The sequence below is a fragment of the Massilia sp. LC238 genome, assembly GCF_000735635.1.
Taxonomy (GTDB): Bacteria; Pseudomonadota; Gammaproteobacteria; order Burkholderiales; family Burkholderiaceae_D; genus Telluria; species Telluria varians.
On the sequence record NZ_JNNN01000005.1, the window covers coordinates 54,994 to 95,606 of the forward strand.

The 40,613-nt window shown below is 66.2% G+C and carries 38 protein-coding genes and 1 pseudogene (1 of these 39 running past the window's edge); 17 read left to right on the forward strand and 22 right to left on the reverse strand.

The window, feature by feature from the left end; translation table 11 throughout:
* Both FG94_RS01165 and FG94_RS01170 read right to left on the reverse strand, forming a co-directional pair.
* Positions 1 to 49 carry the 5' portion of a glycoside hydrolase family 104 protein gene (locus FG94_RS01165; protein ID WP_229445805.1) on the reverse strand. The gene continues 500 nt to the left of window position 1, outside the view, so the window shows 49 of its 549 coding nt (coding positions 1-49); it begins with the start codon at positions 47 to 49; its stop codon lies beyond the left edge, outside the window.
* Positions 50 to 273: 224 nt separating this feature from the next.
* Positions 274 to 1,482 (reverse strand): cation:proton antiporter, encoded by a 1,209-nt coding sequence (locus FG94_RS01170; protein WP_036205964.1) that lies wholly within the window; start codon positions 1,480 to 1,482, stop codon positions 274 to 276.
* Between the two features lie 282 nt (positions 1,483 to 1,764).
* Between FG94_RS01170 and FG94_RS01175 the strand changes: the two genes are divergently transcribed.
* From FG94_RS01175 to FG94_RS01215, 9 genes are all read left to right on the forward strand, one after another.
* Positions 1,765 to 3,021 carry an ABC transporter substrate-binding protein gene (locus FG94_RS01175; protein ID WP_036205965.1) on the forward strand — a complete coding sequence of 419 codons (1,257 nt, stop codon included), beginning with the start codon at positions 1,765 to 1,767 and terminating at the stop codon, positions 3,019 to 3,021.
* A gap of 5 nt (positions 3,022 to 3,026) precedes the next feature.
* Positions 3,027 to 3,902: a carbohydrate ABC transporter permease gene (locus tag FG94_RS01180; protein WP_036205966.1), complete on the forward strand. Its 876-nt coding sequence runs from the start codon at positions 3,027 to 3,029 to the stop codon at positions 3,900 to 3,902.
* 32 nt (positions 3,903 to 3,934) lie between these two features.
* Positions 3,935 to 4,801, forward strand: coding sequence for a carbohydrate ABC transporter permease (locus tag FG94_RS01185; protein ID WP_051995964.1), 867 nt, complete (start codon positions 3,935 to 3,937; stop codon positions 4,799 to 4,801).
* 6 nt (positions 4,802 to 4,807) lie between these two features.
* Positions 4,808 to 5,872, forward strand: coding sequence for an ABC transporter ATP-binding protein (locus tag FG94_RS01190; RefSeq protein WP_036205968.1), 1,065 nt, complete (start codon positions 4,808 to 4,810; stop codon positions 5,870 to 5,872).
* A 77-nt stretch (positions 5,873 to 5,949) separates the two neighbouring features.
* The gene (locus tag FG94_RS01195; protein ID WP_036205969.1) at positions 5,950 to 6,996 is read left to right on the forward strand and encodes a LacI family DNA-binding transcriptional regulator; all 1,047 of its coding nucleotides are present in this window, start codon (positions 5,950 to 5,952) and stop codon (positions 6,994 to 6,996) included.
* 90 nt (positions 6,997 to 7,086) lie between these two features.
* Complete coding sequence (locus FG94_RS01200) at positions 7,087 to 8,454, forward strand: GH1 family beta-glucosidase (protein ID WP_051995955.1); 1,368 nt, start codon at positions 7,087 to 7,089, stop codon at positions 8,452 to 8,454.
* 31 nt (positions 8,455 to 8,485) lie between these two features.
* Positions 8,486 to 10,975: a glycoside hydrolase family 3 protein gene (locus FG94_RS01205; protein WP_036205971.1), complete on the forward strand. Its 2,490-nt coding sequence runs from the start codon at positions 8,486 to 8,488 to the stop codon at positions 10,973 to 10,975.
* Positions 10,972 to 11,934 carry a glucokinase gene (locus FG94_RS01210; protein ID WP_036205972.1) on the forward strand — a complete coding sequence of 321 codons (963 nt, stop codon included), beginning with the start codon at positions 10,972 to 10,974 and terminating at the stop codon, positions 11,932 to 11,934. Before FG94_RS01205 ends, FG94_RS01210 begins: the two co-directional genes overlap by 4 nt.
* Positions 11,935 to 11,945: 11 nt before the next feature.
* Complete coding sequence (locus FG94_RS01215) at positions 11,946 to 13,256, forward strand: sugar MFS transporter (RefSeq protein ID WP_036205973.1); 1,311 nt, start codon at positions 11,946 to 11,948, stop codon at positions 13,254 to 13,256.
* A gap of 5 nt (positions 13,257 to 13,261) precedes the next feature.
* Here FG94_RS01215 and FG94_RS01220 read toward each other — a convergent pair whose 3' ends face one another.
* A complete protein-coding gene (locus FG94_RS01220) occupies positions 13,262 to 14,200 on the reverse strand; it encodes a LysR family transcriptional regulator (protein ID WP_036205974.1) in 939 nt (312 codons plus the stop codon).
* An 89-nt stretch (positions 14,201 to 14,289) separates the two neighbouring features.
* On the opposite strand from FG94_RS01220, the gene sugE reads away from it, so the two are divergent.
* From sugE to FG94_RS27575, 3 genes are read left to right on the forward strand one after another with little or no spacing between them, the layout of a single operon-like run.
* A complete protein-coding gene (gene sugE, locus FG94_RS01225) occupies positions 14,290 to 14,607 on the forward strand; it encodes a quaternary ammonium compound efflux SMR transporter SugE (protein ID WP_036205975.1) in 318 nt (105 codons plus the stop codon).
* A gap of 10 nt (positions 14,608 to 14,617) precedes the next feature.
* The gene (locus FG94_RS01230) at positions 14,618 to 14,977 is read left to right on the forward strand and encodes an NADH-quinone oxidoreductase subunit A (RefSeq protein ID WP_027864502.1); all 360 of its coding nucleotides are present in this window, start codon (positions 14,618 to 14,620) and stop codon (positions 14,975 to 14,977) included.
* Positions 14,978 to 14,990: 13 nt separating this feature from the next.
* Positions 14,991 to 15,164 carry a hypothetical protein gene (locus FG94_RS27575; protein WP_161783924.1) on the forward strand — a complete coding sequence of 58 codons (174 nt, stop codon included), beginning with the start codon at positions 14,991 to 14,993 and terminating at the stop codon, positions 15,162 to 15,164.
* 11 nt (positions 15,165 to 15,175) lie between these two features.
* Here FG94_RS27575 and FG94_RS01235 read toward each other — a convergent pair whose 3' ends face one another.
* The 5 genes from FG94_RS01235 to FG94_RS01255 form a co-directional block, all read right to left on the reverse strand.
* Positions 15,176 to 16,681, reverse strand: a complete 1,506-nt coding sequence (locus FG94_RS01235) for a tryptophan halogenase family protein (RefSeq protein WP_036205976.1) — start codon at positions 16,679 to 16,681, stop codon at positions 15,176 to 15,178.
* A gap of 10 nt (positions 16,682 to 16,691) precedes the next feature.
* Positions 16,692 to 17,705, reverse strand: coding sequence for a cupin-like domain-containing protein (locus FG94_RS01240; RefSeq protein ID WP_036206024.1), 1,014 nt, complete (start codon positions 17,703 to 17,705; stop codon positions 16,692 to 16,694).
* The gene (locus tag FG94_RS01245; RefSeq protein ID WP_036205977.1) at positions 17,689 to 18,399 is read right to left on the reverse strand and encodes a SapC family protein; all 711 of its coding nucleotides are present in this window, start codon (positions 18,397 to 18,399) and stop codon (positions 17,689 to 17,691) included. The genes FG94_RS01240 and FG94_RS01245 overlap by 17 nt, the downstream gene beginning before the upstream one ends.
* Positions 18,400 to 18,436: 37 nt before the next feature.
* Positions 18,437 to 20,023 carry a tryptophan halogenase family protein gene (locus tag FG94_RS01250; protein WP_036205978.1) on the reverse strand — a complete coding sequence of 529 codons (1,587 nt, stop codon included), beginning with the start codon at positions 20,021 to 20,023 and terminating at the stop codon, positions 18,437 to 18,439.
* A 104-nt stretch (positions 20,024 to 20,127) separates the two neighbouring features.
* Positions 20,128 to 23,118: a TonB-dependent receptor gene (locus FG94_RS01255; RefSeq protein ID WP_051995958.1), complete on the reverse strand. Its 2,991-nt coding sequence runs from the start codon at positions 23,116 to 23,118 to the stop codon at positions 20,128 to 20,130.
* 629 nt (positions 23,119 to 23,747) lie between these two features.
* On the opposite strand from FG94_RS01255, the gene FG94_RS01260 reads away from it, so the two are divergent.
* From FG94_RS01260 to FG94_RS01270, 3 genes are all read left to right on the forward strand, one after another.
* Positions 23,748 to 24,653, forward strand: a complete 906-nt coding sequence (locus tag FG94_RS01260) for a polysaccharide deacetylase family protein (RefSeq protein WP_081925713.1) — start codon at positions 23,748 to 23,750, stop codon at positions 24,651 to 24,653.
* Positions 24,654 to 24,669: 16 nt separating this feature from the next.
* On the forward strand, positions 24,670 to 25,485 hold the full coding sequence (locus FG94_RS01265; protein WP_036205980.1) for a family 16 glycosylhydrolase: 816 nt from the start codon (positions 24,670 to 24,672) through the stop codon (positions 25,483 to 25,485).
* A gap of 168 nt (positions 25,486 to 25,653) precedes the next feature.
* Positions 25,654 to 26,421, forward strand: coding sequence for a GIN domain-containing protein (locus FG94_RS01270; RefSeq protein WP_036205981.1), 768 nt, complete (start codon positions 25,654 to 25,656; stop codon positions 26,419 to 26,421).
* A 17-nt stretch (positions 26,422 to 26,438) separates the two neighbouring features.
* Here the strand turns inward: FG94_RS01270 and FG94_RS01275 are convergent, their stop codons facing one another.
* From FG94_RS01275 to FG94_RS01330, 12 genes are all read right to left on the reverse strand, one after another.
* Positions 26,439 to 26,765 (reverse strand): BON domain-containing protein, encoded by a 327-nt coding sequence (locus FG94_RS01275; protein WP_036206027.1) that lies wholly within the window; start codon positions 26,763 to 26,765, stop codon positions 26,439 to 26,441.
* 92 nt (positions 26,766 to 26,857) lie between these two features.
* Complete coding sequence (locus tag FG94_RS01280) at positions 26,858 to 27,967, reverse strand: LytR C-terminal domain-containing protein (protein WP_036205982.1); 1,110 nt, start codon at positions 27,965 to 27,967, stop codon at positions 26,858 to 26,860.
* 17 nt (positions 27,968 to 27,984) lie between these two features.
* Positions 27,985 to 28,926 carry a type II secretion system F family protein gene (locus tag FG94_RS01285; RefSeq protein ID WP_036205983.1) on the reverse strand — a complete coding sequence of 314 codons (942 nt, stop codon included), beginning with the start codon at positions 28,924 to 28,926 and terminating at the stop codon, positions 27,985 to 27,987.
* A gap of 29 nt (positions 28,927 to 28,955) precedes the next feature.
* The gene (locus tag FG94_RS01290; RefSeq protein WP_036205984.1) at positions 28,956 to 29,933 is read right to left on the reverse strand and encodes a type II secretion system F family protein; all 978 of its coding nucleotides are present in this window, start codon (positions 29,931 to 29,933) and stop codon (positions 28,956 to 28,958) included.
* Positions 29,934 to 29,942: 9 nt separating this feature from the next.
* Positions 29,943 to 31,289, reverse strand: coding sequence for a CpaF family protein (locus FG94_RS01295; RefSeq protein ID WP_036205985.1), 1,347 nt, complete (start codon positions 31,287 to 31,289; stop codon positions 29,943 to 29,945).
* A 32-nt stretch (positions 31,290 to 31,321) separates the two neighbouring features.
* Entirely contained in the window at positions 31,322 to 32,494 is a 1,173-nt protein-coding gene (locus tag FG94_RS01300) for an AAA family ATPase (protein WP_027864516.1), read from the reverse strand.
* A 47-nt stretch (positions 32,495 to 32,541) separates the two neighbouring features.
* Positions 32,542 to 32,820 (reverse strand): hypothetical protein, encoded by a 279-nt coding sequence (locus FG94_RS01305; protein ID WP_036205986.1) that lies wholly within the window; start codon positions 32,818 to 32,820, stop codon positions 32,542 to 32,544.
* Between the two features lie 9 nt (positions 32,821 to 32,829).
* Complete coding sequence (locus FG94_RS01310) at positions 32,830 to 34,419, reverse strand: type II and III secretion system protein family protein (RefSeq protein WP_036206029.1); 1,590 nt, start codon at positions 34,417 to 34,419, stop codon at positions 32,830 to 32,832.
* Between the two features lie 24 nt (positions 34,420 to 34,443).
* Complete coding sequence (cpaB, locus tag FG94_RS01315; RefSeq protein WP_036205987.1) at positions 34,444 to 35,301, reverse strand: Flp pilus assembly protein CpaB; 858 nt, start codon at positions 35,299 to 35,301, stop codon at positions 34,444 to 34,446.
* The gene (locus FG94_RS01320) at positions 35,298 to 36,686 is read right to left on the reverse strand and encodes an ATP-binding protein (RefSeq protein WP_051995960.1); all 1,389 of its coding nucleotides are present in this window, start codon (positions 36,684 to 36,686) and stop codon (positions 35,298 to 35,300) included. The genes cpaB and FG94_RS01320 overlap by 4 nt, the downstream gene beginning before the upstream one ends.
* A gap of 117 nt (positions 36,687 to 36,803) precedes the next feature.
* Positions 36,804 to 37,319, reverse strand: coding sequence for a prepilin peptidase (locus FG94_RS01325; RefSeq protein ID WP_036205988.1), 516 nt, complete (start codon positions 37,317 to 37,319; stop codon positions 36,804 to 36,806).
* Positions 37,320 to 37,378: 59 nt separating this feature from the next.
* The gene (locus FG94_RS01330; RefSeq protein WP_036205990.1) at positions 37,379 to 37,576 is read right to left on the reverse strand and encodes a Flp family type IVb pilin; all 198 of its coding nucleotides are present in this window, start codon (positions 37,574 to 37,576) and stop codon (positions 37,379 to 37,381) included.
* 377 nt (positions 37,577 to 37,953) lie between these two features.
* Between FG94_RS01330 and FG94_RS01335 the strand changes: the two genes are divergently transcribed.
* Positions 37,954 to 38,991, forward strand: a complete 1,038-nt coding sequence (locus FG94_RS01335) for a GGDEF domain-containing protein (protein WP_036205992.1) — start codon at positions 37,954 to 37,956, stop codon at positions 38,989 to 38,991.
* Here the strand turns inward: FG94_RS01335 and FG94_RS01340 are convergent.
* A complete protein-coding gene (locus FG94_RS01340; RefSeq protein ID WP_036205993.1) occupies positions 38,988 to 39,593 on the reverse strand; it encodes a 2-hydroxychromene-2-carboxylate isomerase in 606 nt (201 codons plus the stop codon). The two genes, FG94_RS01335 and FG94_RS01340, sit on opposite strands and share 4 nt — an antisense overlap.
* A gap of 73 nt (positions 39,594 to 39,666) precedes the next feature.
* Between FG94_RS01340 and FG94_RS01345 the strand changes: the two genes are divergently transcribed.
* Positions 39,667 to 40,407: an SDR family oxidoreductase gene (locus tag FG94_RS01345; RefSeq protein WP_036205995.1), complete on the forward strand. Its 741-nt coding sequence runs from the start codon at positions 39,667 to 39,669 to the stop codon at positions 40,405 to 40,407.
* Between the two features lie 15 nt (positions 40,408 to 40,422).
* Here FG94_RS01345 and FG94_RS01350 read toward each other — a convergent pair.
* Positions 40,423 to 40,613, reverse strand: a pseudogene (locus FG94_RS01350) (phosphodiesterase); the annotation flags it as partial.

The following is a 40,613-nucleotide window of genomic DNA, read 5'->3' on the forward strand; positions in this document are numbered from 1 at the left end:
AGGATCGGGATGTGGCGTCCAGCGTCGCCGTGCGTTTTGAGATAGACATGATTTCCTCCCAACGAGTGCTCGCAAGCGCCGGCGCCGTGGGTGGTCACCGGCTCTGCACTCATCATAGGAAAGAAGCGTGCCCGGCAGTTGAGCGCGCGCAGGCGGGCCTCGCGTCGCACCCACATTCCTTGCGCAAACACCTTGCAGCCGGGTACAAGAATCTGGCAGGAAATTCCAGCCACCTGGAAAGAACAAGGCCGCCGGATCGGCGGCCCTCTCGCATCAGGAACTGGCCTGTTCGACCAATCCCCTGTTCTGTACCCGGCTCAGCTTCGGATGCACGATCGGGATCGTCAGCATCGTGCTGGCCACCGCCATCAGGAGCAGCGCGGTAAAGGTCTCGCTGGTGATGATTTGCTTGTCGAGCAGGATGTTGGCGAAGATGATCTCGATCAGGCCCTTGGTCTGCAGCAGCCAGCCGATGATGGAAGCCTCGCCCTTTTTCCAGCCGAGCGCCCGGCCGGCGATGTGCGCGCCGGCGAGCTTGCCGCCCACCGAGGCCAACAGCAGCAGCCCGGCCACGAAGAACACCGGATAACTGCCCACGTCCCACTTCGTACGTAGGCCGGTGCTCAGGAAGAACACCGGCATCAAGACCAGCAGCACGTTCTTGAACAGCGCGTCCAGTTTCTCCTGCTCGAACCAGTCCGCATCCATCACCACGCCGGCCAGGAAAGCGCCCACCATGTAGTGCAGGCCGGCCCAGTCGGCGCCGAGGCTGCAGGCGATCAGCCAGATCAGGGCGACATACCAGCGGTCCCTCGCGGGCAGGCGCAGCATCAGCCGGCGGAACAGGATGGTCAGCACGCCGAAGGCCAGCAGGAAGCCGAGCTGGCGCCCCACGCGTTCCCAGTCCAGCATGATCAGCGCCAGCACGCCCCAGATGGCGACGTCGTCCAGGCTTGCATAGCGCAGGATGCGCTGGCCCATCGGCTGGCGCAGGATGTCGAGCTTTTCCATCAGGAGCACCAGCACCGGCAGCGCCGTCACCGCGCAAGCCATGCCGATGCCCAGCACGAACTGCCAGGAGGCGCCGCTGGGGCCGATCCAGCCCTCGTAGGCGAGCAGCAGCAGGGCTGCGCCGCAGCCGAACAACAGCGGCATGCTCAGCGACAGGCCGGCCGTGGTCACGCTCTCGCGGCGGTACTGCCACACCTTCTTCAGGTCGAGCTCGATCCCGGCCAGCATCACGAACAGCATCACGCCCCACCAGGCGATGCCGTTGAGCGTCTTCACCACGTCCGGGTTGAAGACGAAGCGGTGGTACTCGGGATAGACCGCACCCAGGATGCCGGGCCCCAGCAGGATGCCCATGATGATCTGGACGACGGCCAGCGGCGCGAAATAATCGGTCCTGCCAAGCCGCCACACCAGGTAGGGTGCAACGAAAATGAGCAGCATCGCGATCAGGAAAATCTCGGTGGTATTCATGGTCTCTCCAGGCCTGTCTCGTCTCTTGCATTGCGCAAGGCGGACATTGTAGTGCGCTGAACGCAGGCGATGACTGGAAACGATACCACACCATTCGGCTGCCGGGACATGGGCTGTCGCCTATTTTTTGCGCAGCTTTTATTACCTTGGCGACATCAGAAATGTGCCAGAATCCTGATTGCAATATTTGTTTGACCCCGATTTCACCCGGTGCTATAGTCGGGCAAAGCCGATGGTAACGTTTCCAACTTTACCAAAAATACAGGCACACACGGAGACACGATGTTCACACCACGCACCCTGGCGACGGCCTGCGCATGGCTCGCCGCTGCCATGACGCCTGCCGCGCCGGCGCATGCCGCGTCGGTGCCCGCCGGCCCCAGGGCGGAAGTCATCCACTGGTGGACCTCGGGCGGCGAATCGGCTGCGGTCAAGCAGGTCGCCCAGGCCTACCGCGATGCCGGCGGCGTGTGGATCGACACCGCGATCGCCGGCGGCGACCAGTCCCGTGCCGTGACCATCAACCGCATCGTCGGCGGCAACCCGCCCACCGCGGCCCAGTTCAACACCTCCAAGCAGTTCCTCGACGTGATCGAAGCGGGGATGCTGAACAACGTCGACGCCGTCGCGCGCGCCCAGAACTGGGACCAGATGCTGCCCACCCCGATCATCGACGTGATCAAGGTGCAGGGCCATTACTACGCGGTGCCGCTGAACATCCACATGCAGACCTGGTTCTGGTATTCGAAGGCCGCGTTCAAAAAGGCCGGCATCGCGAAGGAGCCGGGCAGCATGAGCGAATTCTTCGACGCGCTCGACAAGCTCAAGGCCGCCGGCATCATCCCGCTCGCCCACGGCGGCCAGTCCTGGCAGGAGACCGTGCTGTTCTCGGCGATCCTGGCCAACATGGGCGGCAAGGAGCTGTACCTCAAGGCCATCCGCGACCGCGACCAGGCCACCCTGCTCTCGCCGCAGTTCCGCCAGGTGCTGCTGGCCTTCAAACGCCTGAAATCCTATGTCGATGCAGGATCGCCGGGGCGCAACTGGAACGACGCCACCGCCCTGGTCATCAGTGGCAAGGCGGGCTTCCAGGTGATGGGCGACTGGGCCAAGGGCGAGTTCACCAACGCAGGCCAGGTCGCGGGCCAGCACTACGGCTGCATGGCCGGTTTCACCCCGGCCACGCCCTACCTGATCCAGGGCGACGTGTTCGTCTTCCCGCGCACCGACAAGGGCCAGGCCGTCAAGGCGCAGCAACTACTCGCCAACGTCGTGTCGCAACCCGGCCTGCAGGTGGGTTTCAGCAAGCTGAAAGGCTCGATACCGGTGCATACCGATGCCGATGCGACAGGACTCGACCTGTGCGCACAAAAGGGCATCGAGATCATGAAAGACCGCGCGCGCCAGGCCGGCGTCACCGAGGTGTACCTGACGCCGGACCAGAACGGCGCCATGCAGGACGTCCTGACCGCCTACTGGAACACCAATATGCCGGTCGAACGCGCCCAGAAGAGCATTGCCAACGCCCTCAAATACTGACCGCCATGCTCCTTCTCCGCGCCCACAGAATCAGTCCCCACATTGCCCTGCTGCCGATGGCGCTGACGGTGCTGGTCGCCTACGTCGGCGCGGCGCTGTGGACCCTGCGCACCTCGTTCACGGCCTCGCGCACCTTCCCGTCGGATAACTTCATCGGCGCCGCCCAGTATGTGCGCCTGTTCGACAACGAGCGCTGGCTGATCTCGCTGAACAACCTGGCCGTCTATGGCGCGCTGTTCATCGTCGCCTGCATGGTGCTCGGCTTCCTGCTGGCGGCCTTCATCGACCAGAACGTCAGCGGCGAAGGTTTCCTGCGCACGGTCTTCCTGTATCCGTATGCGATGTCCTTCGTCGCCACCGGCCTGGTGTGGCAGTGGATGCTGGCGCCCGGCGCCGGCATCGAGGGCGCGGTGCGGCAACTGGGATTCCCGGGCTTCCGCTTCGACTGGATCATCGACCAGGAGATGGTCATCTACACCATCGTCATCGCCGCCGTCTGGCAGGCCTCGGGCCTAGTGATGGCGATGATGCTGGCCGGCCTGCGCGGCATCGATCCGGAGATCTACAAGGCGGCGCGCCTGGACGGCATTCCGGCCTGGCGCGTCTACCTGCAGATCGTGCTGCCGATGCTGGGGCCGACCGTGGCCACCGTATTCCTGCTGCTGTGCACCGCCGTCGTGAAACTGTACGACGCGGTGGTGGCCATGACCGGCGGCGGCCCGGGCACCGCCAGCGAGGTGCCGGCCAAGTTCATCATGGACCATTTGTTCCTGCGTTCGAACATCGGCCTGGCCTCGGCCGGCGCCGTTACCCTGCTGATCCCGGTGCTGGCCCTGCTGGCGCCCTATGCCTACGCACGCAGCCGGAGGAAACGCGCATGAGCTCCACTACCCTGCAGCCGGCCGTTCCCGTGATGCCGCTCGAACCCGTGAAAACCGCCCCAGCCGCGCGCCGCAAGCGCCTGTCGCCGGCACGCATCGGCGTCTACGCCTTCCTCTTCAGCGCCGCGCTGTACTTCCTGCTGCCGCTGTACGTCATGATCATCACCTCCTTCAAGTCGATGGACGAGATCAGGAACGGCAACGTGTTTGCCCTGCCCCTGCTCGCCACCGTCGAGCCGTGGAGGAACGCCTGGAGCCAGGTCAGCGGCGGCTTCTGGAATTCGGTGGCGATCACGGTGCCGAGCACCGTCATCCCGATCCTGCTAGGCGCCATCAACGGCTACGCGCTGTCGTTCTGGAAGCCGCGCGGCGCCAACATCCTGTTCGGGGTGCTGCTGGCCGGCGCCTTCATCCCGGTGCAGGTGATGATCTACCCGCTGGTGTGGATGATGGCGCGCGCCGGCGTGTTCGGTTCGCTGCCGGCCATCGTGCTGGTGCACGTCATCTTCGGCATGCCGATCATGACCCTGCTGTTCCGGAACTACTACGCCTCGGTGCCGCACGAGCTGTTCCAGGCCGCGCGCATCGACGGCGGTGGCTTCTGGCGCATCTTCCTGCAGGTGATGCTGCCGATGTCGCTGCCCATCGTGGTGGTCGCCGCCATCATGCAGGTCACCGGCGTGTGGAACGACTACATCCTCGGCCTGGTGTTCGCGGGCCGCGACAATGCGCCGATGACGGTGCAGCTGAATAACGTGATCAACACCACCACCGGCACCCGCCTGTACAACGTCAACATGGCCGCAACCATGCTGACGGCCGCGCTGCCGCTGGCGATCTATTTCATCTCGGGACGCTGGTTCGTACGCGGCATCGCCGCCGGCGCCGTCAAAGGATAAACGAGCATGTCGAACGTCCACCTCCGCAAGCTGTGCATCACCCGCGGCAGCAACCAGGTCATCCGCGACCTCGACCTGCAGGTCGAGCCGGGCGAGTTCCTGGTCCTGCTCGGGCCTTCCGGCTGCGGCAAGTCCACCCTGCTGCACAGCATCGCCGGCCTGATCGACCTGGCCGAGGGCTCGATCGAGATCGGCGGGCGCGACATGAGCCATGCCGACCCGAGCGAGCGCGGGATCGGCATGGTTTTCCAGTCGTACGCGCTGTACCCGACCATGACGGTCGAGAAGAACATGTCCTTCGGCCTGCGCATCTCCGGCGCACCCAAGGCCGAGATCGGGCGCCGCGTGCAGAAGGCGGCCGCGATGCTGCAACTGGAGTCGCTGCTGGACCGCAAACCTGCCCAGCTCTCCGGCGGCCAGCGCCAGCGCGTGGCGATCGGCCGCGCCCTGGTGCGCGAAGCCGGGGTCTACCTGTTCGACGAGCCGCTCTCGAACCTGGACGCCAAGCTGCGGGCGGAACTGCGCCGCGAACTCAAGATGCTGCACCAGGCGCTCGGTTCGACCATGATCTACGTGACCCACGACCAGGCCGAGGCGATGACCCTGGCCACCCGCATCGTCGTGATGCAGGGCGGCCGCATCCAGCAGATCGGCACGCCGAGCGAAGTCTACGAGCGTCCGGCCAACCGTTTCGTGGCGGGCTTCCTCGGCTCGCCGTCGATGAACTTCGTCGACGGCCGGCTCGAGGGAGAGCTGGATGTGCAGCGCCGCTTCAGCGCCGGTGCATTGACGCTGAACCTGGCGCCGGACTGCGTCGCACCATCGGGCGCGGTGACGCTGGCGGTGCGGCCGGAAGACATCCACCTGATTCCAGATGGCCCGCTGCAGGCCACGGTCACGCTGGTCGAGCCGATGGGCAACCACCAGGTCGTCTGGCTGGACTGCGGCGGCCACCAGCTTTCGAGCATCGTGCACGACCCGCGGCCGCTGGACACCGGGCAGGCGGTGCGCTTCGACATCGATGCGGCGCGGGTCTCGCTGTTCGATCCGGCAAGCGGCAAGCGCCTTTAAGACAGGTGCCAGTGTCAGATGAATGCAGTATGCTTCGGTGTTTATCGAATAACTAAACAACAGCTTAGGGATCCTCAGTGGCAACCATCAAGGACGTAGCGCGTCTCGCCGGCGTCGGCCTCGGCACCGCCTCGCGCGTGGTCAGCGGCAAGGGCTCGGTGTCGCCGGCGACGCTGGAACGCGTGCGCAAGGCGATCGACGAGCTGGGCTTTCGTCCCTCGCACGCGGCGCGCGCCCTGCTGTCCGGCACCAGCCGGATGGTCGGCGTTTACATCCCGGTCCTGAGCGGCACCTTCTACACCCCGATCCTGCAGATCATCGATACCGAATTGCGCGCCGCCGGCCTGCACATGGTGGTGGCCTTCGGCGTCGGCCTGGGCGACGCGCGGCGCCAGGCCATCGAGGGCATCGAGTTCCTGGTCGAGCGCGGCTGCGACGGCATCGTCATGATGACCAGCGCCCTCAGCGACGAGGACCTGGCCAACCTGGGCGGCAAGCAGAAGCAGATCGTCGCGCTGAACCACGAGTTCAAGCAGATTCCCGAGCAGTGCTTCACGGTCGACCACATGCTGGGCGGACGCCTGGCCGCGCGCACCCTGCTCGACTACAAGCACCGCGACATCGCCGTGATTGCCGGCCCGACGGCGCTGGCCGACAACGTGGCCCGCATCGACGGCTTCATGCGCGAGCTGCAAGCCGAGGGCATCGACACCAAGAAGGTCTGGATGATGGAAAGCGACTTCTCGCCCCAGGGCGGCTGGTCGGCGGCCAAGGCGCTGGTCGATTCGGGCACCAAATGCACCGCCCTGTTCTGCGCCAACGACGAGATGGCGGTGGGCGCGCTGGCCTACTTCCAGGAAGCCGGCATCAGCGTGCCGCGCGACCTGTCGGTGATCGGCTACGACGACACCCCGAGCGCCGCGTTCTCGGCCCCGCGCCTGACCTCGGTGCACATGCCCTGGCGCGAGATGACGCTCAATGGCCTGAACGCCCTGCTCAACCGCTGCTACGACCTGCACCGCCCGGTGACGCGCACCTTCCCGGTGAGCGTCACGCTGCGCGCCTCGCTGGCCAAAGGGCCGAGCGAAAGCGCGACCGGACGCACGCGCAGCAGAAAGAAATAAGAGGGAGGGCCGCCCGTCGGCCTTTTTTTTAGATTGCAATTGGAAAGCTTTCCAAATATCCTAGCGTAACAAGCTCAACCAGACCAGACCATGACAAAAGCATCCCGTCCCGAGCCGAGCGCCCCATCGCGCGGCGATTTCGCCCCCGACTTCTTGTGGGGCTGCGCCACCTCGTCGTACCAGATCGAAGGCGCCGGCCAGGAAGACGGCCGGGTCGAATCGATCTGGGACCGTTTCGCCGCCACGCCGGGTAGAATCAAGGACGGCTCCAACGGACTTGTCGCCTGCGACCACTACCACCGCTGGCCGGAAGACTTCGACATCGGCCGCGACATGGGTCTGAACGCCTACCGCTTCTCGATCGCCTGGCCGCGCATCTTTTCCGAGGTGGGCGGCAAGCCCAACGAAAAGGGCCTGGATTTCTATTCGCGCCTGGTGGACGGCATGCTGGAACGCGGCCTGCAGCCCTGGGCCACGCTCTACCACTGGGACCTGCCGCAGTACCTGCAGGACCGTGGCGGCTGGAACAATCGCGCCACCGTCGACGCCTATCTTGCCTTTGTCGATGCGATGACGCGCCGCCTGGGCGACCGCGTCCAGCACTGGATCACCCACAACGAACCCTGGTGCACGGCCATCATCGGCAACTACGAAGGCTGGCACGCCCCGGGCAATACCGACTTCAAGACCGCGCTGCAGGTGGCGCACCACGTGCTGCTCTCGCACGGCAAGGCGGTGCCGCTGATCCGCGCCAACGTCCGCAATGCCAAGGCCGGCCTCGCCCTGAGCCTGCATCCGGTACGTCCCGCTTCCAGCCAGCCTGAGGACATTGCCGCCGCCGAACGCCACGACGGCCTGCGCTACCGCTGGTTCCTCGATCCGCTCTATGGCCACGGCTACCCGAAAGCGATCCTGGAAGCGATCGGCGACGCCGCCCCCGTCGTGCTGCCGGGAGACCTCGAGGCCATCGCGGTGCCGACCGACTTCCTCGGCGTGAACTACTACTTCCCCGAGACCATCCAGCACGCACCGGGCCACGGCCCCCTGTCGGCGCGCGTGCTGCCGCCCGCGCCCGGCGTGGAAACCACCTACATGGGCTGGGAAGTGGCGCCGCAGGGCCTGGCCGAACTCCTGCTGCGCATCGAGAAGGACTACCATCCGGGCCCGATGTACATCACCGAGAACGGCTCCTGCTATGCCGACGAGGTGGGCGCGGACGGCGAGATCGACGACGTCGAGCGCCGCCACTACCTGATGCGGCACCTGGCCGCCTTGAACGCGGCCATCAGGGACGGCGTGCCGGTCAAGGGCTACTTCGCCTGGAGCCTGCTCGACAACTTCGAATGGGCGGAGGGCTACCTGAAGCGCTTTGGCCTCACCCACATCGATTACGCAAGCCAGCAGCGCCGCCTGAAGGGCAGCGGCAAGTGGTACCGTTCCTTCCTGCGCGGCGAATAAAACGACATACAACAAGACAGCGAGACGACCAATGAAACCCATGCTTCGCAACCCGGTACTGGCGCTTGCCATCGCGCTGGCCCTTCCCGCCACGGCAGCTCCCTTGACCGACTGGCCCACCGTGCGCAGCGCCATCGCCAAGGACGCGGCGCTCGAACAGCGCGTCCGTGACATCGTCAGCACGATGACGCTGGCGCAGAAGGTCGGCCAGATGACCCAGCCCGAGATCAAGAGCGCCACGCCGGAAGACGTCAAACGCTACTACCTCGGTTCGGTGCTGAACGGCGGCGGCAGCTGGCCGAACGGGAACAAGCATGCCAAGGCGGCCGAATGGCTGGCGCTGGCGCAGCGCTACCACGAGGCCTCGATGGCCACCGACATGGCGGTCAAGGTGCCGGTCGTGTGGGGCACGGACGCCGTCCATGGCCACAACAACGTGTTCGGCGCCACCCTGTTCCCGCACAACATCGGCCTGGGCGCGGCGCGCAACCCGAAGCTGATGGAGGAAATCGGCGCGGCCACCGCGAAAGCCACGCGCGCCAGCGGCATCGCCTGGGTCTTCGGCCCCACCCTGGCCGTGGTGCGCGACGACCGCTGGGGACGCACCTACGAGAGCTATTCCGAGAATCCGGACATCGTGAAAAGCTATGCCGGCGCCTACGTGCGCGGCATGCAGGGCAACTTGAAGGATGACGCCAACACCATCGCCACCGCCAAGCACTTCATCGGCGACGGCGGCACCGAGTTCGGCAAGGACCGCGGCGTCAACAAGTCCAGCAAATCGCAGATGATCAACATCCACGGCGCCGGCTACTACCCGGCCCTGGAGGCGGGCGTGCAGACTGTCATGTCCTCGTTCAATTCCTGGAACGACGTGGCGGGCGGCACCAACTACGGCAAGATGCACGGCAGCCGCGCCATGCTCACCGACGTGCTGAAGACGAAGATGGGCTTCGACGGCTTCGTCATCACCGACTGGAACGGCCACGGTGAAGTGCCGGGCTGCCGCAACGACAGCTGCGCGGCCGCGATCAATGCCGGCAACGACATGATCATGGTGCCGGACGACTGGAAAGCCTTTATCGCCAACACCATCAGGCAGGTGGAAAGCGGCGAGATCCCGATGGCGCGCATCGACGATGCCGTGAGCCGCATCATCCGCGTCAAGCTGCGCGCCGGCCTGTTCGACAAGAGCCCGGCGCAGAACGCCTACGCCGGCAAGGACGAGGTCATGCAGCCGCGCGAGCTGGCGCGCCGTGCGGTGCGCGAGTCGCTGGTGCTGCTCAAGAACGATCAGCCAGTCCTGCCGATCGCACGCGGCAAGAAGATCCTGGTGGTCGGCAAGACGGCGGACGACATGTCGAACCAGAGCGGCGGCTGGTCGATCACCTGGCAGGGCACGGCCAACACCAATGCCGACTTCCCGAATGGCGACACGGTATTGGCCGGCATCCGCGAGGCGGCCGGCAAGGACAATGTCACCTTCAGCGTCGACGGCAAGGGCGTCGACCTAGCGAAGTTCGACGTGGTGGTGGCTGTGATCGGCGAGCGCCCGTATGCGGAAGGCGACGGCGACATCGGTCCGAACGGCACCCTGCGCCACTCTGGCCGCTATCCGGAAGACCTGGCGGTGCTGCAGGCAGTCGCCGGCAAGGGCAAGCCGGTGGTCACCGTGTTCGTCTCGGGCCGTCCGCTTTATGTGAACGACCTGCTCAACCTGTCGGACGTGTTCGTGGCCGCCTGGCTGCCGGGCACCGAGGGCAAGGGCGTGTCGGACCTGCTGGTATCCAGCGCCAAGCGCTACGACTTCAGCGGCAAGCTGCCCTTCTCGTGGCCGAAATCGGCCTGCCAGACCGACTTGAACGTGGGCGACAAGAATTACGCTCCGCTGTTCGCCTATGGCTACGGCCTCAAGGCGGCCACGCGCTCGAAAGTCGGCAAGCTGGACACCGCCTATCCGCAAGGTGGCTGCGGCGTCAGCAACAGCTTCCCGGTGTTCAGCCAGGCCGACCGCGCCAGCTTCCCGCTGACGATCCGCAGCGGCGGGCAAACCCTGGTGCTGGGCGCCGACCTGAACTCGACCTTCAGCCTGCCGGGCGTGAGCGTGCAAACTTCGCAGGTGAACACCCAGCAGGACGCCAAGCTGGTCACCTGGACCGGCCCCGCCACCGTCGAGGCGCGCGGCGCCCGCGCCATGGTGCTGCCGGCCGCGGCCGCTACCCGTGCGGCGCTGCGCTTCGACACCATCGTTTCAAACGCGCCAGCCGGCAAGGTCACGATGCGCATGGGCGCCGGCAGCCTCGACACCACCGCCCTGTTCAAGCGCCTGGCCGGCAAGGGCAAGCAGACCGTCGCTATCCCGCTGGCCTGCTTCCAGGCCAGGGGCGCGGACCTGGCCAAGGTGGACACGCCCTTCAGCGTGAGCAGCGACGCCGCCTTTGCCGCCGCCTTCACCAACATCGAGATCGCCGGCGGCGCAGCGAGCGAAGCCGATGCGGTGCGCTGCGAGGAACTGCGATGAGCGCAGAGCCAAGGCTGCTGGCGGACATTGGCGGCACCAACGCCCGCTTCGCCCTGCAGTCGGGCGAGGACTTCATCGATGTCGAGGTGCTGGCCTGCGCCGACCACGCCACCCTGGGCGAGGCCATGCAGGCCTACCTCGCCAAGGCGGCCGGCCGCGGGCTGGCGGTGGAGCGCGTGCGCCATGCGGCGCTGGCGATCGCCAACCCGGTCGAGGAAGACCGGGTCAGCATGACCAACCACCACTGGAGTTTCTCGATCGAGGAGCTGCGCCGCCAACAAGGCCTGGCCAGCTTGCTGGTGGTGAACGATTTCGCCGCGCTGGCGATGTCGCTGCCGCACCTGGCGGCAAGCGGACGTGAGCGCATCGGCGGCGGCATCGAACTGGTGAACCGGCCCATCGGTTTGATCGGCCCGGGCACGGGCCTGGGCGTGTCCGGCGTGATCCCGGCCGGAAGCCGCTGGATCGCCCTCGCCGGCGAAGGCGGCCACGTGAGCTTCGCGCCCTCGACGAAGGAGGAAGTGGCAATCCTGGAAGCGCTGTGGGGAGAGTACGGCCACGTGTCGGCGGAACGCCTGCTGTCGGGCATGGGCCTGGAGCTGATCCACTGGGCCTTGAGCGGCAAGCGCGTCGACGCCCCAAGCATCACCGGCGCCGCGATCGAGGGCACGTCGAGCGACTGCGTCAAGACGGTCGAGATCTTCTGCGCGGTGCTCGGGAGCGTTGCGGGAAACGTCGCGCTGACCCTGGGCGCGACCGGCGGCATGTATATTGGTGGCGGCATCGTGCCAAGGCTTGGTAAACTGTTCACCGAATCAGCTTTCCGCGCACGCTTCGAGGACAAGGGGCGTCTCAGTCCCTACCTCGCACGCATCCCGACCTACCTGATTACCGAGCAGTACCCGGCGCTGCGCGGCGTATCCGCGATGCTGTCGGACCATATCGCGACCCTGCAATAAACGGAGACCCCATGCAGAACACAGTCAAGAACCCGGCGCCGGCGGCGGCGCAGGCGCTCGAATCCGAGCACAACCCGCACACCGGCGCGCTCGTCATCGTCACCATCCTGTTCTTCATGTGGGGCCTGCTCACGTCGCTCAACGACGTCCTGATCCCGCACCTGAAGTCGATCTACACCCTCACCTACCTGCAGGCGATGCTGGTGCAGTTCTGCTTCTTCGGCGCCTACTTCATCGTGTCGCTGCCGGCCGGGGCATTGATCCGCAAGATCGGCTACCAGAACGGCGCCGTCACCGGCCTGATGATCGCGGCCGCCGGCTGCGCCCTGTTCTACCCGGCCTCCAAAGGCGGCTACGGCCTGTTCCTGTTCGCCTTCTTCGTGCTGGCGAGCGGCATCACGATCCTGCAGGTGGCGGCGAATCCTTTCGTCACCGTGCTCGGGCCGGCGCGCACCGCGTCCAGCCGCCTCACGCTCACCCAGGCCTTCAACTCGCTCGGCACCACGGTGGCGCCGGCGCTGGGCGGCATCCTGATCCTGTCCACGGTCGCGCTGAGCGCCGAGCAGCTGGCGGCGCTGCCGGCCGCCGAGCAGGCCGCGCACAAGGCCGCCGAGGCGGCCGCCGTGCAGGGCCCGTATCTCGGCCTGGCCGCGGCGCTGGCGCTGCTGGCGGTGCTGTTCGCGGTGGCCAGGCTGCCGAAGATCAGCCATGCGGACGACGGCAAGCCGGCCGTCGACGGCAAGGGCGGCGCCATGGCCTACCGCCACCTGGTGCTGGGCGCGGTCGCGATCTTCCTGTACGTGGGCGCGGAAGTCAGCATCGGCAGCTTCCTGATCAACTTCCTCGGCGAGGGCAACATCGCGGGCCTGAGCCACGCGGATGCGGCGCAGTACGTCAGCCTGTACTGGGGCGGCGCCCTGGTGGGCCGCTTCATCGGCTTCGCCGTGATGCGCTACGTCAGCCCGGGCAAGACCCTGGCCGTGAATGCCCTCGGTTCGATCCTGCTGGTGCTGGCGGCGACCTTCGGCGAAGGCCAGCTGGCCATGTGGGCGATCATCGCGGTCGGCCTGTTCAATTCGATCATGTTCCCGACCATCTTCAGCCTCGCGCTGCACGGCCTGGGCAAGTTCACCGGCCAGGGCTCGGGCATCCTGTGCATGGCCATCGTCGGCGGCGCCGTGGTGCCCTTCGTGCAGGGCATGTTCGCCGACACCATCGGCCTGCAGCCGTCCTTCCTGGTGCCGGCCGTGTGCTACCTGTTCATCCTGTACTTCGGCCTGAAGTACGCGAACCTGCACAAGCAGCCGGTGGCGGCGGCCTGAAGCCGTCAGCCCTTCCAGGAATGCCCGCCTGACAAGCGGGCATTTTTTTCGTCCTCGCGCAGCGCTTCCATCAGGGCGATGAAGCGGCGCGCCGCCAGGGCCGGCGGACGCTCGTTGTTCCAGATGACGTCGACAAAGAAGCGCAGCACATTGGTGAAGTTCGCGGTCGGGATCTCGACCAGTTCGCCATGCTCGAGATGTTCGCGCACCAGGCCCGAGGGCAGCCATGCCCAGCCCAGGCCAGCCTTCACCAGCGCCAGCGCCGCGGCCGGGTTATCGGTTCGCCATTGCATGCGCGCGACGGCGATGCGCTTGTCGACGTACTCGGTGTCGCGGCCGGCGACCAGCACCTGGCGCTCGGCGAGCAGGTCTTCGTCGCGGATGGCTTCCTTGCCCATGCGCTCGCACAGGGGATGGCCGGGCGCGACGACCGCGACCAGCCTTTCCTCGGCCACCTCCTCGAAGGCTTCGTTGGTTTCGCGCCCATAGCGCTCATAGACCAGGGCGAGGTCTGCGCGCCCGCTCTGCAGCATGGCCAGCGCATCGGCCTGCGGCGCGGTCAGCACTTCCACCTTCAGCAACGGGTATTCCAACGCCAGCCGGCGCAGCGCTTCGCTCCACGGCGCCGCCGCCAGCAGCTCGGGCACCAGGGCGATCGTCAGGGAGGTTTCCAGTCCCTGGGTCAGCGACAGCGCATGGCTGTTCATGCGCTGCAGCTGCTCGACCAGCAGGCGGGCCTGCGGCAGCAGCACCGCGGCATGCGCCGTGGGCCGCGGCTCGCGGCCGCTGCGGTCGAACAGCTGCAGGTCGAGTTCCGCCTCCAAGCTGGCGATCGCCATGCTGACGGCGGATGGAACGCGCCGCAGCGCCCGTGCCGCGGCCGAGAAGGAACCGTGGTCCACCGCCGCCAGGAAGACTTTCAGGTTGTCGAGATCAAAGGCCATCTTTCAATTTTACTGACAGCTTCTGACTTTTTCTATCTCAAATACAGAAATAAGATGCCGTCATCGTTTTTGCATGGAAAGGAAACATCATGGTCTGGGGAGCCCTCCTCGTTGCCGGCCTGTTCGAAATCGCCTGGGCGGTCGGTCTCAAATACACCGAAGGATTTTCGCGCCTGTGGCCCTCGGTCGGCACGCTGGCGGCGATGGCCGTCAGCTTCGGCCTGCTGTCCTATGCACTGAAGACGCTGCCGGTGGGGACAGCCTATGCGATCTGGACCGGCATCGGCGCGATCGGCACCGCGATCGTCGGCATCGTGCTGCTGGGCGAATCGGCCTCGCCGGCACGGCTGCTGTGCATCGCGATGATCGGCGCCGGCATCGTCGGCCTGAAGATGGTTTCACACTGAACGAGCGATCATGGATATTTCTGAATACTTGCCGGTCCTGCTTTTCATCCTCGTCGGCATCGCCGTGGGCGTCGTGCCGCAATTGCTGGGCCGCGCGCTCGGGCCGCACCGGCCGGACGCGCAAAAGCTGTCCGCCTACGAGTGCGGCTTCGAGGCCTTCGGCGATGCAAGGATGAAGTTCGACGTGCGCTACTACCTGGTCGCGATCCTGTTCATCCTGTTCGACCTGGAAGTGGTGTTCCTGTTCCCCTGGGCCGCGGCCCTGATGGAGCTCGACAGCGCCGGATTCTGGGCCGTGATGGTCTTCCTGGGCCTGCTGGCGGTGGGTTTCGCCTACGAATGGAAGAAAGGAGCGATGGAATGGGACTGAGGAGCTGCACGACATGAACGCCATGCTCGTCTCGAATGGCCTGATCGGGCTATGCCTGGCCTGGATTGCATGGCGCGAGTTCAGGTCGCGCAACCGGCGCGATGCCGGCATCCTCGGAAGCGCGGCCTGCATCGCCCTGGCGGTCAGCGCGGGTACCTGGCTGCACGTGCTGGAGCACGGCTGGTAGCCCTTGCTGGCCTATTTCGGCGTCGAGCAGTAGCGCTCCACGTAGGACTGGTGCGAAGGCAGGCCGGCCACCGTACGGTCGATCTGCCCCTTGATCGAACCGAGGAAGTGCGACAGTTCCTCGTCGCCCATCAGGTCGGCCGACTGGTGGTGCCGGTAAGGCATGATGCCCTGCCCCAGCATCACCTGGATCCACGAGTTCTCGGCGAACAGCTCGTTCGAGATGCGGAAGACGCGCCCGGTTTCGCGGAACAGGTCGATGCGGTGCTGCAGCGACTTCGGCACCTCCATGTTGCGCGCGTCCGTCCAGTAGGGCGCGTCGATCCGGTTGTTGACCTTGTAGTGCAGGATGATGAAGTCGCGGATCTGGCTTACCTCTTCCCAGGCCTGCCGGTTGAATTCGTCGACGTCGCTCTGGACGATGCCGCTGGTCGGGAACATCTGCATCAGGCGGATGATGCTGCGCTGGATCAGGTGGATGCTGGTCGACTCGATCGGCTCCAGGAAGCCGCTCGACAGGCCGACCGCGACCACGTTGTTCTTCCAGATCTGGCGCCGCTGGCCCGGCTTGAACCGGATCACGCGCGGCTTCATCAAGGCTTCGCCTTCGATGTTCCCCAGCAGCGCTTCGATGGCCGCGCCCTCTTCCACGTAGCGGCTCGAGAACACGATGCCGTTGCCGACGCGGTGCTGCAGCGGGATGCGCCATTGCCAGCCGAAGGGGTGGGCGATCGAACGCGTGAGCGGAATCGCGTCGCGCACCGAACTCGTTTGCAGCGCGGCCGCGCTGTCGTTGAACAGCCACTCCGACCAGTCTTCGTACTCGACGCCCATCGCCTGCCCGATCAGCAGCGCGCGGAAACCCGTGCAGTCGATGAACAGATCGCCCTCGATGTCCGCGCCCGAATCGAGCGTGATCGAGCGCACCTGCCCGCTCAAGGCACTGGTGGTCACGTCGACGATCTTGCCTTCGATGCGCTGCACCCCGAAGCGCTCGCTGAACTTGCGCAGGTAGCGCGCATAGGCGCTCGCATCGAGGTGGTAGGCGTAGTTCATGCCGCCGCGCGGCAGGTGGGCGAACTTGTTTTCCTGGGAGGCACGCAGCTCCAGGCAGTAGTCGCCATAGTCGCCTGCCAGGCCGCGCTCGCGGCCCTTGTGCCAGAAATGCTGGAAGCCGGCGGTCCAGTGGTCGGTGCCGGTCAGGCCGAACGAGTGGATGTAGTCCTCGTTCACGTTGCGCCAGTTCTCGAAGCTGATGCCGAGCTTGAAGGTGGCCTTGGTCTCGGCCATGAACTCCTGCTCGTTGATCTCGAGGAGGTTGTGGAAGTTCAGCAGGGTCGGGATGGTCGCCTCGCCCACGCCCACGGTGCCGATCTCGTCGGACTCGACCAGCTTGATGTCGAGTCGCTTGCCCAGCACCTTCGAGATGCAGGCGGCCGCCATCCAGCCGGCGGTGCCGCCGCCGGCGATGACGACGCGGCGTATGGGCTTGCCGATACCATTCAGTCCTTGTTCCATGTCTCCCTCCTCAGCGATTCATTCTTTTCAGTAGTTGGGCGCGGATGTTGCGCACGCTCTCGGCATCCATCGGGGCCAGGGCGCGGCGCGCATTCGGCGGGATGTGGGCCGCGGTCTCGTCGTCCGCTTCGAACACGTAGTGGCGAAACAGTCCGGCCCAGGCCTCGCGCTGCGCCAAAGGCAGGTCGCGCACGCTCATCAAGGCGTGCATCATCGCGTTCATCGGCGTGTCCATGTAGTCGGGGGACTGGCGCCACCAGTAATTCACCAGCACGTTGAAGTCTTCCAGCGCCTGGATGTGGTGCCACCACATGCTGGGGATGAACAGCGCGTCGCCCGGCCCCATCTCGACCGCCAGCGCGTGCGCGATCGCCGTGGCGAAGCGCGGGAAGCGCGCCAGGTCCGGCTTGACGAAGTCGACCAGGCTGATGGCCTGGCCGGCCGGCGTCAGGTCGAGCGGGCCGATGTACAGGTTCTCGACCTGGCTCGGCGGGAACAGGGTGAAGCGGCGCCGTCCGGCCACCACGCAGGCCAGGTTGTCCGGCAGGTCGTAGTGGGCGGCGATGCGGGTGCGGTTGCCGATCCAGATCGACCCCAGCGCGTCGCGTCCGCCCAGGTCGATGCGGTTCTCGTCGTGGAAACCGGGCAGGCATGTGTCGATCGTGGTCGAGCCGACGTAGATCGCCGGCTGATTGTCGACGCCGCGGTAGCGCTCCAGCTCGGCCAGCACCTTGTCCAGGCGCACGCGCACCGGCGCGAAGTTGAAGCCGTCCATCGCCTCGTTGTAGAAGAAGCGGCCTTCGATCTCGGGCGGGCCGAGCATGGCGTTGACGGTGGCGTCGCGGTAGAAGCGGCGCAGGTAGGCGTCGGCGGCCGCCGGCGACCGACGCGCCGCCTGGACCATCGGCCACCCTGCCACCAGGCCGCGCAGCACGATCGGCTCGGTGGATTCGAGAATGCTCGGGCCGAGGTCGCGCGGCGTCAGGCCGCTGATTTCCCGGATGGGTTCAGGCGCGGGCAGCATGGCGTGCATTCTTGCGGTCGATCAGGGCGCGGAAGTTCGACAGCGACGCGACCTGGAAGTAGATAGCGGACAGCCAGCCGGCCTTGTGCAGGCTGTCGAGTGCGGCGGCGTCCAGCGCGGCCAGGCGCTCTTCATTGATGGTGTAGAAGCCGGCCAGGCGGTTCTCCGATCCGTCGTCGAGCGTGATGTCGAGCGAGAAGCCTTCAAGCAGCTCGTGCTTCTCCAGCGCTTCGATGAAGGCGGCGTTGGATCCCATGCCTTCGTGGATGGTCAGCAGCATCGAGTTGACGTGCTCGAGGTAGGGGCTCATGCCCCCGTGCGGCAGGAAGATCGGCTCGCCCTCCGTGGTGCTGACGCGCGGGCTGTCGACGTCGATGTGGATCATCAGCTCGTCGCCCTCGCGGCCGATCAGGAAAGGCAGGCGCTCCACCAGCAGCGGCAGGGTCGGCGCGTCCCAGCGGTCTTCTTCGAGGAACAGGTTCTCGTCGGTCTCGAAACCGAACAGGGCGATCGGCTCGTAGGCATGGGCCTCGCTCTGCTTGCGGAAAATGATCGGGTAGTGGGCCTGCAGGAGGCGGAATTCGCCGGCGAAGGTCTGCACGTAGGCGTGGCTGTCGTCCAGCTTGCTGCCGTGGCGGGTGATGATGCGCAGGTCCTTGTGGTCGATGTTATTCAGCAGTACTGGCTTGGCCATGTGGTGTCTCTTTCTCGTTGTCGTTGTCGTTGTCTTGTCAGGTCGGCAGGCCGTGGCGCACGATGTGCGCGATGAGCGCACGGTTGTCCGGCAGCGCCGGCAGCATCCGGCGCGTCAGCTCGGCCGCCTGGCGCAGGAAGCCGTCCGCCATGGCGCCGTTGCCCTCGCCGATGCGCTCGCGCCGCGCCTGGCCGGGTTCCGGAAGGAAGCCCATGCCATACAAAATATACTGGTAGCTCGCCGCCGGGAAGACTTCCTGGATGCGATTGAAGTCGTAGCGCGATGGCGGACGATGGCGCCACAGCGCCAGCAGGTCGGCCAGGCGCTGCGGGATGGTCTCGCTGCTCCGGTTGTCGCGCCAGTAGCCATGCGGATCGAGCGCGCCTTCGCGGCGGCTCAGCACATAGTGCAGCTTCAGGAAGTCGATCACCCGCTCCCAGCGGTAGGTGAAGGTCTCGTTGAAGCGCCGGGCGCCGATCTCCATCTGCGCGCGCGTGGTCGGCATCTCGTCGAGCAGCATCGAGGCCGACAGTTCCACCATGGCCAGTGCCGACGCTTCCAGCGGCTCGATGAAGCCGGCGGACAGCCCGATGGCCACGCAGTTGCGGTGCCAGAAGCGTTCGCGGTAGCCGGGTTCGAAACTCAGCTTGCGCGGCGCGGGGATGTCGTCCGGGCCGCCGGTGGCGCGGATGTAGGCGCGCAGCGCGCGTTCGGCCTGCTCGTCGCTCGTGTGCGCGCTCGAATACACGTGGCCGATGCCGCGCCGGGTCGGCAGGCCGATGTCCCAGATCCAGCCGGCTTCCTGCGCGGTGGAGGTGGTCTGCGAGGCGATCGGATCGTCTTCCGCCAGGTACGGCACCTGGACGGCCAGTGCGCTGTCGTTGAACAGGACGCCGCGCTGCGGGATGAAAGGCACGCCGTAGTGCTTCCCGAGCAGCAGCGACTGCATGCCGGTGCAGTCCACGAACAGGTCGCCCGCCAGCTCGCCGTGCGCCTTGGTGTGCAGGGCGGCGATGTCGCCGCTCATTTCGCCGAATTCGTGGGAGCGGATGCCGGTGACGTGGTCCGGCACATAATGCACGCCGAGCTTTTCCAGGCAGTGCTTCTTGAGGAACAGGCCGAACTTGCCGGCATCGAGGTGGTAGCCGTAGTTGGCCACCGCCGCAAATTCCGGCGTGGCGGCCTGCTTGGGCGCGCGCCCGTGCACGCACAGGTGCGGCTGGTAGGTCACCAGGTCGGCGAAGGGAATATCGGTATGGCGTTCCAGCCAGCGGCCGGCCATGTCGGCCTCGCCCCAGCCCTGCGGCAGCACGAAGGGGTGGAAGTAGTAATCGTGGTCGCCGCCATGGACCCAGCGGTTGAAGCGCGAGCCCTGCTTGAAGGCGGCGTCGCACTCGCGGAAAAAGGCTGATTCGGACAGGCCGGCCGCACGCAGGGTGTCGCGCATGGTCGGCCAGGTGCCTTCGCCGACGCCGATGGTCGGCACGTCGGGCGATTCGATCAGCGTCACGCGCAGGCCACCCTGCTCGAGCGCCTGGAAGCCCGATGCAAGGACGGCGGCGGTCAGCCAGCCGGCCGATCCTCCCCCTACGATGACGACATGCCTGATGGTGGTGCTCGCCATATTTGTTTTCAATAAAAACTAATGCTGGGCAAGTCTAACCTGAAAATGAACACAGCGGACCATGGCAATGGCCACGGCCCGCTGGTTTGCACTTTCCGTCCTGCTTAGAACTTGTAGCGGGCCGACAGCATGTAGCGCGGACCGGACTGCTCCACATACAGCGCCTGACGCTCGTTACGGCCATGCAGGCGCCGGATCTCGTCGGTCAGGTTGATACCTTCGAACTGGACACTGATGTTCTTGTTGACGTTGTACCCGATGCTCAGGTCAAGCTGGCCGTAGGCTTCGACATACTGCGGATTCGCGCCCGCGCCGTCGAAGGTCGATGCCAGGAACTTGTCGCGCCAGTTGTAGGCCGCGCGCACGTTCCACTTGTCGTTCTCGAAGATACCCACCAGGTTGGCCGAGTCGCTCATGCCCACCAGCGCGAATTGCTCGCCGATGCTGGCGTTGTTGTACCCCAGGCCCGAGTCGACCTTGGTGTAGTTGGCCTGGAGGCCGAAGCCCGAGGTGCCGAACATGTGCTGCACGTTGAACTCGAGGCCGCGCAGGCGCGCTGCCTTCTGGTTCGAGTAGCTCGTGATCAGGAAGTTGGCGATCGGGTCGTTCGGCTGGCCGGCGATCGAACCGGTGGCGTTGCCGTTGACGTCATCCGGCCCACGCGTCACGCCAGGACGTCCTGCGAAGTTACGGAAGATATAGTTGCGGATGCACATCGTGTCCGAGCTCGCGCAACCGGCGCCGATCGCCGCGTTCCAGTAAGCGCCGCCCACCGGGGTACGCAGGCCGAAGGGCTGGGCCGTGACCTGCGACACGCCGGCGTAATTTTCCAGGCTCTTGCGGAAGTGGCCGACCGAGACGAAGCTCGACTTGTTGTAGTACCACTCCCAGGCCAGGTCGATGTTCTTCGACTTGACCGGCAGCAGGCCCGGGTTGCCCTGGCTTCCGCGGCCACCTTCGATACGGCCCAGGGTCTCGAGCACCTGGCCGCCGGTCAGCTGGTCATAGCGCGCGCGGCCGATGGTCTCGCCGTAGCTGAAGCGGCCCTTCATGTCGGAACGCAGGTCGATGTCGGCGTCGAAGCTCGGCAACCAGTGATGGTACTTGCCGGTCAGGGTGGTGAAGGCCGGCGTGCCGAGGCCCACCGCGAACTCGTTCTGCGACACCCAGGTGTAGGACGAGGCAATCGGCACCAGCGCGGTCGAGGTGACCTCGGTCGTCTCGTAGCGTGCGCCCACCGAGGTGTGCACCGGCATCGCGAAATCCCAGTCGGTGTTGAACTGCAGGTACAGGCTCTTCGACTTCTCGCGGGTACGCTGGTCGGTGGTATAGCCCGACTTCGGCATGTACAGCTCCGGCTTGCCGGTCACCTGCGCGGCCAGCTGGCGCAAGGCGGCGAAGTCGAAGGTGTAGAAGGTGTTGAACAGGTTCGGGTTGTCGTGGCCGTCGATGTTGTCGAAGTACTGGCGCAGGCTCTCCTGGTGGAAGTAGCTGGCCGGGTAATCCGACGCCTTGGTCGCACCGCCCCAGGTGTCGTCACGCTGCTGCACCGAGAAGGCCGAGCGGTTCTTGGCGTCGGTGGTGGCGAGGCCGAACTTGAGCTCGGACGCTTCCAGCATCTTCCAGCTGCCATGGGTCTGGACCTGGCTGATCTCGCTCTTGACGTAGGCGTTCTCGAACACCGAGCCGGTCACCTGCTGCGGTGCGCGCTGGAAGTCGGCGCCCTGGATGCTCAGGACCGGCAGGTCCTGCGAGAAGTCGACGCTGGTGGTGCCGCGGCTGAAGCTGGCGGTGCCGAGGGTGTTGCTGGAGCCGAAGGGGCTGTCCGGCTTCGATTCGGCGGTGGAACGGTGGGCGTCGAGCTCGAGGCGGATGTCGCTGTTGACCTTCCATGCAGCGTTGAAGCCGAGCGAATTGTTCTCGGTCCTGGTGGCGAAGTCGGCGCCGCCCATGGCAATGTCGCTGTTGGCCGGGTTGATGATCTCGGTGTACACCAGCGGCGCGGCGACCGGACCATCGGTCCAGGTGCTCGACGATGGACCGAAGTTGAACCAGGCCGAGAGGTCCTGGCGGCGGGTCTGGATCTTGTTTTGCGAGTAGGTGTAGTCGAGGGTCGTGGTCAGGGCCTTGCTCGGCGCGTACTGCAGCGTCAGCTGGCCGTTGGTACGCTGGCGCTGGATGCCGTTCATGGCGTAGTTCATGTTCTGCGGCACCTGGTACAGGTCCGTCGGCTTCGGACGGTTGGTGATGTTTTCCGAGCCCGGCGTGCCGGGTTGCGGAATGGTGCCCCAGTTGTTCTCGTCGCCGCGGAACGGGCCTTTCCAGCCGTTGCCGACGGAAGCCACGTTGTAGCCCAGGTTGCGCTCCTGGTAGCTGCCCGACAGGGCGATACCGAAGCGGCCGTCGGCCGAGGTATTGCTATACAGGCCCGACACTTCGGGCGTGACCTTGCCGCCACGCTTGACGTCGCCCGGCAGGTTCTCTGCCGAGGTGTCGTGCACGCCCTTGATGCCGATCGTGGCCTGCAGGCCGGGACGCGACAGCGGACGTGCGGTAATGACGTTGATGGTGGCGCCGATGCCGCCGGTCGGGGTCTCGGCGCGCGCCGATTTGTACACCTGCAGCTGGGAGATGCCTTCGGACGCGATGTTGGCGAAATCGTAGGCGCGGCCCGGACGATCGCCTAGGATCGAGGTCGGCATCTGGCGGCCGTTGAGCAGCACCAGGTTGAAGTCGGGACCGACGCCGCGCACGGTGACCTTCGAGCCTTCGCCGATGCTGCGGTCGATCGACACGCCGCTGATGCGCTGCAGCGATTCGGCCAGGTTGGTATCCGGGAACTTGCCGATATCTTCGGCGACGATGCCGTCGACGAAGCCCTGCGCGTTGCGCTTCAGGGCCATCGAGGATTCGAGGCTGGCGCGCAGGCCGGTCACGACGACGGTCTGGACGCCGGCCGGCGAGGATGGGGTGCTGGCCTCTTGCGGGGTAAGGGCTGCCGGGTCGGTGGTCGCGGCGGCGCCGGAGGTCGAGGCGACTTCCTGGGCATGCGCCGGGATGAATGCCGCGCATGCGCTGGCTACTGCCAGGCTCATCAATGTCTGCTTAGCCTTGGGGTAATACATGGTGCTCTCCTGTTTTTTTTAAAATGACCGTCACCCAATCCAACGGTGTCTCCACTACCTGTGCCGGCTGAATCCAGGCTGCACGCCGCCGGCGGTCCTTGCTGTCGTCCCTGCTGCCGTCCCTATCGCTTGGCACCTCCTCGCCGCGGTGCCTTCAGGCGCCGGTCCTGGCCGCATGGCGCGTCCTGCCACCAGACGGCACAGCGAGGACATGCGGCCGGTGCCGATGTCCTCGCTGCCAGGTAGCGGGTAAAGCGGTGCGCACTGCGCTCGTTCATCTGTAATCGCTCAGGCTCGCATCTTGCGATGCTTCGTTGATCAAGCAATTCTTCAACCATCCGTCAGGCACATGGAAACGTTTCCATGTAAAGTTGTTTGAATATTAGGGTTAGCAAAAAAAATTGTCAACGGAATATTCCGCGTAGGTATGCGTCGAAATGCGGCTGATTTGCAACATTGCTTACACGTGAGAGTGAAGACTGGCGTTCGTTCGTGCCTGTCTCCCGCGCCGCCGCGCAATTGACACTGAAAAATCCTCAGTGCTATAGTCGGGTTGACATTCTGGTAACGTTTCCAAATAACGGCTGGAAAGGATGAGCATGGAGCGAGGTGAAGACGCGGACGACGTGGCCGGCAGCGCGCCGCGTGCGGACCTGCTGTGGAGAGGAACATTGCGCCGCCGCGTGCTCGCATGTGTGCTGGCCGCAGGGCTGCATGGCGCCATGCCTGCCGCCGCGGCAGCCGACACCCGCAGCGGCTTCGCCTGGCCGCACGGGGCGCGGGCCGCCGTCAGCCTCGCCTATGACGACGCCCTCGATTCCCAGCTCGACCACGCCCTGCCCGCCCTCGACAAGCTCGGCCTGAAGGGCAGCTTCTACCTGACCCTGTCGAATCCGGCGGTGGCGCGGCGCATGGAGGGATGGCGCGCCGCCGCGCGGGCCGGGCACGAACTCGGCAACCACAGCCTGTTCCACCAGTGCGCGCGCAGCAAGCCCGGGCGCGACTGGGTCGAGCCGCACCGCGACCTCGATGCCATGAGCGTGGCGCAGATGGGCGACCAGGTCCTGCTGGCCAATACCATGCTGGCGGCGATCGACGGACGCCAGGAACGCACATTCACGCTGCCCTGCGGCGACACCCAGGCCGGCGGACGCGACTACCTGCCCGCGGTGCGTGCCGCCTTCGTCGCGATCAAGGTCACCGGCGGCAGCGGCGTCATCGATGCGATGCACACGCTCGATCCGCTCGCGGTGCCGGTGGCGACACCTAGCGGCAGCAGCGGCGCGGAGCTGATCGCCATCGTCAAGCAGGCGATTCAGCGCGGCACCATGGTCAACTTCACCTTCCACGGCATCGGCGGCGACTACCTCAGCGTGTCCGCGCAGGCCCACGCGGAACTGCTGCGCTTCCTGGCGGACAACCGCCAGCTGGTCTGGACCGATACCTTCATCAACATCATGCAACACGTCAGGCAGCAGCAGGCCCGTCCCCCGGCGGCGCCCTGAAGCCACAAGGAAACCCATGAAACCGATCCGCCTTTTCGCCGCCACCCTGTCCACCCTGCTTGCACTGGCCGCCACCGGCTGCGCCTCCACGCCCGCAGACGCACCGGCCGGCTGGACCCTGGCATGGAGCGACGAATTCGACGGCAGCCAGCTCGATCGCACGAAATGGGTGGCGGAGACCGGTGGCCATGGCTGGGGCAACCAGGAGCTGCAGTATTACACCGGCCGGCCGGAAAACGTCCGGGTGGAGGATGGCATGCTGGTCATCGAGGCGCGCCGGGAAGCCTACGGCGGCAAGGACTACACCTCGGCACGCCTCAAGACCGCCGGCCTGATGGAACAGATGCATGGCCGCTTCGAGGCGCGCATCAAGGTGCCGAAGGGCCAGGGCATCTGGCCGGCCCTCTGGATGCTGGGCGCGGACATCGGGCAGGTGGGCTGGCCGCGCAGCGGCGAGATCGACATCATGGAGATCATCGGCAAGGAGCCGTCGAACGTGCACGGCACGCTGCACGGTCCCGGCTATTCGGGCGACAAGGCCTTTACTACCCACTCGACCCTGGCGAGCGGCATCTTTGCCGACGACTTCCACGTGTTCGCGGTGGAGTGGGAGCGCGGCGAGATCCGCTGGTATCGCGACGGCATCCACTACCATACGGCGCGGCCGAACCTGGTCAAGGGAGAGTGGGTATTCGAGCATCCCTTCTTCGTGCTCCTGAACCTGGCCGTCGGCGGCGCCTGGCCCGGCAATCCAGACAGCAGCACGGTCTTGCCGCAGCGGATGCTGGTGGATTATGTGCGCGTCTACCGGCGCGCCACGCCGGGACAGTAAGCCCCTGGCCGCAGGCTGCGCGGCTGCCGAGGTGCCATGCGGCCTGTTCGCGCCATGCCGGTTTTTTTACGCTCCAGACCGTGGTTTGCGCAGTTCATCGCAATCGGCTCGGATGCGGCACGACAGCGGCCTATAGTGCCTCCATCGACAACCTACCGGAGAACAAGCATGAAAAAACTGTTGAGTGCCGCCGCCGTCGCCGCCACGCTCGCACTGGTCGCCAGCCCCGTCATCGCCGACGAGGTCGTGCGCGAAAACCGCAGCGTCGATGCCAGGGTCACCAAGGTGAAACTGGATGGCGTTGTCGACCTGGTCCTGCGCCAGGGCAACACGCCGTCCCTGGTCGTCTCAGGTGACCGCCGCTTCGTGCAACGCATCACCACCGCCCAGCGCGGCGACACGCTGGAAATCGGTACCGAATCCTTCAATACCCGCCGTGGCGACATGAACGAGAAGCTGCGCGCCGAATTGACCGTGCCCAACCTCGCCGAGTTCACCTCGCAGGGCGTGGGCGCATCGACCGTCACCGGCTTCTCGGGCAATGCGATCCAGCTTGCCCTCGACGGCGCCGGATCGGTCACCATGAACAGCAATTACCGCACCATCGACGCGCGCCTGGGCGGCGTCGGCGGACTCGCCCTAAACGGCGTGCGCGCCGAACGCGTCGACCTCAGCCTGCGCGGCGCCGGCCGCATCAGCGTTAATGGTGAGAGCAAGCTGCTGCGCGCCAAGCTGGCCGGTGTCGGCAGCCTGGAAGCCCAAGGACTGCGCGCCGAATCGGTCGACCTCGACATGAGCGGCCTCGGCGGCGCAACGGTGCACGCGACCCGCGCGGCCGAGATCGACCTGAGCGGCATGGGTTCGGCCACCGTGTATGGCAACCCCGCGACGCGCAATGCCAACACCAACGGCATGGGCAAGGTCAGCTGGAAGTAAGCTGCCCGGGAACGGCCCTACTGGCGGAGCCGATCCCTGACGACCATGCTGTTCCGCACTTCCTTCACCCCGGGCACCTCCCGGGCGAGCTGTGCCGCCCGCGCGACGCTCTCGGACGAATCGAAGAAGCCGCTGAGCTGCACCGTTCCCTTGTAGGTTTCGACCTGGACCTCGGTTGCCTTGACCTGCGGATCGGTGGCCAAGGCGGTCTTGACCCGGGTGGTGATGGCGGCATCGTCGATGTATTCACCGGTGCCACGGTGCGTGCCGGACGGCGCGCAGGCACTGAGGATAGCCAGTACCACGCCGAGCAGGATCAGATGGATGCGGTAGGAAAGGTTCATGGAGGGCTCCCAAGAGAAGGCAGACCAGCCCATTCTCTCGGGTGCCAGCGGTCGACGTTTGATGCCGGCCAAACGTGCAAACGGACCTTTTCTCAGTGAGCTTTGTTCAATGCCAGTACCGGCGCTGCCGCATCCCCAACCGCGGCCGCAGGACGCAAGGCGAAACCCCGGTGGGCGACGTCGCGCCCGAGCACCACGCGCACATTGGCGGGGGCGCAGCTGGGCACCTCCTGCAGCTGCGCGCTGCCGAAGCGGCTGGCCAGGCGTTCGGCCCCCTCGCGGTAGGCCGCTTCATATTCGATGCGGGTCTGGCGCACGCCGAAACCCTTCTGGTTCGACAGGCGCGTCACTTTCAGCCCGCCCGTGCCGACCTGGCGTGCCAGCGAGCGTGCCATGCCCGAGACGCCATTTCCATTGCGCATCTCTACCAGCGCGAGGAGTGGCGCGTCCCGCCCCGGCGTGGCCGGCGCCGGCGCCGGTTCCGGCAGCCGTGCCGGAGCGGACGGGCCTGCCGGCGGCGGAGCGCGGCGCAGCTCCAGCATGCCATCCGCACCGACGAGCAGCTGCACCTGGCTCCAGCCCGCCTCCTCGCGCGCCGGCGCCTTGAGCGCGCGGTCGATCGCCGCAACCTGGCTCTGGCTGCCGGCCGCGGCATAGTCCGCGCGCAGGTCGTGGGCGCGCAAGGCATCCGCCTGGCTCAGCATCTGCTGTGCGCGCTCTTCCTGCCCGAGCTTGCGCAAGGTTTCGCCCAGCAGTTGCCAGGAACGGTGGTTGAGCGGGTCGAGCAGGCAGGCTTTCTCGAGCGCGACCAGCGCATCGTCATACTCCGCGTTGAGGAAATGGGCCTGCCCGAGGTTGCTGAACAGGTAGGCCTTGCCGGGACCGGAGGACATCGTCAGCGATTCGGTCAATGCGCGCCACAAGGCGATCGCGGTGGCGAACTCGCGCTGCTCCGCATACAGCGTGGCCAGCCCGTTGCGGGCGTTCACGTGTGCGGGCGCCATCTGCAGCGCGGCCTGGTAGGCGGCGCGCGCTTCGTCGTAGCGGCGCGCCAGGTGGTGGTTGCGGCCGGCAAGGTAGGCGTCGTCGGCGGCCGGTGCGGCACCGTCGAAGGCGGGACGGGCGCCGAAGGGCGCGCAGGCCGCCAGGGTAGCGCCGGTGCACAGCAGCGCCAGACGTGCGAACAAGGTAAGGCTTGGCATGGGGGGCTCCTTCGTGTTCAATCCGCACCGGCCACTTTGCCCAGGGTCCGCGAAATCTGGATCATGGCGGGGCCGAGCAGTACCATCAGCAGCATGGGGAATATGCAGAAAATCAGGGGGAACAGCAGCTTCAGGCCGATGCGGGCGGCGCATTCCTCGGCCACGATGCGGCGCTTGTGACGCAGGCTGTCGGACTGTACGCGCAGCGCATCGCCGACGCTGGTGCCGAATCGCTCGGACTGGATCAGCATGGCCACCAGCGTGTCGACATCCTCGACACCCGAACGCAGCGCGAAGTTGCGCAGCGCCTTCTCCTTGGAGAAACCGGCGCGCATTTCCATCAGGACGAGCTGCAATTCCTGCGCCAGCACCGCGCTCTTGATGTGGATCTCGTTCGCCACCTTGACCAGCGCACGCTCCAGGCTCAGGCCTGCCTCGACGCACACGGTGAGCAGATCGAGGGCATCGGGAATGGTTTCGAAAATCTCGCGGCGGCGGCGTTGCACGATACGTTCGAGGATCATGTTGGGCAGGTAATAGCCGATGGCGGCCGCGGTGAGCAGCAAGGCCATCATCCGCCAGCCCAGCAGCGCCTTGCTGTAGACGATGGTCAGCGGCACCACCAGTGCCGGCAGCACCAGTGCGAGCGCCGTCTTCGACGCGAAATACAGCGACAGGGCGGACGGATTGCGCCAGCCCGCGTTCATGAAGCGCGTGCGCAGGCTGGATTTCTCCCAGCCCTCCTCGGGCACCGACAGCTTGGTCAGGGGCTTGGCTGCGCTCGCAACCCGTTCGACCCAGCCGCCCGCGGCATCGAGCTGGCTCTGCTCTGCATTGCCGAGGAAGCGGCGCAGGCGATCGCGCAGGGCCAGCGGCGCAAACAGCACCAGGCCAAGCCAGGCCAGACCGGTGACGACGCACAGGACGACAAACAGGAAGATCAGTTGGGAGGATGTCATGTTCACCTCTGGAGGGATGCGGGCCGGACTCAGATGCGGATGCGGATGATCTTGCGCATCCAGACGACGCCGACCAGCATCATGCCAAGGCCGTACCACATCATGCGCACGCCGTTCGGGTCGGTCCAGAGCACGCTGATGTATTTCGGGTTCATCGCCAGCATCATGCCCAGCACGGCAAACGGCAGCACGGTCAGGATCATCGCCGACATTCTTCCTTCCGCCGACAGCACGCGCACGTGTGCCACCAGTTTCAGGCGGGCGCGGATGATCTGGCTGATGTTCCCCAGGATCTCGGCCAGGTTGCCGCCCGATTCGCGCTGGATCAGCACCGCGATGATCAGGTAGCGCAGGTCGGTCAGCGGGATGCGCGCAGCCATGGCGTGCAAGGCCTCGTTCATCGGGGCGCCGTAGTTGATCTCCTCGCGGGCGATGCGGAACTCCCCGCTGAGCGGCTCCGGCAGCTCGTTGCCGACGATCTGGAGGACGTTGCTGAACGAGTGGCCGGCGCGCAGTGCGCGGGCGATGAAATCGGCGGCATCCGGCAGTTGCTGCTCGATGCGGATCAGGCGCCGCTGCCGCGTGCGGCGCAGCAGGACCCACGGCACGCCCAGCCCGAGCAGGGCCACCAGGGCGCGCAATGCGGCCGGCAGTTGCCAGCCGAGCGACACCACGGCGGCGAGGGCCATGCAGCCTAGCGACCAGGCCAGGAATTGACCGACCGTGTTGGTGGTGCCGGCCTGCACCAGCAGGGCATCGATCCGGTCCGCCAGCGGGATGCGGTGCAGGATGCGGTCGAAGGCCGCGTTGCGGCTGTAGGGACGCTGCTTGAGGATCGAGATCCGCTCGCCGCTGCGCCCGGAGGAACCGGACATGACCTGCAACCGGCGCGCGATGCGCCGCGCCGCCGCGCCATGCGTGCCCATCCACCACAGGTAGGTGCCCTCGATCGCGAGGACCGCGGCCGCGAACAGGAATACCACGAAAGCGTAGAACAGCACGTCCATGCTGCCTCCTCAGTCGAAAATCCGGTCGGGATCGAAGGTGTCTTCCGGCACCGGAACGCCGAACATCTTCAGGCGCTCGGCGAAGCGCGGACGGACGCCGGTGGCGCTGAAACGCCCTTTCACCTTGCCGTCGGCGTCCACGCCGCTCTGCTCGAAGCGGAAGATCTCCTGCATCGAGATGATGTCGCCCTCCATGCCGGTGATTTCCTGCAGGCTGACCACCTTGCGCGTGCCGTCGGTCAGGCGCGATACCTGCACCACCACCGTCACGGCGGAAGCGATCTGCTGGCGGATCGCGCGCGCGGTCAGGTTGACGCCGGCCATGCTGACCATGTTTTCCAGCCGCGACAGCGCGTCGCGCGGCGTGTTCGAGTGGATCGTCGCGAGCGAGCCCTCATGGCCGGTGTTCATCGCCTGCAGCATGTCGAGCGCTTCGGCGCCGCGCACCTCGCCCAGGATGATGCGGTCGGGACGCATCCGCAGCGCGTTGCGCACCAGCGCGCGCTGGGTCATCTCGCCCTTGCCTTCGATGTTCGGCGGACGCGTTTCCAGGCGCACCACGTGCGGCTGGCGCAGCTGCAGCTCGGCGGCGTCCTCGATCGTCAGCACGCGCTCGGTGGCCGGGATGAACCCGGAGATCAGGTTCAGCAAGGTGGTCTTGCCGCTGCCGGTGCCGCCCGAGATCAGGATGTTCACCTTGGCCCCACCCAGGCTCTCCAGCACCCGGATCATGGGTGGCGTCAGGCTTTTATAGTCGAGCAGGTTCTGCACCGACAGCGGCGAAGAGCCGAAGCGGCGGATCGAGAGCAGCGGCCCGTCCACCGCCAGCGGCGGGATGATCGCGTTGACGCGCGAACCGTCCGGCAGGCGCGCATCGACCATCGGGCTCGATTCGTCGACGCGCCGGCCCACGCGCGAGACGATCTTTTCGATGATCTTGATCAGGTGGGCATTGTCGTGGAAGCTGATGTCGGTGAGTTCGAGCTTGCCGCGCCGCTCGACATACACCTTGCTGGCGGTATTGACCAGGATGTCGGAAACGCTCGGGTCGTTCAGGAGCGGCTCGAGCGGGCCGAAGCCGAGCATCTCGTGCTGGATGTCGAGCACCAGGTGGTGGCGTTCGTGCTGGTTCAGCACGATGCGCTCCTCCTCGATGATGCGCTGGATCAGCAGGGCCAGCTCGTGCTTGAACTGCTCGGCGGTGAGCCGCTTGAGGCGCTCGAGGTCGATGCGGTCCAGGATCATCTGGTGCATCTGCTTCTTGAGCTCCTGATAGGCCTGGTTGGCGACTTCCGGCACGACCACGCCGGGCTGGCGTTCCTGACCGGTACTCGCAAGGCGTTCACGTAAGGACATGGGTGGCTCCGTGTCGTTCTGTTTCGTGTTGATCAGTCGTCTTCGCCGCGGCCGAACAGGCGGTCGAGCAGTCCCCTGCTCTCCTGGACGCGCCGCGTCGTCACCAGTTCGACCATGTCGGCCAGGCTGCGCGCGGCCGCGCTCGAGCGCGACAGCTGCAGCACCGGGACGCCCTGGTTGACCGAGTCGGTGACGGCGACGTAGTCGTTGGGGAAGGTGTGCACCACTTCGCACCCCAAGGCCGCGTGCAGGTCCTGCAGGCGCAGCTTGCCGCCCTTTTCGTAGCGGTTGACGATCAGGCGAATGTGGTCCAGCACGTAGCCGAGCGAGCGGAAGATGTCGAGCAGGCGGCGCGCGTCGCGGATGTCGGGCAGCGCCAGCTGCAGCACGGGATAAATCGTGTCGGTGACGTCGAGGGCGCGCAGCGACACCGCGTCGATCTGGCGGCCGACGTCGAGCAGCACGTAGTCGTAGTGCTGGCGCGCGACGCGCAGGATGGTGTCGATGTGCTCCGGCTTGGCTTCCTTTGCGTGGGCGGCGTCGTCGGCCGCGGCCAGCACGCCAAAGCCCGGGGTCACATGGACCACGCAGGAATCGAGGAAGGGGCCGTCCACGCGCGCGATCTGGGCGCAGACGTCGGACAGGGTCATGCTCGGCTTCTGGTCGGACACGTACAACGCGGCGTCGCCGAACTGGCCGTGCAGGTCGATCAGCAGCACCTTCTTGGCGGCCAGGGTGGCGAGCGCGTAGCCGAAATTGGTCGAGATGAAGGTGGCGCCACTGCCGCCCTTGCAGGCGATGAAGGCGAGGATCTTCCCGTCGCGCAGGCCCGACACCCCGGCCGCGGCCGAAATGCGGTCCATCGACTCGTGAAAGGCACGGTGCACCAGAGGCAGCTGCAGCACTTCGCGCACGCCGGCGCGCATGGCGTGGATCAGGAGGTCCGGATGGTTCTGGTCGGTCAGCAGCATCAGATGGGCTTCGGGATACTGGCGGCCAAGGCGTTCAAGCAGGGGGGCTTCCGAGGGTTCGGTCTGGGTGGCGTCGATGATGACCAGCTGCGGGGTGTCGGCTTCGGGGCGGTCGAGTGCCTCGCGCAGGCTGGCGCGAACGGCACCGAGGTTCAGCGGCGGCACGCGGGCCGCCCCCTGGGAGGCGATCTCCGCATAGAGCTGGCTGTCGCGGCTGATAAGTAGCGCTTTCATGGCGGGCCTCGTTGCTGGCGCATCTGGTCAAAGTGGAAGGCAGGCGCTCATCGCACGCTGCCAGCGGTGACGAAGATCGGCGCCGGTGCCGCTTCCGGCTGGGCGAAGCTGCGCTGGTAGCGCTCATGCGCTCCTTTGGCCGCGCGGCCGTCCACCCCGACGGCAGGATCGCGGTTGCTGGCCGCGGCCGGGTCGAGCACCTGGACGGCCAGGTTGGCGCGCGTGGCGGTGCCGAATTGCCTGTCCCACTCCGGCGTGGTATGCATGCAGCCCTGCAGACAGGCGGCCACCAGCGCCGGCAGCAGAAAGTAGGTCGGGTTCTTCACGGATGCCTCCTATTTGAGTTCGAAGCCGCCGGCGGTCTGCGCAGCGGGGGGCGCGACTTGCGGCGTGGACGCGGCGGCAGTGGTCGCGGCCGGGGTATCGCCCTCGAGGCGGCCGCCGAGCATCACCTCGCCACGCGTCGGTATGCCCACCTTGTCGGTCGGCAGCGAATAACCGGCGCCCGCGATCGGCTTGACCAGCCGCGCGGTGATCACGAACACCAGTTCGGTGCGGTCCTGCTGGAAGTCGGTGCTGCGGAACAGCGCGCCCAGCACCGGGACTTCGCCCAGCATCGGCAGGCCCTTCAGGCTGGCCACCAGGTTGTTCTTCACCAGGCCGCCGATGGCGAAGCTCTGGCCGTCATACAGCTGCACGGTGGTGCTGGCGCGGCGCGTGGTCACGACCGGCAGGATCGAACTGCCGGTAATGCCGAACGCCGACACGCCGATCCCTTCGCGCGACAGCTCGGACACTTCCGGCGCCACCTTCAGGTTGATGCGCCCCCCCGACAGGACGGTCGGGGTAAAGCGCAGGCCGACGCCGAATTCCTTTTCCTCGAGCGTGACCTTGTTGTTGTCCTGGGCGACCGGGATGTAGAACTTGCCGCCGGCCAGGAAGGTGCCCTCCTGGCCGCTGATGGCCAGTACGTTCGGCTCGGCCAGCACGCGCACCAGGCCGTCCTGTTTGTCGGCCGCCCCCACCAGCCGGTTGCCGTTATCCTTGTCGAAGCGAATGCCGTTGGTTGTCCGTCCGGTCAGGAAATTCGACACCAGCCGGGTAGTCCAGCTGCCCGAGCCGAAGCTGAACGCCGCGTCGGTCTCGAGCCGCTCGAGCAGGGTCTTCGACACCTCGGCCACCTTGACTTCAAGCTGCACTTGCTGGGGTGCGCTGACATTGAGCAGGTTGATCACGCGCGTGGCTGCCGCGGCGGCGCCGCCGGCGCTGCCCCCGCCGTTGTTGTTGGCCAGCGGAATGACGCCGTCGTTATCATTGGCCTTGTCGGCGGACGGCAGCTGGCGCAGCGGACGCCGCACATACGCCGTCGCCAGCTCGACCGCGCGGGTGAGCGCGCCGGCGTCGCTGACGGTGCCGGTCAGCACCAGCGAATCGGCGGCGGCCATCACCCGGATATCCTTTTCCTCGGGCATCGCTGCGGCCAGGGTCGCCTGCAGTACGGCGGGGTCCATCGCGACCACGATGTCGACCACGCTGCACAAGCCGCTTTTTCCCTGCACGATCATGTTGGTGGTCCCGACGTCGACAGCGGCGATGTACAGCGTGTCCGGCGACACCAGCATCGCCTGCACGATCGCCGGATTGCCGACGCTGCGGTTGAGCACCCGCTCGGGCAGGCGCAGCATGGTGGACTTGCCCATGTTGAGCGACAGCGTGGCAGGGCGGGCGGCTTCGCCGCTGCAGCCCATCGCGGGCTGGGAACGTGTTTCCGCTTGCTTGGCGGCTGCCGGTTTGGCAGCGGCACTGTCAGCTGGTTTGGCGGGAGCGGCAGCTGCAGGCTTGGCTGCGGAAGCCGCTTGGGAAGGCGCGGCGGCGGCCAGCGCCAGGCCAGCGGCAAACCGTGCAAGATTGAGGCGTCTGTTCATGGCATCCATCCCGGATCGATAAGGTCAGAAGCATTCTTGTGAAACGTGCAGGCCATTGATGACCTTGACGCAGTCACGCCGCGGTGCCGCTGCAGGGACCGGACGCGGCGCCTGCGCCTGCGGCCGGGGTGCGCGTACCGGCATCGCCACGGTCCGCACGGGCGACTCCGGCGCCGGCAGCAGGTTCTCCTTGGTGGCGCCAAGGGTCTCGGCCGGCGCCGGGTCGATCTGGTTGCGCAGCGCCAGCGACAGGGTGCCGACGCTACGCGCCAGGTCGAGCTTTTCGGCCTGTTCGGGCGTGACTTCGAGCGTGACGGCATTCACGACCTTCGGTTTGGTTTCGTCGCGGTTGACTTCCTGCGCCACCGCCAGCACCAGGATCCGTTCCAGCACGATCTTGGAGATGCTCCGCTCGCGTTGCTGTCCGTCCTGCGCCTTGGTCTCGGTCTGGGTACTGACGATGATGTCGACGTAGTTGCCGGGCAGCGCGAAACCGGCCACGCCGATCACGTCGTTGACGCGGACCGTGATGGCGCGCTTGCCCTCGGTGATCAGGGCCGACAGGCCGCCCACCGTGCCGACCGGGGCCAGCTTGGCCTCGCTCAGGGGCTCACCCATCAGGATGCTCGATTTGAGCACCCGGCCGCCAAGCTTCTGCGGATCGTCGAACGCGCCTTTCGGCACGCTGTGGGCCGGCCATTCGACCAGCTTGAGCATCTCGGGCGTCAGGCGCTGGCCGATGCTGATGTCGGCCCCCGCCACCACGATGTGATCGGCTCGCTTGGCCGGTTGTGTCAGCAGCCAGCGCGAGGCCAGCAGGACGGCCGTCAGGCCGAACAGGATCGCGAGCGTCATCACGATCACGGCACGCTTGTTTTTCATCGAGCATCTCCCAGGTTACCGGGTTCGAGCGCCGCGCAAGAACCGAACAGGCTGCTCCACGCCTGGACCACGCTGTTCACGTCGAGACGTGGCGTGTGGTCGGCGAACTCGGCGAAGTCGGCAATCCGGCCCAGCAGCTCATGCGGCCAGGCAGCCAGCAACGGACGCCGGGTGCGGCGGTGCAGTTCGTTGATCAGGTAATCGACCGCGTCGTCGTCGGCCTCGATGCCGCGCATCCGGCACTGGCGCCGCAGCAGCGCGCGGTAGCCGGCTTCGGAAAGCGGGCCCACTGGAATCCGGTAGCCGACGCGGCGCATGCAGGATTCATCCAGCACCGCCTGCGGCGCCAGGCTCGTGACCAGCACCAGGGACACGTCGAACGGCAGGGCATGGCTGGCCCCACCCGGCACCGCGACATGGTCGGTGCCGCTCTCGAGCGCGCTCAGGCAACGGTGCAGCACCTCGGCAGCCGGCACCCGCTGGCGGCCGATGTCGTCGAGCACCAGCAGTCCATTGTTGGCCAGCAAGTGCGGCGGTGCGCGCAGCACGCCGCTGGCGGCGTCGAGGCGCAGTTCCAGCATGTCGCGCGCCAGTTCGGCGCCCACGTGCACCAGCGGGCGCTGGCACAGTGCCCAGCGCGCGTCGCAGCTGCGCCGTTCTTCCAGGGCGCGCGGCTGCAGCGGCGCGGGATGCAGGTCCGGGGCGTATATCTGCACGATCTCGTGGTTGACCAGCACCGCGTACGGAATCGCCACCGGCTCCTGGCGCAGCCGCGCGAACTTGCGCGCCAAGGTCGTCTTGCCGCTGCCGGAAGGTCCGTACAGCATCAGCGGACGATTCGAATGCAGCGCCGCGCCGATCAGCTCCTGCACCGCGGGCTCGATGCCGTCCTCCGTCAGGGTGGCCTTCAACTCTGCGGGCGTGACGTGGGGGGCGCCGGGCTGGCGCAGCGACTGCTTTTCCACCATGCTGCGGTAAGTGTCGAGTGTCACCGGGGCGGGCCCGATGTAGCGCGATTCCGCCAGGTACTCGGCAGCGGCGCGCAGCCCGAAGGCGGTCAGCTGGTAATGCACGTCGATGTCGGAATCGCCTTGCCAGGCGACCTCGGCCAGTTGCTCCGCAACCAGTCCCTGCAGCACTTCACGCACCACGCTGACCGACAGGCGCAGCCGTCCGGTAAGGAGCGATAGCGGAATCTTGCCGCTGGCATGCATGATCTTGACCGTGAGTGCGGTGACCAGACGCGCGTCGAGGCCGGTATCGCGCACTGTACGCGGCTGGCGCGGCAGGACGGGAGCGGGATCCGCCTCCGGCCCGCTACTGGCGCCGGCTGCCGGCCGCGCGTCGCAGGGAGCGCTTGGCCTGGGTGGTGAAAACACTTCCATAAGGAAACCTCCTGATGAGGTGCGGATATTTCTTACATTTGTTAAATTGATTCTAACCATCGCTTCCCCCTCCCCGTTTGACTTCCGGCAAGGAAGGGGGAACAGCAAAAACAGGGCTTAACGGCTCGTCAGAAAGTAGATCGTCCCGGCGGCAATCGCGACGCCGTAAGGTATCGAACCGGCGCTCGGCTGCGCCTCCATTCTTGTGATGGGAAGACGCAAGGCAGCCTGGCGCACCATGCTCCAGACGTTGGTCAGTGCCAGCCGCAAGCGGCCCTGGAAAAGGATGAAGGCCAGGGCCATGACACCACCGGCGCACCAGGCGAAGATCGCAATGTGCAAGGCGGCTGCCGGACCGGTGAAGGCGCCTACCGTGGCCATCATCTTGACGTCGCCGGCGGCCATGCCGCGCATCAGGTAGAAGGGAAGAAAAACCAGCAGTCCGACGGCGGCGCCACCGAAACAGGCCAGCAAGGCTGCGCCGGGCTGCGGTGATACTGCGTGAAGAGACAAGGCGGCGATAAGGCCTGTCAGCAGCAGGAGATTCGGAATACGTCGGCTTGCGAGGTCATTGATCGCAGCGACGGCGACGAGCAGCAGGAGCAGTATGTCGAGGTAAGGGGCGACAACCATGATCGGCTCACAAAAAAAAAGCCCCCGGGGCCGGATGGCGCCGGGGGCGTTAGCGATAATTAACCGCCGCTTGCAGGCGGAGTCGGGTTCAGCTCTTCGCCAATCTTGTTGAACAGCGCGGTAATATCAGCGCCGAGAGCCTCGGCCGCCCCTGCCAACGCAATGCCGACCAGTGCAGCGATCAGGCCGTATTCGATGGCCGTCACACCGTTTTCATCGGCAATGAAGGTTTTGATGGCGGAGGTAATGGTGCTCATGATGAACTCCTTGTGATGGTTGATGGAACAACGACTACTGGGTCTTACTGACAGACGGGGCCCCGTCTTTTGCTGCTTTCGACTGCGTCTGTCAGTGAGTTCACTGTACCGAATAGTGCCGCACGGCAAGTTGACGTCGGGCAAGCTTGCCATGTGGGAATCTCTGTTTCTGTATGGACTTGCGTATGCACAAGCAGACGGCCATCAAGCATGAGCTTCCAGGCATTAAAAAGATAAATATTGTTAAGAATAGTTGCCTACAATACAAAAACACATTATGCTGTCCCTCTTGCCCGCCTAAAAAAGCGGCAGCCGTACTACCAACCCGGCCGTGCTCTTGCGTGACTCAGTTTCTCTGCGTTTCTGAAAAAACCGACATGGATTCCCTGCTGCGACACATGGTGGACATGACTGGCCACCGCGATCACACGATGCTCGACATCTCCGTGATTTCGGCGGTACAGGAACTGGCGGGCGCGCTGCAGACCCGGGTCTTGACCATCACGACGGTCTGCGGGCAGAGATTCGTGCGTTCGCGCGCCTGCATCCGCGCCGGCGGCGTCGCCTGCCCGGAAGAGCAGCACGATGGCGGCAGCCCGGGCGAGCCGCTCTCGGCCTTTCCCGAACTGGCGCACTGCCTCGAACACCATGATTCGCGTGCCGAAGGCCTGGGCAGCGACGGCCTGCGCCGTCTGTGGCTGCCGATCTGGTTCGGCGACAAGGCCGATACCTGCCTCGAGATCGTGCACGCACAAGGCTTCACCGCCGAATCGATCTACACGATCAGCGGGATCGTCGGCGTCTACCGCAATTTCCAGAACCTGCTCGACTACAGCGAGCGCGACTCGCTCACCGGACTCCTGAACCGCAAGACCTTCGACGACCAGCTGGCGCGCATGCTGCATAGCGGCGACACCGAACCTCTGGTGCCGGGCCAGCTGGAACGGCGCCAGCACGGGGCCGAGGAAAAGCAGTGGCTGGCCGTGGTCGACGTCGACCATTTCAAGATGGTGAACGACCGCTTCGGCCACCTGTACGGCGACGAAGTGCTGATCCTGGTCGCGAACCTGCTGCAGTCCTCGTTCCGTTCGCAGGACCGCGTGTTCCGCTTCGGCGGCGAAGAGTTCGTGGTGCTGCTGCGTTCGACCACGCTGGAGAATGCCCGCAAGATCATCGACCGCTTCCGCACCAACGTCGAGGCGCACGTGTTCCCGCAGGTAGGCCGCGTTACCGTGAGCGTCGGCTTCACCAGCATCAGCGCCACCGATTCGCCGGTCGTGACCCTGGGTCACGCGGACCAGGCCCTGTATTTCGCCAAGGCCAACGGCCGCAACCGCGCCTGCCATTACGAGGAGCTGGTGGCGAACGGCCTGCTGCAGACCGTCGCCACCAACGACACCGCCGAGTTCTTCTAGGGCGCCTGCCGGGCCTGCGCGAATTCGAGAGCGTCTTCCAGGCGGTCATCGCCCCAGAACAGCTCGCCCTGCACGATAAAGGTCGGCGCACCGAAGATGCCAAGCATGCGTGCGGCCGCGGTCTGCGCGCGCAGCGCCGCCTTGTTGGCCTCCCCTTCCGCCTCGCGCAGGACCGCTTCCGGCTCGGCGACCAGACCCTCCAGCGCCGCCAGCACGGTGCCGGCGTCGTCGATGTCGGCATCCTCGGACCAGTTGCGCAGCATGATGCGGCGGCAGTATTCGCCCATCCAGGCTTGCTGCGCGCCGAGCAGCGCGACCCGCATCGGCAGCAGGGCCCGGCGCGGGAAGGCCGAGGGACGCGTAAAAGGAATTCCGTATTTCGCGGCGCGGCGCGCCATGTCGCGCCAGACGTACTCGCCTTTCTCCTTCTGCTCCGCGAAGGGCGAGCTTTGCCAGCCGAGTTCACGGAAGATCGGCCCCGGCAGGAAGGGCTTCCAGTGCAGCGGCACGGAGGCGCTACGTGCGAGCGCCTCGATGCGCATGGCCGACAGGTAGCTGTAGTTGCTGCCGAACTCGAACCAGAACTCGATGGGTGGGTGCATGGCCGCCTTCCTCGCTTGGTATAGTGTGAGGAGTATGCAGGCAGTTGCCTGCCACCACAACAGGAGTGTCGGGATGAGCAAGGTACTGATCGTGACAGGCGCCGGGCGCGGCATCGGCGCCGCCATCGCCAGGCAGGCGGCCGCCGGCGGCCATGCGGTGGCGGTCAACTACCGTCATGACGAAGCGGCGGCGCAGGCGCTGGTGGCGGCGATCCGCGCCGATGGCGGGCAGGTTGCCGCGATCCAGGCCGACGTCGCGGCCGAAGCGGAAGTGGCGCAGCTGTTCGCGCGCACCGAGCAGGAACTCGGACCGCCTGCGGCGCTGGTCAACAATGCCGGCATCACGGGGCGCATCGCGCGCTTCATGGATACCGATCCCGCCACCATCGAAGCAGTTTTCCGCACCAACGTGTACGGCACCATGCACTGCTGCCGCGCGGCGATCGACGCCTTCCGGCGCCATGGCACGCGCGGGGTGATCGTCAACCTGTCCTCGATCGCGGCCAGCACCGGCAGCCCGCGCGAGTACGTGCACTACGCCGCCAGCAAGGCGGCGGTCGAGAGCTTCACGCTGGGACTGGCGCGCGAGATGGCGCCGGAGGGTATCCGCGTGTGCGCGGTGGCGCCCGGGTCGACGCTGACCGGCATCCATGCGGCGGCCGGCGAGCCGGGCCGGCCGGAGCGCGTGGCGCCGGCCATCCCGATGGGGCGCCTGGCCACGCCCGACGAGATCGCGGAAGCGGTGCTGTGGATGCTGTCGCCCGCCGCGTCCTACGTCACCGGGACGACCTTGCGCTGCGCGGGCGGCTTGTAAGGCGCGGCCTGGAGCTCAGGCGATGTTCATGAACTGCAGCGGATTGACGTTCCACTTCTCGGCCGACTCGTGGCGCAGGATCTTGTCGCCGCCGCCGAAGCCGAGCGGCTTGGACAGGTCGAGGGTCTGCGGCTTGATGTAGGTCTGGTTCTTGGTGCTGAAGAACACGTTGACCTTCGGCGTGAGCAGGCTGGTTTCGTGCGGCT

Excerpts from the sequence above, each read along its gene's own strand:
- FG94_RS01170 (WP_036205964.1), bottom strand. The coding sequence starts at position 1,482 with ATGAATACCACCGAGATTTTCCTGATCGCGATGCTGCTCATTTTCGTT.
- cpaB (WP_036205987.1), bottom strand. The coding sequence starts at position 35,301 with ATGAAAAACAAGCGTGCCGTGATCGTGATGACGCTCGCGATCCTGTTC.
- FG94_RS01285 (WP_036205983.1), bottom strand. The coding sequence starts at position 28,926 with ATGACATCCTCCCAACTGATCTTCCTGTTTGTCGTCCTGTGCGTCGTC.
- FG94_RS01220 (WP_036205974.1), bottom strand. The coding sequence starts at position 14,200 with ATGGCCTTTGATCTCGACAACCTGAAAGTCTTCCTGGCGGCGGTGGAC.
- FG94_RS01275 (WP_036206027.1), bottom strand. The coding sequence starts at position 26,765 with ATGAACCTTTCCTACCGCATCCATCTGATCCTGCTCGGCGTGGTACTG.
- sugE (WP_036205975.1), top strand. The coding sequence starts at position 14,290 with ATGGTCTGGGGAGCCCTCCTCGTTGCCGGCCTGTTCGAAATCGCCTGG.
- FG94_RS01250 (WP_036205978.1), bottom strand. The coding sequence starts at position 20,023 with ATGGCGAGCACCACCATCAGGCATGTCGTCATCGTAGGGGGAGGATCG.
- FG94_RS01345 (WP_036205995.1), top strand. The coding sequence starts at position 39,667 with ATGAGCAAGGTACTGATCGTGACAGGCGCCGGGCGCGGCATCGGCGCC.
- FG94_RS01310 (WP_036206029.1), bottom strand. The coding sequence starts at position 34,419 with ATGAACAGACGCCTCAATCTTGCACGGTTTGCCGCTGGCCTGGCGCTG.
- FG94_RS01260 (WP_081925713.1), top strand. The coding sequence starts at position 23,748 with ATGGAGCGAGGTGAAGACGCGGACGACGTGGCCGGCAGCGCGCCGCGT.
- FG94_RS01280 (WP_036205982.1), bottom strand. The coding sequence starts at position 27,967 with ATGCCAAGCCTTACCTTGTTCGCACGTCTGGCGCTGCTGTGCACCGGC.
- FG94_RS01180 (WP_036205966.1), top strand. The coding sequence starts at position 3,027 with ATGCTCCTTCTCCGCGCCCACAGAATCAGTCCCCACATTGCCCTGCTG.
- FG94_RS01210 (WP_036205972.1), top strand. The coding sequence starts at position 10,972 with ATGAGCGCAGAGCCAAGGCTGCTGGCGGACATTGGCGGCACCAACGCC.
- FG94_RS01295 (WP_036205985.1), bottom strand. The coding sequence starts at position 31,289 with ATGTCCTTACGTGAACGCCTTGCGAGTACCGGTCAGGAACGCCAGCCC.
- FG94_RS01270 (WP_036205981.1), top strand. The coding sequence starts at position 25,654 with ATGAAAAAACTGTTGAGTGCCGCCGCCGTCGCCGCCACGCTCGCACTG.
- FG94_RS01265 (WP_036205980.1), top strand. The coding sequence starts at position 24,670 with ATGAAACCGATCCGCCTTTTCGCCGCCACCCTGTCCACCCTGCTTGCA.
- FG94_RS01175 (WP_036205965.1), top strand. The coding sequence starts at position 1,765 with ATGTTCACACCACGCACCCTGGCGACGGCCTGCGCATGGCTCGCCGCT.
- FG94_RS01185 (WP_051995964.1), top strand. The coding sequence starts at position 3,935 with ATGCCGCTCGAACCCGTGAAAACCGCCCCAGCCGCGCGCCGCAAGCGC.
- FG94_RS01245 (WP_036205977.1), bottom strand. The coding sequence starts at position 18,399 with ATGGCCAAGCCAGTACTGCTGAATAACATCGACCACAAGGACCTGCGC.
- FG94_RS01320 (WP_051995960.1), bottom strand. The coding sequence starts at position 36,686 with ATGGAAGTGTTTTCACCACCCAGGCCAAGCGCTCCCTGCGACGCGCGG.
- FG94_RS01240 (WP_036206024.1), bottom strand. The coding sequence starts at position 17,705 with ATGCTGCCCGCGCCTGAACCCATCCGGGAAATCAGCGGCCTGACGCCG.
- FG94_RS01330 (WP_036205990.1), bottom strand. The coding sequence starts at position 37,576 with ATGAGCACCATTACCTCCGCCATCAAAACCTTCATTGCCGATGAAAAC.
- FG94_RS01235 (WP_036205976.1), bottom strand. The coding sequence starts at position 16,681 with ATGGAACAAGGACTGAATGGTATCGGCAAGCCCATACGCCGCGTCGTC.
- FG94_RS01300 (WP_027864516.1), bottom strand. The coding sequence starts at position 32,494 with ATGAAAGCGCTACTTATCAGCCGCGACAGCCAGCTCTATGCGGAGATC.
- FG94_RS01255 (WP_051995958.1), bottom strand. The coding sequence starts at position 23,118 with ATGAGCCTGGCAGTAGCCAGCGCATGCGCGGCATTCATCCCGGCGCAT.
- FG94_RS01290 (WP_036205984.1), bottom strand. The coding sequence starts at position 29,933 with ATGGACGTGCTGTTCTACGCTTTCGTGGTATTCCTGTTCGCGGCCGCG.
- FG94_RS01190 (WP_036205968.1), top strand. The coding sequence starts at position 4,808 with ATGTCGAACGTCCACCTCCGCAAGCTGTGCATCACCCGCGGCAGCAAC.
- FG94_RS01325 (WP_036205988.1), bottom strand. The coding sequence starts at position 37,319 with ATGGTTGTCGCCCCTTACCTCGACATACTGCTCCTGCTGCTCGTCGCC.
- FG94_RS01215 (WP_036205973.1), top strand. The coding sequence starts at position 11,946 with ATGCAGAACACAGTCAAGAACCCGGCGCCGGCGGCGGCGCAGGCGCTC.
- FG94_RS01200 (WP_051995955.1), top strand. The coding sequence starts at position 7,087 with ATGACAAAAGCATCCCGTCCCGAGCCGAGCGCCCCATCGCGCGGCGAT.
- FG94_RS01230 (WP_027864502.1), top strand. The coding sequence starts at position 14,618 with ATGGATATTTCTGAATACTTGCCGGTCCTGCTTTTCATCCTCGTCGGC.
- FG94_RS01205 (WP_036205971.1), top strand. The coding sequence starts at position 8,486 with ATGAAACCCATGCTTCGCAACCCGGTACTGGCGCTTGCCATCGCGCTG.
- FG94_RS01340 (WP_036205993.1), bottom strand. The coding sequence starts at position 39,593 with ATGCACCCACCCATCGAGTTCTGGTTCGAGTTCGGCAGCAACTACAGC.
- FG94_RS27575 (WP_161783924.1), top strand. The coding sequence starts at position 14,991 with ATGAACGCCATGCTCGTCTCGAATGGCCTGATCGGGCTATGCCTGGCC.
- FG94_RS01335 (WP_036205992.1), top strand. The coding sequence starts at position 37,954 with ATGGATTCCCTGCTGCGACACATGGTGGACATGACTGGCCACCGCGAT.